This window comes from Gottfriedia endophytica (assembly GCF_017814275.1).
Taxonomy (GTDB): Bacteria; Bacillota; Bacilli; order Bacillales; family Bacillaceae_G; genus Gottfriedia; species Gottfriedia endophytica.
Window position 1 is genome coordinate 115,344 of record NZ_JAGIYQ010000003.1, and the last position, 57,671, is coordinate 173,014.

The 57,671-nt window shown below is 34.0% G+C and carries 52 protein-coding genes (1 of these 52 only partly in view); 31 read left to right on the top strand and 21 right to left on the bottom strand.

What is annotated here, in order from left to right:
• Positions 1-177: the 5' portion of an RNA polymerase sigma factor gene (locus tag J5Y03_RS05445; RefSeq protein WP_209403360.1), read on the bottom strand. 399 nt of this gene lie to the left of the window's left edge; 177 of the gene's 576 nt are visible here — the first part of the coding sequence; its start codon is at positions 175-177; its stop codon lies off the left edge, out of view.
• A 302-nt stretch (positions 178-479) separates the two neighbouring features.
• Here J5Y03_RS05445 and J5Y03_RS05450 point away from each other — a divergent pair, with 302 nt between their 5' ends.
• The 4 genes from J5Y03_RS05450 (at position 480) to J5Y03_RS05465 (ending at position 7,657) form a co-directional block, all read left to right on the top strand.
• A complete protein-coding gene (locus J5Y03_RS05450) occupies positions 480-1,520 on the top strand; it encodes an alpha/beta hydrolase (protein ID WP_209403362.1) in 1,041 nt (346 codons plus the stop codon).
• A 427-nt stretch (positions 1,521-1,947) separates the two neighbouring features.
• Positions 1,948-5,418 carry a S8 family serine peptidase gene (locus J5Y03_RS19975; protein WP_280849646.1) on the top strand — a complete coding sequence of 1,157 codons (3,471 nt, stop codon included), beginning with the start codon at positions 1,948-1,950 and terminating at the stop codon, positions 5,416-5,418.
• A gap of 306 nt (positions 5,419-5,724) precedes the next feature.
• Entirely contained in the window at positions 5,725-5,892 is a 168-nt protein-coding gene (locus J5Y03_RS05460; RefSeq protein WP_209403364.1) for a hypothetical protein, read from the top strand.
• Between the two features lie 295 nt (positions 5,893-6,187).
• Positions 6,188-7,657, top strand: coding sequence for a glycosyl hydrolase family 18 protein (locus tag J5Y03_RS05465; protein ID WP_209403366.1), 1,470 nt, complete (start codon positions 6,188-6,190; stop codon positions 7,655-7,657).
• 127 nt (positions 7,658-7,784) lie between these two features.
• Here the strand turns inward: J5Y03_RS05465 and J5Y03_RS05470 are convergent, their stop codons facing one another.
• A complete protein-coding gene (locus J5Y03_RS05470; RefSeq protein WP_209403368.1) occupies positions 7,785-8,663 on the bottom strand; it encodes a LysR family transcriptional regulator in 879 nt (292 codons plus the stop codon).
• Positions 8,664-8,973: 310 nt separating this feature from the next.
• Here J5Y03_RS05470 and J5Y03_RS05475 point away from each other — a divergent pair, with 310 nt between their 5' ends.
• The 5 genes from J5Y03_RS05475 (at position 8,974) to J5Y03_RS05495 (ending at position 13,506) form a co-directional block, all read left to right on the top strand.
• Positions 8,974-9,705: a (Fe-S)-binding protein gene (locus tag J5Y03_RS05475; RefSeq protein ID WP_209403370.1), complete on the top strand. Its 732-nt coding sequence runs from the start codon at positions 8,974-8,976 to the stop codon at positions 9,703-9,705.
• A 13-nt stretch (positions 9,706-9,718) separates the two neighbouring features.
• Positions 9,719-11,128, top strand: a complete 1,410-nt coding sequence (locus J5Y03_RS05480) for a LutB/LldF family L-lactate oxidation iron-sulfur protein (RefSeq protein ID WP_209403372.1) — start codon at positions 9,719-9,721, stop codon at positions 11,126-11,128.
• Positions 11,129-11,824 (top strand): LutC/YkgG family protein, encoded by a 696-nt coding sequence (locus J5Y03_RS05485; protein ID WP_209403374.1) that lies wholly within the window; start codon positions 11,129-11,131, stop codon positions 11,822-11,824.
• A gap of 170 nt (positions 11,825-11,994) precedes the next feature.
• A complete protein-coding gene (locus J5Y03_RS05490) occupies positions 11,995-12,597 on the top strand; it encodes a DUF3221 domain-containing protein (RefSeq protein ID WP_209403376.1) in 603 nt (200 codons plus the stop codon).
• Positions 12,598-13,338: 741 nt separating this feature from the next.
• Positions 13,339-13,506: a hypothetical protein gene (locus tag J5Y03_RS05495; protein WP_209403378.1), complete on the top strand. Its 168-nt coding sequence runs from the start codon at positions 13,339-13,341 to the stop codon at positions 13,504-13,506.
• A gap of 259 nt (positions 13,507-13,765) precedes the next feature.
• On the opposite strand, the gene J5Y03_RS05500 is transcribed toward J5Y03_RS05495, so the two are convergent.
• On the bottom strand, positions 13,766-15,466 hold the full coding sequence (locus tag J5Y03_RS05500; RefSeq protein ID WP_209403380.1) for a M4 family metallopeptidase: 1,701 nt from the start codon (positions 15,464-15,466) through the stop codon (positions 13,766-13,768).
• 621 nt (positions 15,467-16,087) lie between these two features.
• Positions 16,088-16,324 carry a hypothetical protein gene (locus J5Y03_RS05505; RefSeq protein ID WP_209403382.1) on the bottom strand — a complete coding sequence of 79 codons (237 nt, stop codon included), beginning with the start codon at positions 16,322-16,324 and terminating at the stop codon, positions 16,088-16,090.
• A gap of 323 nt (positions 16,325-16,647) precedes the next feature.
• Here J5Y03_RS05505 and galU point away from each other — a divergent pair, with 323 nt between their 5' ends.
• Together galU and J5Y03_RS05515 are read left to right on the top strand one after the other, a co-directional pair.
• Complete coding sequence (galU, locus tag J5Y03_RS05510; protein ID WP_280849545.1) at positions 16,648-17,550, top strand: UTP--glucose-1-phosphate uridylyltransferase GalU; 903 nt, start codon at positions 16,648-16,650, stop codon at positions 17,548-17,550.
• Position 17,551: 1 nt separating this feature from the next.
• Positions 17,552-18,874: a UDP-glucose dehydrogenase family protein gene (locus J5Y03_RS05515; protein ID WP_209403386.1), complete on the top strand. Its 1,323-nt coding sequence runs from the start codon at positions 17,552-17,554 to the stop codon at positions 18,872-18,874.
• Between the two features lie 417 nt (positions 18,875-19,291).
• Here the strand turns inward: J5Y03_RS05515 and J5Y03_RS05520 are convergent, their stop codons facing one another.
• The 4 genes from J5Y03_RS05520 to J5Y03_RS05535 form a co-directional block, all read right to left on the bottom strand.
• Positions 19,292-20,071: a HipA family kinase gene (locus J5Y03_RS05520; protein ID WP_209403388.1), complete on the bottom strand. Its 780-nt coding sequence runs from the start codon at positions 20,069-20,071 to the stop codon at positions 19,292-19,294.
• Positions 20,068-21,183 (bottom strand): glycosyltransferase family 4 protein, encoded by a 1,116-nt coding sequence (locus J5Y03_RS05525; protein WP_209403390.1) that lies wholly within the window; start codon positions 21,181-21,183, stop codon positions 20,068-20,070. The genes J5Y03_RS05520 and J5Y03_RS05525 overlap by 4 nt, the downstream gene beginning before the upstream one ends.
• A 64-nt stretch (positions 21,184-21,247) precedes the next feature.
• Entirely contained in the window at positions 21,248-22,162 is a 915-nt protein-coding gene (locus J5Y03_RS05530) for a serine/threonine-protein kinase (protein ID WP_209403392.1), read from the bottom strand.
• Between the two features lie 398 nt (positions 22,163-22,560).
• Positions 22,561-22,896 carry a hypothetical protein gene (locus J5Y03_RS05535; RefSeq protein WP_209403394.1) on the bottom strand — a complete coding sequence of 112 codons (336 nt, stop codon included), beginning with the start codon at positions 22,894-22,896 and terminating at the stop codon, positions 22,561-22,563.
• A 472-nt stretch (positions 22,897-23,368) separates the two neighbouring features.
• On the opposite strand from J5Y03_RS05535, the gene J5Y03_RS05540 reads away from it, so the two are divergent.
• The 6 genes from J5Y03_RS05540 to qoxD all read left to right on the top strand — a co-directional run bounded on the left by J5Y03_RS05540 (position 23,369) and on the right by qoxD (position 29,040).
• Complete coding sequence (locus J5Y03_RS05540) at positions 23,369-24,070, top strand: pseudouridine synthase (RefSeq protein WP_209403396.1); 702 nt, start codon at positions 23,369-23,371, stop codon at positions 24,068-24,070.
• Position 24,071: 1 nt separating this feature from the next.
• On the top strand, positions 24,072-24,509 hold the full coding sequence (locus tag J5Y03_RS05545) for a YaiI/YqxD family protein (RefSeq protein WP_209403397.1): 438 nt from the start codon (positions 24,072-24,074) through the stop codon (positions 24,507-24,509).
• A gap of 800 nt (positions 24,510-25,309) precedes the next feature.
• Positions 25,310-26,227: a cytochrome aa3 quinol oxidase subunit II gene (qoxA, locus tag J5Y03_RS05550; protein WP_209403399.1), complete on the top strand. Its 918-nt coding sequence runs from the start codon at positions 25,310-25,312 to the stop codon at positions 26,225-26,227.
• 5 nt (positions 26,228-26,232) lie between these two features.
• Positions 26,233-28,194 (top strand): cytochrome aa3 quinol oxidase subunit I, encoded by a 1,962-nt coding sequence (qoxB, locus tag J5Y03_RS05555; RefSeq protein WP_209403859.1) that lies wholly within the window; start codon positions 26,233-26,235, stop codon positions 28,192-28,194.
• A complete protein-coding gene (locus tag J5Y03_RS05560; RefSeq protein WP_407648406.1) occupies positions 28,163-28,762 on the top strand; it encodes a cytochrome c oxidase subunit 3 in 600 nt (199 codons plus the stop codon). Before qoxB ends, J5Y03_RS05560 begins: the two co-directional genes overlap by 32 nt.
• Positions 28,759-29,040 (top strand): cytochrome aa3 quinol oxidase subunit IV, encoded by a 282-nt coding sequence (gene qoxD / locus J5Y03_RS05565; protein WP_209403404.1) that lies wholly within the window; start codon positions 28,759-28,761, stop codon positions 29,038-29,040. Before J5Y03_RS05560 ends, qoxD begins: the two co-directional genes overlap by 4 nt.
• 140 nt (positions 29,041-29,180) lie before the next feature.
• On the opposite strand, the gene J5Y03_RS05570 is transcribed toward qoxD, so the two are convergent.
• A complete protein-coding gene (locus J5Y03_RS05570; RefSeq protein WP_209403406.1) occupies positions 29,181-29,636 on the bottom strand; it encodes a hypothetical protein in 456 nt (151 codons plus the stop codon).
• Positions 29,637-30,495: 859 nt separating this feature from the next.
• Between J5Y03_RS05570 and J5Y03_RS05575 the strand changes: the two genes are divergently transcribed.
• Positions 30,496-31,791 carry a C40 family peptidase gene (locus J5Y03_RS05575; RefSeq protein ID WP_209403408.1) on the top strand — a complete coding sequence of 432 codons (1,296 nt, stop codon included), beginning with the start codon at positions 30,496-30,498 and terminating at the stop codon, positions 31,789-31,791.
• Positions 31,792-31,969: 178 nt separating this feature from the next.
• Here the strand turns inward: J5Y03_RS05575 and J5Y03_RS05580 are convergent, their stop codons facing one another.
• Complete coding sequence (locus J5Y03_RS05580) at positions 31,970-33,187, bottom strand: MFS transporter (protein ID WP_209403410.1); 1,218 nt, start codon at positions 33,185-33,187, stop codon at positions 31,970-31,972.
• 284 nt (positions 33,188-33,471) lie between these two features.
• On the opposite strand from J5Y03_RS05580, the gene J5Y03_RS05585 reads away from it, so the two are divergent.
• Both J5Y03_RS05585 and J5Y03_RS05590 read left to right on the top strand, forming a co-directional pair.
• On the top strand, positions 33,472-34,140 hold the full coding sequence (locus tag J5Y03_RS05585) for a DNA alkylation repair protein (RefSeq protein WP_209403412.1): 669 nt from the start codon (positions 33,472-33,474) through the stop codon (positions 34,138-34,140).
• Between the two features lie 415 nt (positions 34,141-34,555).
• Positions 34,556-35,779, top strand: coding sequence for a D-alanyl-D-alanine carboxypeptidase family protein (locus J5Y03_RS05590; RefSeq protein ID WP_209403414.1), 1,224 nt, complete (start codon positions 34,556-34,558; stop codon positions 35,777-35,779).
• 23 nt (positions 35,780-35,802) lie between these two features.
• Here the strand turns inward: J5Y03_RS05590 and J5Y03_RS05595 are convergent, their stop codons facing one another.
• Together J5Y03_RS05595 and J5Y03_RS05600 are read right to left on the bottom strand one after the other, a co-directional pair.
• A complete protein-coding gene (locus J5Y03_RS05595; RefSeq protein WP_209403416.1) occupies positions 35,803-36,801 on the bottom strand; it encodes an inorganic phosphate transporter in 999 nt (332 codons plus the stop codon).
• A 13-nt stretch (positions 36,802-36,814) separates the two neighbouring features.
• Positions 36,815-37,435: a DUF47 domain-containing protein gene (locus tag J5Y03_RS05600; protein WP_209403418.1), complete on the bottom strand. Its 621-nt coding sequence runs from the start codon at positions 37,433-37,435 to the stop codon at positions 36,815-36,817.
• Between the two features lie 785 nt (positions 37,436-38,220).
• Here J5Y03_RS05600 and J5Y03_RS05605 point away from each other — a divergent pair.
• From J5Y03_RS05605 to J5Y03_RS05625, 5 genes are all read left to right on the top strand, one after another.
• Positions 38,221-39,195, top strand: a complete 975-nt coding sequence (locus J5Y03_RS05605) for an ABC transporter ATP-binding protein (protein WP_209403420.1) — start codon at positions 38,221-38,223, stop codon at positions 39,193-39,195.
• A complete protein-coding gene (locus J5Y03_RS05610; RefSeq protein WP_209403422.1) occupies positions 39,192-40,040 on the top strand; it encodes an ABC transporter permease in 849 nt (282 codons plus the stop codon). Before J5Y03_RS05605 ends, J5Y03_RS05610 begins: the two co-directional genes overlap by 4 nt.
• A 72-nt stretch (positions 40,041-40,112) precedes the next feature.
• Positions 40,113-40,841, top strand: coding sequence for an ABC transporter permease (locus tag J5Y03_RS05615; protein ID WP_209403861.1), 729 nt, complete (start codon positions 40,113-40,115; stop codon positions 40,839-40,841).
• A 41-nt stretch (positions 40,842-40,882) separates the two neighbouring features.
• Positions 40,883-41,932 carry a polyamine ABC transporter substrate-binding protein gene (locus J5Y03_RS05620; RefSeq protein ID WP_209403424.1) on the top strand — a complete coding sequence of 350 codons (1,050 nt, stop codon included), beginning with the start codon at positions 40,883-40,885 and terminating at the stop codon, positions 41,930-41,932.
• A gap of 462 nt (positions 41,933-42,394) precedes the next feature.
• On the top strand, positions 42,395-42,841 hold the full coding sequence (locus tag J5Y03_RS05625; RefSeq protein WP_209403426.1) for a histidinol dehydrogenase: 447 nt from the start codon (positions 42,395-42,397) through the stop codon (positions 42,839-42,841).
• On the opposite strand, the gene J5Y03_RS05630 is transcribed toward J5Y03_RS05625, so the two are convergent.
• The gene (locus tag J5Y03_RS05630) at positions 42,838-43,443 is read right to left on the bottom strand and encodes a YitT family protein (protein ID WP_209403863.1); all 606 of its coding nucleotides are present in this window, start codon (positions 43,441-43,443) and stop codon (positions 42,838-42,840) included. The two genes, J5Y03_RS05625 and J5Y03_RS05630, sit on opposite strands and share 4 nt — an antisense overlap.
• 1,342 nt (positions 43,444-44,785) lie before the next feature.
• Between J5Y03_RS05630 and J5Y03_RS05635 the strand changes: the two genes are divergently transcribed.
• Complete coding sequence (locus tag J5Y03_RS05635; protein ID WP_209403428.1) at positions 44,786-45,697, top strand: RluA family pseudouridine synthase; 912 nt, start codon at positions 44,786-44,788, stop codon at positions 45,695-45,697.
• Positions 45,698-46,311: 614 nt separating this feature from the next.
• On the opposite strand, the gene J5Y03_RS05640 is transcribed toward J5Y03_RS05635, so the two are convergent.
• The 7 genes from J5Y03_RS05640 to phaQ form a co-directional block, all read right to left on the bottom strand.
• Positions 46,312-47,148 carry a thermonuclease family protein gene (locus J5Y03_RS05640; RefSeq protein ID WP_209403430.1) on the bottom strand — a complete coding sequence of 279 codons (837 nt, stop codon included), beginning with the start codon at positions 47,146-47,148 and terminating at the stop codon, positions 46,312-46,314.
• 114 nt (positions 47,149-47,262) lie between these two features.
• A complete protein-coding gene (locus J5Y03_RS05645) occupies positions 47,263-48,126 on the bottom strand; it encodes a CAP domain-containing protein (protein ID WP_245208774.1) in 864 nt (287 codons plus the stop codon).
• An 809-nt stretch (positions 48,127-48,935) separates the two neighbouring features.
• The gene (nagE, locus tag J5Y03_RS05650) at positions 48,936-50,300 is read right to left on the bottom strand and encodes an N-acetylglucosamine-specific PTS transporter subunit IIBC (protein WP_209403432.1); all 1,365 of its coding nucleotides are present in this window, start codon (positions 50,298-50,300) and stop codon (positions 48,936-48,938) included.
• A 322-nt stretch (positions 50,301-50,622) separates the two neighbouring features.
• Positions 50,623-50,811: an alpha/beta-type small acid-soluble spore protein gene (locus J5Y03_RS05655; protein ID WP_209403434.1), complete on the bottom strand. Its 189-nt coding sequence runs from the start codon at positions 50,809-50,811 to the stop codon at positions 50,623-50,625.
• Between the two features lie 98 nt (positions 50,812-50,909).
• A complete protein-coding gene (locus J5Y03_RS05660) occupies positions 50,910-51,353 on the bottom strand; it encodes a MaoC family dehydratase (RefSeq protein WP_209403436.1) in 444 nt (147 codons plus the stop codon).
• Between the two features lie 70 nt (positions 51,354-51,423).
• Positions 51,424-51,918 carry a hypothetical protein gene (locus J5Y03_RS05665; RefSeq protein WP_209403438.1) on the bottom strand — a complete coding sequence of 165 codons (495 nt, stop codon included), beginning with the start codon at positions 51,916-51,918 and terminating at the stop codon, positions 51,424-51,426.
• Positions 51,919-51,967: 49 nt separating this feature from the next.
• The gene (gene phaQ, locus J5Y03_RS05670) at positions 51,968-52,384 is read right to left on the bottom strand and encodes a poly-beta-hydroxybutyrate-responsive repressor (RefSeq protein WP_209403440.1); all 417 of its coding nucleotides are present in this window, start codon (positions 52,382-52,384) and stop codon (positions 51,968-51,970) included.
• Between the two features lie 208 nt (positions 52,385-52,592).
• Here phaQ and J5Y03_RS05675 point away from each other — a divergent pair, with 208 nt between their 5' ends.
• The 5 genes from J5Y03_RS05675 to J5Y03_RS05695 all read left to right on the top strand — a co-directional run bounded on the left by J5Y03_RS05675 (position 52,593) and on the right by J5Y03_RS05695 (position 57,046).
• Positions 52,593-53,036 (top strand): DUF2730 family protein, encoded by a 444-nt coding sequence (locus J5Y03_RS05675; RefSeq protein WP_209403442.1) that lies wholly within the window; start codon positions 52,593-52,595, stop codon positions 53,034-53,036.
• A 21-nt stretch (positions 53,037-53,057) separates the two neighbouring features.
• On the top strand, positions 53,058-53,801 hold the full coding sequence (locus J5Y03_RS05680) for a 3-oxoacyl-ACP reductase (protein ID WP_209403867.1): 744 nt from the start codon (positions 53,058-53,060) through the stop codon (positions 53,799-53,801).
• A 361-nt stretch (positions 53,802-54,162) separates the two neighbouring features.
• Entirely contained in the window at positions 54,163-55,209 is a 1,047-nt protein-coding gene (gene phaC, locus J5Y03_RS05685; RefSeq protein ID WP_209403869.1) for a class III poly(R)-hydroxyalkanoic acid synthase subunit PhaC, read from the top strand.
• A 108-nt stretch (positions 55,210-55,317) separates the two neighbouring features.
• Positions 55,318-56,520 carry an NAD(P)/FAD-dependent oxidoreductase gene (locus tag J5Y03_RS05690; protein ID WP_209403445.1) on the top strand — a complete coding sequence of 401 codons (1,203 nt, stop codon included), beginning with the start codon at positions 55,318-55,320 and terminating at the stop codon, positions 56,518-56,520.
• Between the two features lie 61 nt (positions 56,521-56,581).
• Positions 56,582-57,046, top strand: coding sequence for a DinB family protein (locus tag J5Y03_RS05695; protein WP_209403447.1), 465 nt, complete (start codon positions 56,582-56,584; stop codon positions 57,044-57,046).
• Between the two features lie 8 nt (positions 57,047-57,054).
• On the opposite strand, the gene J5Y03_RS05700 is transcribed toward J5Y03_RS05695, so the two are convergent.
• Positions 57,055-57,396, bottom strand: coding sequence for a DUF3905 domain-containing protein (locus tag J5Y03_RS05700; protein WP_209403449.1), 342 nt, complete (start codon positions 57,394-57,396; stop codon positions 57,055-57,057).
• Positions 57,397-57,671: the final 275 nt, after the last annotated feature.

A 57,671-nucleotide genomic window follows, 5' to 3' on the forward strand; every position in this document is an offset into this window, starting at 1 on the left:
AGTCCATATCCTCAGAAATACAGCTTGGATGATTACTTTGGCCTTTTCAGTATCCTTCGTAGCCTTTAAACTAAACGAGAATACAATTTTAATATAACGATCATATATTTCTTCCAATGCAGGGCGGTGTTTTTCTTTTATTAGTTGCATCAATTCTGCATCACTCTTTTTCTGCATAAAAAGACAACCCTCCTCGTCAAATTCATTGTTCCTTCATATTTAATAACGAACAAAATAGGAAATCGGTTTTTTTTAAATTTTGATGATAAACCTAATCTAAAAACCAAGTAATTAATTAAATAAACCTTCTATATACAATAAACAAATTCCTTCTGGAGAACGCTTATCAAAATAATATAGGAATGTACAAGTTGAAAAATAACAGTGACTATTTTTTAGCTTTAAGTCACTAAACGACATGACTTCTTAAGGATATATTTAAGTAAGAAAAACAAATACATTAAGTAGAAAGGTGCTATATGAAAAATAAAAAAAAATCACTTAAGGTTATCGGAGTAGTTTTCGCAATATTACTTATAACACTAATAATAGGACTTTTTTCTCCCACATGGACACCACATATAAAAGGTAAAAACAGTATTAGTGTATTAGAACAAGTAAAGATAAATGGAAGTAATCACGAAATTATGATACGCGGCAAAGATAGGAATAATCCAGTTATTATTCTTGTACATGGAGGTCCTGGATGTCCGGAAATACCATATGCCGATAAATACCAAGACTTATTAGAAAATAAGTTTACGGTTGTTAATTATGATCAAAGAGCTAGTGGAAAATCATATCATTTTTTTGAGGACTATTCTAATCTTTCATCAGACTTATTAGTGAAGGACTTACTGGCTATGACGGATTATATATCAAAACGTCTTGGCAAAGAAGAGGTAATACTAATTGGTCATTCTTATGGTACATATATTGCTACGCAAGCTGCCTATAAAGCTCCTGAAAAATATAAAGCATATATTGGTATTGGACAGATGAGTGATACAGTAGAAATTGAGACTGACAGTTTAAACTATTCTATTAATCAGGCTAAAAAGGCTGGCAATAAAGAGGATGTTTCATATTTACAAGGGTTAACTGAAAAAATCAAAAATGGTGATATGTTTACCCCACGAAATTATGTAATAAAATATGGTGGGGATTCAAGGCTTATTGATAATCCCGATGGTGATAGTCTCAGTATGTTATTCAGTAGCGAGTATAACTTATTAGATGTAATCCGTTATAATTATGGGTTAGCCTATTCTCAACAGACTTTGTTAAAGGAAGTATTAAAAAATCCATTGCCTAATCTAGTAACAAAACTTAATTTACCATGCTATTTTGTAATGGGGAAGTATGACTATATGACTTCCTCTAATGCAACAAAAAAATATTTTAATATGATTGAGGATAATCAAAAAGAATTTATTACTTTTGAGAAATCAGCTCATTACCCACAATTTGAAGAGAAGGAAAAATTTTATAAATGGATGTCGGATACATTTAGTAATTGATTTATTCCAAGTTGAGCATTAAAAAAATGGAAAAAAACAGCCTCTTTTCTATAATGCTTGCTTATTATCTACAGTAAGAATTTATAGTCTTCAACGTAATCAAACATAAAGCCTTTTCAACTACTGTTGAAAAGGTTGTTTTAATTTTTTTGATTATTTTTCAAAAAATCATAGGCAATAAGGTTTGGTTCCACCTGAAAAACAATGAAATTTGGGGGAATTCTGAAGGGAAAAGAATGACTGTATTGAACGATTTTTAGGAATATTCCACTATCGAAACGAAGAAGTGTGACGAATATTAAATAAAAATACCTAATAAAGAAGCAAGAAATCATCAAAATTCCCCCCATTTACAATCATTCTGAAGATTCTGTAAAATTTAGGTGAAAGAGAAATGATAAAGAAGGAGAGAAGAAGTTTGAAAAAGATGAAGAAACTTCCATTTAAAGTCTTAACGACAGCTGCACTAACCTTGATGCTGTTATCGAGCACCATAGCATTCGCCGACGATACGCCGACTGATGCTGGCGAAGAGTTGTCGCTACAGGATGTGTTAAACATGGGCAAGGCTACCATCAAAGCGGATTTGAATCATGATGCCTCCGATGCTACAGACGATTCTTTAGCAATTGATCCTTTCGATTACCGGAATATACGCAAATCGAACAGCTTCTCCCCGGATCAAAACGTGCGTGTAATCGTAGAATTAGACTCGTCTGATACTAAAAACCAAGACGATGTCATTTCAAAATTGCCCAAAAACTCTGGAAAAATCCGACACCGTTTCCATACTGGATTTAACGGATTTTCGATGGAAACCAAATTCAAAGATTTAAAAGATGTTCAAAAAATCGATGGTGTCAAATCCATCCACATCGCCCGCACATTTACCGAAGCAGCCGATGAGAGCAAAGGGTTAGTTCAAGCGCAAAAAGTATGGCAGTCGCTTGGGTATCAGGGAGAAGGTATGCTGGTGGCGGTGGTTGATTCCGGTGTTGATTATAAGCACAAAGACTTGACCTTAACTGATAAAGGAAAAGCACAGGAGAAGCTAACTACTACCAATATAATATCCAAACTCGATACAACAAACGTTAACGACGTTTGGTACAACGACAAAGTACCAACTGGATATGACTGGGCGGATAACGACAATGATGTATTCCCGGCTGGAAGCCCGCACGGCATGCACGTATCCGGCATTATTTCAGCAAACGGCAATGAAGCAACAGGCGGCGTAGAAGGAATCGCTCCGGGCGCGCAAATTTTAGCTGAAAAAGTATTCTCTAACGCTGGCGGTGGAGCACAGGAAGACGATATAATCGCCGGCATCCAGCACGCCGTTCAAATGGGCGCTGATGTTATCAACATGAGTTTGGGAACTGATGCAGGTCCGGTGAGCGAGACAGAAGATCCGGTTCAACAGGCGATCCGTGAAGCAACGGAACAAGGCGTTCTCGTAGTCGTGGCAGGTGGAAATGCCGCATATAGCTCAAAAAACGGACTATTAAAGAGCTCGCTTGAGCCCTATGCAGACAATCCGGATGTCGGAACGGTCGGTTCACCGGGGGTAAGCCCGTACGCATTGTCGGTTGCAAGTTACGAGAACAACTCAATTGAAATGAATACACTTCACTTGTCAGATGGAAGTGATCTTCCTTACCAAGACCAGACCTATTCAGGATTTGTGTTAGGGGATATTCTGGACCCTGCAAAACAGTATGACGTGGTATATGGAGTGGAAGGAAAAGACACAGACATCAAAAATCTGGACCTAAACGGCAAAATCATGATCTGCCAGCCTAAAAATACCTACAGCAATTGGTCGTATGTTCAAAACTATGCGAAAGCAAAAGGCGCTGTGGCAACGATTTTCGTGCCTCCTACAACAATGAAAGACAATCCGCAGATCTCTTTCAATCCATCGTCGATTCCGGTTGTGACAACCAGCAAAGCGGACGGTCAAAACCTCATCGCTAAGCTTCAAGCAGGTCAAAAAATCAGCGTGAAGTTATCAAATGGAACGTGGATTGACAACCCAATAAAAAACACGGTTTCTTACTTCTCTTCATGGGGAACGCCAGAAACTTTGGATTTTAAACCAGAAATTACCGGTGTTGGCGGTCAGATTTATTCAACGATACCGAACAATAAATACCAGGTAATGAGCGGAACAAGTATGGCGACGCCACAAGTAGCGGGCGGCGCAGCGTTACTAATGCAAGCCATGAAAGCAAAAGGATTTGGAAAATCAGAAGATTCGGCGCTTTTGGCGAAGCTTGCGTTGATGAACACATCCAGCATTATTCAGGATCCTCGTACAAACAATACGTTGCCTTACTCCCCGCGTGAGCAGGGATCGGGACTCATGCAAATTCAAAACGCAATCAATACGCCGGTTGTAGTAATGAACAAGCGCGCAAGCTTAGAGCAGGCAGGAAGCGTTGCCTTGCACGAGTTAGGAGACACGCATTTTAACATGAAGCTTGAAATGGATGCGTTTGACGGCAAAGACGTTCCGGATTCGATGGAGTACAAAGTTGTCGTCGACGTCTTGACCGATGAAAGGGAGCACCAAACTTATGACGATTCCGTTTTTGGCTTCGGCGTTCGTGAAAATGACTACAATACGACGAAAATGACGCGAATTACAGGAGCGGATGTCCACGTGAACGGCGGAGAAGCAATCACGATTAAACGCGGCAAAAAGAAAGAAGTCAACATTGACATCAAACTTCCAGACACTGTAAAGAAAAACACCTTCGTTGAAGGATTCGTGCGCTTTATTCCGACCGATAACAACAAGAGCGACAAAGTTGTACCATTAAGCATGCCGTACATGGGCTTCTACGGCAACTGGGATGAGCCGAAGAACATCGACCCGGCTCCTTGGGAAAACAATGCGTTCTTAGGCTACACCGTACTTTGGGATAACATTTCCGATTCGCCGCTTGGAATGGACCCGTTAACCGGAAAGTTCAACCCAAGCACCATCGGAACGTCTCCGTTATCCGCGTCAGAAGGCGTAATTCCAAGCTTCACTGTGCTACGGAACTTATCAAGGCTCGAGTATGTGATTAAAAATCAAGACGGAAAAATCGTCCGCCACATCGGAGACTTCAGCGAATTCACGCCGGACGGAACGCCGTGGAAGTTTACGAAAAACATTATGAGCACTGGCAACACCTATTACAATATAGACTTAGATAGCTACTACTGGAAAGGCGAAGACGATTTTGGAAATACCTTACCGGACGGAGATTACAAGTTCGTCCTTCAGTCAACCCTTGATGTTCCTGGGGCACGACTGCAGGAAACCCCGATTCCGGTGAAATTGGATTCCGTTGCACCGGTAGTGTCAAATATTCAAGTGACGCAATTGCCAAACGGTAAATACCAGATCAGTTTTGACGCGATCGAAAACGAGGGCGGAGTTGGATTCTTTGAAGGCGCATTGTGGGTAGATGGAGTCAACTACTTCTTAAGACCAGGTGTCACGACTCAAATCGTGAATAAATTGCCAAAGAACGTAACGGTGATGGCACAAGACCGTGCGTACAACGAAGGATTTGCCGTATGGGGAGATCCATCATTGACGAAACCATCCACATTAATTCCATTCTTTACCGTTCAAAACTATAAATCGGTCAACGAGAAATCACCAGCTCACATTATCGCGTTCGCGGACAATAAACTCGATTGGCATTTCTATATTAAGGATGCGAACGGAAATGTCGTCTACACGAAAGACGTAGCAAAAGAAGACCAAGTTCGCTTTGACTGGGCGCCGGGTGCAGACATTCCGAACGGTGCTTACACCATTTATGCCGATGCGGTGAACAAGCAAGGATTTAAAGTGACTTCGAGTGTGACGAACAAAATCAACGTTGTCCATTAAAACGCTAGCACGTTTAAAAGAAACAAAGACCAAGGTATGAAAATATCCCCTTATAGTAGACTATCTATCCGATAAAATGGATAGATAGTCTACTAAAGGGGATATACTTATGTCTAAAAATAAGAGTTAATCATTGAATGAAAAATAATTTGTTTTAGTGTCAAATAGGTCTCAATTTGAAGAGGATAAAGTAATGAAAAGTGTATGTAAATTATTAATCATATTAGCAATAGGTTGTTTAATGTTCCCGTCCCAAAATGAAGCAAAAACTAAACCTTTAGGTAAAAAGGTAAAGTAGTTAATAAAGTGTATCCATCCACTACAAGTTACGTATATCAACAATTCTATACACCTACACATGCTTTTTTTCAAAGAACATGGCCAGCTCACTATGAAGAACCAGCAGGAATTGTAACTGAACCTACTGGTGTTGTACTTAAAGGAACTGAATCACTGTATCTTTTAAAATGTTAGCTCACCTAGTATCTAAGAACTATAACTTCGGACCTTCAATTGGTAGAGGTATATTGAATTAACAAGAAATGGTGGGAATATTGATAATAGTGGTTACAATGCTTATTACGGTATACAAAATGTAACCTTTAGATGGTAGAGTAGATAATCACATTGGATAAACCATTCTCTATGATGATTTCAAACTTATTGCTTTTCTTTATGTATAGAACAAGTAGATTTGCAGAAAATGAAGTTAAAAAATAGTTCGATACGTACAATGAAAAATTTACTGAGTTAGGTGAGATTGTTTGTTATGGAGATATTTCAACGTTTTGAAGTAAAAGTAGAAGGTGAGCAGTATCATATAATTTTACACCTCTCTCCATTTTTAGAAGAGTATTCAAATGAATTTTGGGAAAAAGGTAAACAACTAAAAGGTAATTTAAAAGAATCTGCAATCGGATACATAAAACATAATATTCCTCAGTTAAAATTGGCTACGATTAGTATTGTCGCCAGCGGATTGGTGATAAGCACATTTCCGTTGAAAAGCTCTGCTCAATCAACAAATTTTAATATGAGTTATTTATTTTATGGTGATACAAGTACTTATTTATCGGAAATCGATAAAACAAAAGGTGGCTTAAGTGAAGCTTCACCTTACTTTTTTGGTATTAATAGTGATGGAAGCCTTCAAATAACTAATGAATTTGATCCAAAATTAGTTAATGAAATGCATAAAAGGAAAATAAAGGTTGTTCCTTTTCTTAATAATGACTGGGATCGTGAACTTGGACGTTTAGCACTTAAGAATCGTGAAATTTTATCTGAACAAATTAGTGATTTTATTATGAAAAATAATCTTGATGGAATTAATGTTAATATTGAAAATGTAACGGCTGACGACCGCCAGGATTACACAGATTTCGTTCGATTATTAAGACAAAAATTACCACTTTCGAAAGAAGTTTCGGTTGCTGTGGCTGCTAATCCAAACGGTTGGACTGATGGATGGCACGGTTCATACGATTATAATGAGCTTTCAAAGTATACAAATTATCTTTTTATTATGGCATATGATGAGCATTCTAATGGAGGTCCAGCTGGGCCTATAGCTAGTTATGATTGGGTAGAAAAATCTATTCAATATGCATTAAATCAAGGTGTTCCTAATGAAAAAATTGTTTTAGGAATACCATTTTTTGGACGTTATTGGAAAGATGGCGATGATTATGGAGGATATGGTGTTGGCGTTAATCAAGCAGAATCAATTATATCGAAGTACAAAGGAGTCGTTTCGTACGATCCAAAAACCAAATCGAATAAAGCAATAGTTACGATTAAAAAAGGTGATCCACTACCAGTTGTTCATGGAAACACATTGGAGCCTGGAACGTACGTTTTTTGGTATGAGGATGGAATTTCGATTAAATCCAAGATTGATTTAGTTCACAAATATGATCTCAAGGGAACTGGAAGCTGGTCACTCGGAGATGAAAATGTTTCGATATGGACCGATTATAATAAATGGTTAACTTCAAATGTAGACAATAATACTCCATTATTAAAGATTGGATCGAAAGGAAAAGCTGTTACAAACTTGCAAAACGCTTTAAAAGATCACGGATTTTATGAAGGTATCATTACTGGAAATTATGATTCAAAGACCCAAAAAGCTGTTATCGCATTTCAAAAAAAGTACCATCTAAAAATAGATGGAATTGCTGGGAAAGAGGTACAAAGTAAATTATACAGTTTACCAAACCCCAAAAAACGAGCTTAAACATAAGTCAAACGAAATAATGAAATAAAATATAGACTCACGAATTACGAGAGTCTATTTTTAGGAAAGGATTTTGTTTCTTTTTTCACTAAATGGTTAAGTCTTTTGTTTACTAAGTAGAAGTAAGTTATTTCAACTTCCTGATCAGTTTAATGAAGTTACCAGCCTCTGAAGTGAGGCGATCTTTTTGATAGGCAATTGCCATTTTAGCAGTTAAATTAGCGTTAGCAATCTCACGATAAACAACATCTTTTACAGAATAATTTTTCATAGATGCAGGAACGATAGCAATTCCAATTCCTGCTGCAATTAGGCCAATCACTGTCTGGTATTCTGTCGCCTCTTGTTTAATTTGCAAACTAAAGCCTTCGTTTCTACATAATGCAACAATATCATCATATAGTTCTGGCCAAATGTTTCTAGAAACAACAATAAATGGTTGATTTTGAAGCATGGAAACTTGAATCTCTTTTTCTTTCGTTAGTGGATGATGTTTTGGTAATGCTAGTATACAAGGCGTTTCATGAATAATCTCAGATGTTATGGCATCTCCTTGAATTGGTGGACGAACAAATCCGATATCAAGTTTTTGATGATCAAGTTCATTGATTTGATTCGGAGTTGATAACTCTTGTAACTTCAGTTCAACATTCGGATATTGATTCTGATACTCACGAATAAGTGGGGGAAGAATATCGTAGGTTGCCGAACCAACAAATCCCACCTCTAATTTACCGATTTCCCCTCTTTGTGCACGCTGCGATGAATCAATCGTTTGATTTAATTGCTCCAAAGTGCGTGTAACACCTTCTAAAAAGGTGGTACCAGCTTTTGTTAATTCAACATGCCGCTTTGTTCGTTTAAATAAAAGAACACCTAACTCATTTTCTAATTGCTGAATTTGCTGACTTAACGGTGGCTGAGTCATTTGTAGTCGTTTAGCTGCTCTCCCAAAATGTAATTCCTCGGCAACTGTTAAGAAATAATGTAACTGTCTTAATTCCATATATTCTCCTCTTTACTATCTTATCTTTTCTGATAAATCTCCCACTAGATTAACTTGGTTAACGTATATGACTTGTTTTTGCATCGAATACTAAATTATTAGTTCAAAAAAAGTTTATTAATATGTTTTGCATATTAATTGTATTAGATATATATATTAGACACAATTTTTTCAGAGGATTAAAGTAATATATATATATTCGAATTTCATGATTATTCATAGGCTTATTTAACTTACATCTAATTTAAATAGTTTTTGGTTGATTTTTTTTAGTATTTATAAGGCTTTATTATTTTGGAGGTATCAAAAAATGAAAGTATCACTATTTATTACTTGTCTAGCAGATGTTTTTTACCCTGAAGTAGGAAAAGATGTTGTTGAAATTCTTGAAGATTTAGGATGTGAAGTAGATTTTCCTAAGAATCAAACATGCTGTGGTCAACCAGCTTATAACAGTGGATACCTAAAAGAAACGAAAACAGCTGCAAAGCATATGATTGAAACGTTCTCTAACATTGAATCTGATTATATAGTTGCTCCATCTGGATCATGCGTCTTGATGGTTCACGAGTTTCCGACTCTTTTTGCTGAGGATGAGGTTGAATGGAAGAAAAAGGCGGAGGGTCTTGCGAGCAAGACATATGAATTTACTCAATTTCTTGTAGAAGTATTAGGAAAAGAAGACTTAGGTGCAGAACTTCATAAAAAAGCAACTGTTCATACATCTTGTCACATGAGCCGGATAATGGGGATTAAAGAGCCACCACAAAAACTATTAAAATGTGTGAAAGGATTAGAAGTAGTTCCGTTATCACACAATTATGATTGCTGTGGCTTTGGTGGTACTTTTTCAGTGAAAATGCCAGAAATCTCGGAACAAATGGTTGATGAAAAAGTGGAACATATCATGGAGACGGAAGCAGATATTTTAATTGGAATGGATTGCAGCTGTTTAATGAATATTAAAGGTAGATTACATCGTAAAGGTTATCCAGTTGAAGTAAAACATATTGCTCAAGTTTTGAATGAGGGTAGAAAGTAAGGAGGAATTGATAATGGGAATGAAAATCGGAGACGGTCCTTTTCATGAACGTACGGAAAAAGGGATTCAAGATCCGTTCATGCGCAAGGCTGTTTCGAAAGCTCAAGATGGTCTTAGAGAGAAAAAGTTAAAGGCGACAGAAAGTCTTGGGAATTGGGAACAATGGCGTTCTTTAGGAGAGGAAATTCGCCAGCATACGCTTAATAACCTTGATTATTATTTAAATCAGTTAAGTGAAAATGTTCAAAAAAATGGTGGGAATATTTATTTTGCAGAAACTGCTGAAGACGCAAGAGAGTATGTAAAAAATATTATTAAAACCAAAAATGCTAAAAAAGTAGTGAAATCAAAATCGATGGTAACAGAGGAGATTAGCCTGAATGAGGCAATCGAAGAAGTAGGTTGCGAGGTATTAGAAACTGACCTTGCGGAATTTATCCTACAAACCGGTGATCATGATCGTCCATCTCATATTGTTGTACCATCTTTACATAAAGATAAAGAGAGAATATGTGAGCTATTTAAAGAAAAGTTAGGTTATACCGGTACTTCAAAACCTGAGGAATTAGCTCGATTTGTGAGGAAGCATTTAAGGGAAGATTTTTTTCAGGCTGATGTAGGAGTTACTGGATGTAACTTTGCAGTAGCTGAATCTGGATCGGTTTCAATTGTAGCGAATGAAGGAAATGCTAGAATGGTTACAACTCTTCCTAAAACGTTAATTACTGTTATGGGGATTGAACGGATTGTCCCAACTTGGGAGGAGCTTGATATTTTAGTAACTCTTCTTTGCCGAAGTGCAGTTGGACAGAAATTAACAAGCTACATAACAGGACTAACAGAGCCTGGTGGAACAGATGGACCTGAAGAATTCCATTTAGTCGTTGTAGATAATGGGCGATCAGATATTTTAGGTGGCGAATTCCAAAGTGTTTTACAATGTATTCGTTGTGCAGCGTGTATTAATGTTTGTCCGGTTTATCGACATATAGGTGGACATTCTTACGGTTCGATCTATCCAGGTCCAATCGGAGCGGTATTATCACCTTTATTAGGTGGATATGATGAATATCATGATTTACCTTATGCATCAAGCCTATGTGGTGCTTGTACAGAAGCATGCCCAGTAAGAATTCCATTACACGAATTACTAATTAGACATCGTAACCGTATTGTAGAAGAAAAAAGATCTCCAAAGGCTTGGGATCTCTCTATGAAAGGCTTTGAAAAAGCGGCGAAAAGTCCAGGATTGTTCTCATTTGCAACAAAGACGGCTCCATATGCTTTAAAACCTTTTGCAAAAAATGACCAAATTGAACATGGGTTAGGACCATTAAAAGCTTGGACACAAGCAAGAGATTTTCCAGCTCCGAAAAAATCGTTTCGAGATTGGTATGAGAAACGACAAAAGGGGGAGAAATAAATGGCTACAAATCAAAATGAATTTTTAACTAAGATATCAAAAAAACTAGGTAGAGAACGTCCAGAACATGTAGATAAGCCAAATTGGCATGTTTCACCACAATGGACTGTATTTAAAGGATTATCTCAAGATGAGTTAGTGGCAAAATTAGAAGAACAATGTAAAGACATTCATACTGAGGTAAAACATACAACAACAGCAAATCTTACGAAAGCAATACAATCCATTTTAGAAGATTGGAATGCTAACTCGATCATTTATGCCAATGATGACCGGTTTGACCAATATGGGCTAATTCCATTTTTAAATGAAAAAACAAATGATTGTAAAAGATGGGACCCAAATCTTAAAGAAGAATACATTAAATTTGCTAAAAATGCTGATGTCGGCATTACATTTAGCGACGTTACACTTGCAGAATCAGGAACGGTCGTATTATACAACGAAGGCAAAAAGGGGAGACCTGTAAGTCTTCTGCCTGAATCTTATATCGCGATTGTTCCAAAAAGTACCATTGTACCGAGATTAACTCAAGCAGTTAAGGCTATTCATGAACAAAATGAAAAGGGAGAAAAACTCCCTTCGTGTTTCAATTTCATTTCAGGCCCATCAAATAGTGCTGATATCGAAATGAATCTTGTAGTTGGTGTACATGGACCAATAAGAACAACTTATATAATTGTAGATGATCAATAATTATTTATTTAAGAGACGAGTGGAATAGCAACTCGTCTTTTTTATGATTTTTTCCAAGTAATTGAAACCCATTGAATGTTTTCTACGTCTACAAAATAAGAGGTTAAAATTAGAGAATAATATATGAGTCTGTTAGTGAAAGTTTAAAATAATTTTTTAAGGAGAAAAAAATGGTCAAAAAAATCATTGTTCCCTCTGCTCTTATATTCACTTTGTTCACTACAAGATCAGCTTTCGCCTTAGCAAATCCTCATGGGATTTCGAAGCAAAAACAAGTATCAGCAAGTGAGAAGCTTACTGAAAAATTTACAGGTTATATCATTTCAAAAGAAAATGGTAGCTTATCTGTAGTGAAAGAGATTGGTAAAGACGAGGATTCGTTAGTGGTCCATTCTTATTCTTCTAAAGATCAGCTTAAAATAGGTGACAAAGTAAATGTGTATTATGGTCCAACAACAAGATCTTTGCCTGCTCAAACAGTTGGGAAGGTTAATATAGAGAAGGTAAAAAAAGATAATTACTTAGCGATGAACACGAAGTATAAAGGATTTATTGTTTCAAAAAATTGGAATGGTACAGGTAGCTTACTGGTGGAGAAAGAAATAGGAAAATATGAGGATTCGCTAGTGACTCATACATATTCTTCTAAAAGTGAGCTTAAAATAGGTGATAAAGTAAATGTGTATTATAATGGCACGACAACGTTATCAATACCGCCTCAAACTGGAGATGGAATAATAGAGAAACTAACCTACCAAAATAAAAGTAAATGAATAGTCGAAAAAACCCTAATTCTTTAATATGAAGGAATTATCGTTTTCTATTTAGGTTGGTATTTTATACCCTACTTAACTAAAGTTTTCTTCTTAGTTCTATTTTGTATAAGGCTATGTTAAAGATAAAGGTTGATTGATAAACAAAAACTCGCTAATGAAAAAATAACTTGTTCGGTTTTGAAGTACAAAATTGCAATTTGTGGATAAATAATAAAATTAACTTTCGAAATAACAAGATACACAATAATTGGCAATAAAATTGCTCAGGGCATAAAAGCTCTGAGCGTTTATTATACATTGCCTTATTGAACTAACGTCACGTTAATCACTTATTTATTGCCAGGATGGATAGAAAAATACATATAACTGCTGAAGTAAATAAGATGACAGAAGTTACAAGATTTCTCCTAAATTTAATAGCATATGCACAAAAAAAGATTGCCGCAGCTAATTTGGAACAGCTTTGAAAATAAGCATTATTAGAAAAAAATGAACTGCTAAAAATAATAGAAATAAGTAATGTTGCAGAAATTAGTATTTTAAACCACAATGGCTCTTTTAGGAAATGTATAATCATAAATTTTAACCGCTGCATAACGGTATAACTCCCTTCAATACACTTTTATTTCTAATTAAACTTATGATGTATTCTTGAAAAGTAATACTTATCTTTCGCAATGGTTGTAATATATGTATTAACAGCGTGATATGTAAAAATCAGGTACAAGAATTATCAAAATGCAGTTTACGACTATTTTAGGAAGACCTACATCTGGAGGTACCGTAAATACAATTGTGATATTTGAAAGCTTAGATAATAATGGTGTTGCCTTAAACCTTGGTGAAATTGATTTGTTGCAAAATGAGGTTTTCCCATTAGTTTCAGCATTGCAAAAGCAATCATAATCATTGAATTTTTATGGACCCAATTCTAATTTATGTCCATTTTAGTTCAGTTGAGATTCCTTAATCATTTGCTCAGAAAATATAATATGCCATTCAGCATATCAATCACAGGAACTATTAGTTACTAGATAAAGTGTTTTTAATGTACTTTTAGGTCTTGGTTAATAACAAAAGCCGATTTCTGTCAAAAGAAATCGGCTTTATTTTCTAAAATAAAAAATATGATATCAGTAAACTTTTAGAATTCACTTAACAAAAACTATTTTACTCCTACTGCATCAAATGATTTTTTTACAGAATCGACTTCTGCAGAAGTTGCACCATAAAGATCTGCTGCTGCTTGAACGCACGCTGCTCGTGCTTGGCTGAAAGTAGCTGATGAAGTTAAGTACACTGTATTAGCACGATAATAAATAGCACCTAATTTATCATTGCCGATACCTGTAACAGTCACACCATAAGCAGTTCCACCTTGTGCTAATAAGTAGGCTGCTTTATTGATAATTCCACTATTTGTATGAACTCCACCATTGTCAGATGTGCCAGTATAGCGATTTGCATAATTATCAGGGTCACCATATTTTGTTGGATTACTCATTGAACGAAGTGCATCACCTTTAATACTTGGAGTATAGATATCTTCTCCGATCTCATAATCTGGGTTGACGTTATTATAAAACTCAACAAGTGTACCAAAAATATCAGAAATCGCTTCGTTTAAAGCTCCAGATTCATTTTGATAAATTAAATTAGAAGTACTAGATGTTACTGCATGAGTAAGCTCGTGAGCTACTACGTCAACGCCACCAGAAAATGCGATGAAATTAGTGCCATCACCATCACCATAAACCATTTGAGTACCATTCCAAAATGCGTTATTGTAACGACTTCCATAGTGGACGCTAGATTTTAATACGCTACCTTTATTATCATAAGAATTACGACCAAAAACATTTTTATAATAATCGAAAGTCTTGCCAGCATAATATTGTGCATCAACCGCAGGAGCCTCATAAGTGCTATTCAGTAAATTGTCAACACTAGTCCATAGTGAACCTGAAAGACGAGTACGGTTAGCTGCATCATAAGTGAATATGCCTGAACCTCTTGTATTATCCTGTAAATAATAAGTAGATCCAGAAAGTGTCATATTTAATGTCTTCGTATCTCCTAATACCCCAACTCCAGTTCCTGTTGTATTTGTACCGCTTGCATTACCTTTTGCGTTACTTTTTGCATTACTAATTGTATCACCACTAGTAGTACTATTTATCGTAGCTTTACCGTCTATATTATCTATCGTATTATATTTATTTAATACTTTACCTGTTGAAGCTTCAATAAAATAATCATAGTTTCCTGGATTTGGATATAAGAAGTTTAAGTTTACATGATAAGCATATGTTGCTTCATCACCGCTTGTATAAACAACAAGATCAGAGGTTGGCTCTTGTTCATAGTCAGGTGTAAATCCGAGATCTTCTTCTGCAATTTTAATTGATTTATTGGCATTTACTTTCTTATCACCTTTAAGTCCTTTTTTCTTTTCCAGTTCAGGTGAGACCGTACCAGAGAAAACAGTTAAGACACCATCATCTGCTACAACTGCTGCTTGAGTGGATCCCCAAACAGGAACACCATCATATACTTGTTGAAGCCTGAGGGCCGTAGATCCAAATTTGTCTTTTTCGCTTGATTTAATAATAAATGATTCCTCAGAAGATTTTGAACCTAACTTGTATTTGTCCTTGTTTGCATTTACAAAATCATGCACAATACTTTCTGCACTTTTTGTAGAAGGTTTCGTCAGCTTCCCTGAAATGAATTCTGGAGATCCAACTGACTCATTGTACTTGTAGTTCGATAAAACATTTTTTGAATCTGCAAATGTAGATGTGGCTGAAAATGAACTAAAAGCTAAACCGAGTGACAACCCAACTGCTAAAATCTTTTTGTTCACTAAAACTCCTCCTTTAATTAACGTATAGCAACTACAAAAAATAGCATATCACCTAAAAAACTAGTTTTCAAACTATTTTTAAAATTCAGAACATTTTTCCTGATTTAGTAAATTATTCCTATTTTTTGTAAGGAATTAGAACTATTTTTACGATCGTGCTAGTGAAATTTAAGTGGTGAGATTTTACTACTATTTGTTAATAAACAAAAAAAGAGACGATTTGTCTCTGATGAAGAGATAATCGCCTTTCATATTTTAGAGAATGTTAATAGTTTTAAAGAAGGGTAGGTGTATTCCTATTTTTAACTATATTTAATATACTCCACTTCGGAAAAGTTGATCGATTCTAAGTCAGTTAATTCATTTGATTCAAGTTGTTGTTGAATATAAAAAAAAGTTGAACTTACTTCATTAATAATACCTTCAAATTTTTCTCCGATTCTCCTCTATTTAAATACACATTTATTGACTTACCTTTTTTCTCAGCATGTTTTAATGCTTTTCTTATTCCTTTGTATGGAACTTTTGACAAATTATTAACTCAATATTCAAATTTTTATTTTGGAAATACAATTAGTTGTCATTTGAATGGGGAAATGTTTGATAAATTAATTCTACTATTTAAGAGGACTTAACAGTTAATTCAACATAGTCAACTGCATCAAAATCTACAATAGTTTTTAGTTTTTTCATTCCTTCTTCAATAGGTTCATTTTGTTTAGCTTTAAATGAAGTATCCGAAAATTTTTTAACAATTACATTTTCTAAAGTATCACCGTTTTTTAAACCTATTTTAACGGGTAGACCAGTTTTATAAGCATGATACAACGCTTTATTTACGTCCAATTTTTTAGACAATTTAGTAGCCTCCATTTTTTGATATATAAAAAGAGTAACTTCATGGATAGCATATGATTCTCTTAAATAGCTTGTTTGGACAAATGGATTAGTTGTTAGACAAATATTGATAATAAATGACTACCTATTTTTTGTTTAACAAAATTTAGGTGAAAGTGTTCTTTTTATTTTATTTGCTGAGAAACGGATGAAGTTATGTTTCTGTCTACTTCAAAATTTGAATAAAAAATGAGCTTATTGTCTAAGTATAGGCTTCTATCGTGACGGGCTGTTGTCCCTTTGCATATAAAAGATTAAGGAAATACAATTTGGGGGCAGCGATGATGAAAATCCGAAAGGCTATAATTCCCGCCGCCGGTCTCGGGACTCGTTTTTTGCCGGCAACCAAAGCTCAGCCAAAGGAAATGCTGCCGATTGTTGATAAGCCAACTATTCAATATATTGTGGAAGAAGCAGTAGCTTCAGGGATTGAGGAAATTATCATCATTAGCGGCAGAGGGAAAAGATCAATAGAAGATCACTTTGATAAATCCTATGAGTTAGAAGAGGCGTTGTTACGAAATAACAAGCTGACAATTTTAAACGAGGTCAGAAAAATATCAAGCATGGTAAATATCTTTTATGTTAGGCAAAAAGAACCGAAAGGGCTAGGAGATGCCATCTTATGCGCAAAAAGCTTCATTGGGGATGAGCCTTTTGCTGTTTTGTTAGGTGATGATATTATGATGTCTAAAACTCCATGCCTTAAACAAATCATCGATGTTTATGAAAAATATAATAGTTCCATAGTTGCAGTTCAAAGTGTTTCAGAAGATGAAGTATGTAAATATGGAATTATTAAGCCAAATGTGATCATTGAACCAAATCTCGTGCAGGTTGATTTTATGGTAGAAAAACCGAAAAAAGAAGATGCTCCATCTAAATATGCCATTATTGGTCGATATGTTTTAACCCCCGAGATTTTTGCCATTTTAGAAAGGCTTCCTTTTGTAGAAGGAAGTGAAATACAGCTTACAGATGCTATTTGTGAATTAATAAAAAAGCAAAGGGTTTTAGCCTTCAATTTTGAGGGGAGCCGCTATGATATTGGCGATAAAATTGGATTTATTAGGGCAACAATAGACTTCGCCTTACAGAGGGATGATATTAAGAAAGAGGTACTATCTTATTTAATGAAGATTAATATGATAGGTGACCCTTATTTTTATAATAGGGAGCTAGATTAATATGAAGGTAGCTATTATAGGTACTGGTTATGTCGGGCTGTCCACAGGTGTTTGTTTAGCTGAAATAGGACACCATGTTACATGTATAGATATAAATGAACAGAAAATAGATAAACTCAAGAAGGGGATTTCTCCCATCTATGAACCGGGTCTTGAAAAATTACTTATGAAAAATAGTTCAGATGGAAGGCTTCAATTTACAACTTCCCACCAAGAAGGGTTAAAAGATGTTGAAATTATCATCATTGCGGTAGGAACTCCTCAAGGAGAAGATGGAAGAGCTGATTTAACTTATCTAGAACAAGCTGCTTACGATATTTCTACCCACTTAAGTTCAGACACAATAATAGTCATAAAGAGTACAGTACCAGTCGGAACGAATGAATATATCAAAAAAACAATTGAAAATTTAAATGTTAATGGAGTTCCTTTTGAAATTGTTTCAAATCCTGAATTTCTAAGACAAGGGTCTGCAATTCTTGATACGATGAAACCAGATCGAATCATTATTGGTTCTGAAAATAAAACAGCTGCAAAAAAAGTACGCGATATGTATATCCCGTTAAAAGTCTCGATTGTACTTACAAGCATCCGCAGCGCTGAAATGATTAAATATGCTTCTAATGCTTTTTTAGCCAATAAGATCAGCTTTATTAATGAAATTGCGAATATATGCGAAGCAGTTGGAGCCGATGTTGAAGATGTAGCAAAAGGGATGGGAAAAGATAAAAGGATTGGAGAAGCTTTTTTAAGACCAGGTATTGGATATGGCGGATCTTGTTTTCCTAAAGATGTAAAAGCTTTGCTTCATACAGCCAAGCTACATGGGAAAAAGTTTAAATTATTAAATGAAACGATAGCCATTAATGATATTCAACAAGAACTGCTAGTAAAGAAAGCTATAAAACGTTTTGGAAAATTAAAAGGGAAAAAAATTGCAATGCTAGGTCTTGCTTTTAAACCAGAAACTGATGATATGAGAGAAGCACCGTCCATCAAGATTGCGAACTTATTAACGAAATTAGGAGTAAAAGTGGTAGCTTACGATCCTGTGGCAAAAGAGAATGCTCAAATAATTTTAGGCAACACCATTCAATTTGTTGATTCAGTTTACGAAGCTATTACAGATGTTGATGCCATTTTTATTGTCACAGAATGGGAAGAATTTAAACAGATAGACTTAGAGAAAATATTACAAAAAATGAAGCATCCTATCATATTTGATGGTCGAAATTGTATTGAAGAAGAAAAGATTTGGCAATGTAAAGCTGTTGAGTATTATCCTGTTGGAAGACCAGAGATCGTTATTAAAGGGGTTAAATGATGGGGTTGCTCGTAAGTATTTTACAAGAAGAAGAGGAGTTAAATTGTACTTTTCTATTATAAAGAAATCTATTAAGAAAATACTACTTTTTATAAAGCTTGCTCCATGAACCAAAGTATCTGACTTTTGGGATATGGAGGAAGTGTTTTTTATTTATAAATTAGTGACAGAATTTTGTAAGGTACTGTATGAGTTGGTCGCAATAAAGTGAAACTTCCATCAGTAGGGGGCTGTATCCCCAATGATGGTTAGCCCACCCACTCGGGCTTTTACGGGCAGTTATCCCAACCTATCTTCCTCGCCTTTCTCTCAATATTGAGGTGGGGTCTTACTGCCCGAGAATAGCGGGATAAAGTTATGAATCAATGATTGCGTCAGCTTACATAAAAAACTCCTTTACTTTTTCGTGTAAAGGAGTTAATCAATTTTTTTGTTGTGCAAAGGACGATAAACATTTTTTATAAATTTATTCATAAGTAGTGGGAGAACTTTTTTACGACGTTTCAAAAGTGTGCTTACTATCCCTTTTTTTTCATCTGTCGAAACATTCCAATCATCTGGAATTAATTCTACTATTTCTTCCAATAGTAACGCTGGGATTTTTTGAATAACATCTAACTGATTTTTAAAATATTTTTCATCATTAATATAAAGTGCCATTAATTGATGTGTTGCACTTTTTGTGAGCTCTTCAGGAAGAGGTTCTAAGTCGGAAAGTTGCCAATTATAAGACCCAAAAATCTCAGCATGGTCTATAATCGATAAATAGTAAGATGTTTCGTCTTCTTCTCTTAAGAGAATGTTTTTTCGTGTCCGATCTTTATTACATAGCCAGTAATCGAATAAGATGATACCGGCAAGGATTTCGTGATTGCTTATTTGATTAATGTCCGAAATTTGATGACCATTATAGCAATCAGGTAAAAAAAGTGAAGCAAACTGGTTTTTATTAGTGTTTATTTGTACAAGTTCAGGAACTTGAGAAGAGAAATCAGAAGGAATTTCTACTAATTGAGCAAAAGGAATGGGAAGATTTAGAAAACGTGCCAAGCAGTAGGATACCCATTCGTTAGGTAATGTTTTTTCGAAGCCAGGTTGTAAATATTTAACGACATAATCTCTTCCATCATTAAAAGTAATCAGGTGAGCGTTTGATTTTCCTTCTAATTTTTTGAGGTAAGCTTTTGGTACAATCAAGAAGAACTCACCTCGCCAGTATTTCGATTATCTTTTTCACCAATATTTTTTAACAATTGACTATAAGTATTGGCTACTTTTTGAATTGCAAAGTTTTCTTGAATATGAATGATGGATGATTTTGACATTCGAAGTTGGGTGGATGGATGATCTAAAAGTTTGTAAATTTTGCTCACTGCATCTTGGACATTATGACCTCTAAACAAACATCCCGTCTTACCATGTTTAACTATTTCTGAGATTGGCATGATATTTGATGCCACAACAGGTACCCCACATGCCATAGATTCAATAAATGTGTTTCCAAACGATTCAGATTTTGTCGTAGCTAAAGTACAACCGCCTGATTGACGAATTTTTGCATAAATATGTGGCATTTGTTGATAAGGGATAACTGGAAACCACTTAATAATATCAGTCAGTTGTTCTTCTTCCCATTTAGCTTTAAACTCCTCACGTTGCACACTTTGTGCTCCACCGATTAACCAAATCTCAATATCATCACGTTCACTTTTAATTAATTTCGCAATCTCTATTAACATTGGCCAGTTTTTACGTTTGTCTAGACGGCCAATCCAACCGATTATTTTTTTATTGTCTGGTAGAGTAGGAGAATTTTCATTATCAACCTCTATATTTTTTAAAGGTCGAAAGAAGGATGTATCTACTCCGTTATATATTACATTTATTGGGATGGAATCTGTTAATATCGAAACTAACCGTTTTTGATAATCTGAGGGTACGATGATTGAAATAGGTTGAATACCTCTGAATTTTTTTAAGTGGGGTTTTAGTTTAATGAGCTCGGGAGTACGTGCTTCGACAATTACAGGACCTTGATAGTTTGCTTTTTGGATCCATTTAAATGCGGATCCTGTATCGCAAACAATAATAGCATCATAGTTATTTTTCTTAATGATTTTAATGATCGTTTTTTCATCTTTCGTTAAATAAACGGGAGCTACATCCTGCATAATGTGTAGTCCGCCGTGATCCGTTGTATAGAGAAATTCTGTTTGTATGCCATGCTGTTTAAAATAGATTGAGCGATTTCTCCAACCAGCATTCACTCCACCAACAGTAAGAAGTCTCCAAATTATTAAAACTTTCATTATGGTAGCTCCTCGTATTTTTTGTTTTAGAAATTAGGATTTAACTTAATTAAATATAGGTTAATTAAGGTCGATTTTGGTATCTATGCTGATAGTATCTATGTTCATAGTGTCGATCATGAACATAACCTCTGCCAGAGTGGTTACTATATTTGCTATCCATATATTGATCGATTTTTTGCATTACCACTTCTGGATCGATACCTTTGGCAAGCATTGTTTTAATCCATTCTTCTTTGAAAACTTTGTGTACTAAACCTTCCAATTGAATTACATGTTTCTGTTCATTGGTAGTTGACAATAATATTTCAGATGAAGTTCTTAAATGATCGGAATCAAGGGGTTGAGTCATAAGTTTTTGATAAATTTGACGGGCTATTTCTTCCATTTGAATATAATGTTCCCATTCTTTAAATAGTAAAGGAGCTAATTCTTGTACATGAGATAAAAAGACGTCTTTATTTTCTTCACCGAGAGATGTTAATAATTTACGTGGATAAGGATAGACACGATCTCGCCAAATTGTTCTAGCTACATCGATTACTTTCAGATTGCCATCTGGTTGGATGAAAATTTGCCGTTTATGATGGTCAATTCGTTCAAAACCAATTGTTTTAAATGTGATTAACATTTCAATTAATTTAGAAGAAAGCTCTTTCGTTAAAGGTTGTGATTGAAGATATTCACGTAAATCAATTCCTCTTATCATTTCCATTGCAACGTAAAGAGTTCCTTTTTGAATTATTTTTGGAAAAAGATTAGATTGTTGCCCGAGTGAAAGGGCATGATATTCTCTTTCGCAATCCTCTGTGTTCCCAAATAATTTCACACAAATCTCTTCCGAAAGTTTAAAAACTGCTCCTTGGCGCCCCTTCCCAATCATTTCTAATGGTGAATTATTTATTACTTCTACATCTTCATTGATTTGATTTCGAACTTGGATGTTTTCGATCAATTCATTTAAATTTATAAGATCCATATCTCCCATCCTTCATTGTAATAAGTATTAATATATCTTCTATAAATTTTCATGAGCTGTTAGTTGTTTGTCCTAATAGACTTCTATACCGGTCCTCCTAATTTATTAAATTCAAGATTACAACAAAATGGAAGGGCAAGCGTCCATAATATAGAAGAAAATGTTTATTTACCATTACGAATGGAACATTAGTGGGAAATAAGTTTTTCTATCAATGAAGAAAGAAAAGTTAATATGAAACCTTGATTTTGAAACGAGTCTTATCTATATGTGGGTAAGTATTGTAAAGTATAAGATTACCTACCAAACAGAATTAAATAAAAATATAAAAGCAACCATTTCTACAATTTCTTATAGAATGGTTGCCTCCTATTGTTTTTTAGTTTACGAATTTACTACTAACAACCGCATCCAAAGCCATGATGCCAAAAGCCAGGACCAAATCCAGGACCAAAACCAGGACCAAAACCAGGACCAAAACCAGGACCAAAACCAGGGCCAAAACAAGGACCAAATCCAGGACCCCATGGACCAAACCCAGGACCCCATGGGCCGAATCCCCATGGACCAAACCCACCTAATAGAGCACCTGCAGCTAGACCACCAAAGAATGGAAAACCGAATCCAAAAGGACGACCGAATCCAAAACCAAAAGGACGACCGAATCCAAAGCCAAAGCCAGGGCGGCCAAAACCTCCGAATCCTCCAAAGCCAATACGACGTTCATCTATCATGATGATATAAACCTCCTTACATTATAGTTGAATTACATTAATACTCTATGCGGGACAAACGTTTAATGTTTGGGCGAATAATAGAGTTGAGTTATATTAATTGATTTGATTTATGTAGGCGGCATGTTTTTATTTACATTTCATTGTAGGAATGAAGGGAAATGGAACAATAATATGTTTACTATAGATTTATAGTAATTTAGGTATTATTTGCAAATTTCATAATACTTAGCTCAAAATAGCAGACTTATTATCCATTGTATGAAAACAGTGTTTGCTTTGGTATGATGAAACATAAAGTGAAACTTCCATCAGTGGTGGGGGCTGCATCCCACTGGTAGCCCGACCAATCGGGCTTTTACGGGCAGTTATACCCCTCCTATCTTCTTCGCCTATCTTTCAATCTTGGGGTGGGGGGCTAACTGCCCGCGAATAGCGGGATAAATAAGTTAACTGAGAAGAGGACTATGAATTGAGAATTAATGTATATATCAGTGCGGCGGGATACTGTTCAAGACGAGCTGCTGAGAGATTAGTGGTAAATAATCAAGTAACAATTAATGGCATACTTGCTACAAAAAACGATTTAGTTGAAGAAGGTGACATTGTAAGAGTTGACGATGAGATTATTGTACCGAATATGGAAAAGGTATATATCGCTCTGAACAAACCAAGAGGCATTGTCTGTACAGGTTTAAGAAGTGTTCCTGGCAATATAATAGATTTTGTGAATTATCCGACCCGTGTATTTCCAGTCGGACGATTAGATAAAGAGTCAGAAGGGTTAATAATATTAACAAATGATGGTCCAATTGCACATAAAATCCTACATAGTGAACATGGGCATGAAAAAGAATATATCGTAACAGTTGATCAATTGATTACAGAAAAATTCATAACTGATATGGGGGCTGGTGTGAAGATTGGTTCGATTACAACGAAAAAATGTTTTGTATCTTTTGTCAATCATTCAACTTTTCGTATTATATTAACTCAAGGATTAAATCGTCAAATAAGGAAAATGTGTAAAGCTTTAGGTTATCGTGTAGTGAAATTGCAAAGAATTAGAATCATGAACATTGAACTTGGTGATCTAGAAGAGGGAAAATGGAGGCATTTGACCGAAAAAGAATTATTTTTATTAGAAAATCAAATAAAAGAGGAAGAATCATAAGATGAAAATAATAATTGACGCTGACGGATGTCCAGTAATCGACTTAACCATTAAAGTTGCTAAAAAATTTAATATTTCGGTTATCCTTATGTGTGATACTGCTCATCAATTAGAAAGAGAAGGGGCAGAAACCATTATCATTTCGCAAGGAGCGGATGCTGTTGACTTTGCTCTGGTGAATCGCGTAAACAAAGGCGACTTAGTTGTGACCCAAGATTATGGATTAGCTGCAATGGTTTTATCGAAACAAGCAAATGTCATTAATCAAAATGGTTTACGCTATACAGATGAAAATATTGATCAATTACTTTTCACTCGCTACGTCTCAAAAAAAGTTCGAAATGCTGGAGGGCGTGTAAAAGGACCGAAGAAAAGACAAAAAGATGACAATCTTAATTTTGAATTGAGTCTAGAAGCTTTATGCCGTGAATTACATTGATTTAATACTGTAAATCAAAAATCACCAGATGAGGAAAATAATAGAAATTAGTAATTAAGTGATTTCACTGAATAAAAGCAGATATTGATTTCAATATTGTTTTTCAAGTAAAATTTCATTTAGAATATTCGGACAAAAACTAAATTGTGAAAGTTTTGTGACAAAACTAATTTCGAATTATATGAACTTGTTAAAGAAAGATTGGGGAAATGGGAAATTTTTCCGCATAGATTACTATTAACTTTTTTAGGAAGAAGAAAAATTATGTGGTTATTATTATTTTGATATAGTAAAATAAAAGAAGATTTAAGGACTAACACAAACAAAAAGATGTTTGGAAGTTGTCCTTTTTAATTTGAAATGAGAAGAGGGTAGATAATTTAGATAAAATCTTTTATTAGAATTACTATAAAGAATGAACTCCCAAATAACTCTAATCATAATCATTCATTGTATTAATGTTTTTAAGCAGATTTTAATTTACAGGAAAGTATGGATTAGTGAAATTATTTTAGTTTAAAGTAATTTGGGTAAAATTTTTCTAGGATAATTCGTTACACTGCTCTCGATTTGATAGCTTTACTTAAATTGAGGGTTTTTTTGGAAAATAAAGAAAATAAAACATTAAAAATCCTTAAGAATTCGATTACAACTTTTTGTTTGTCTTTTTTGTTAAAGTATTTTAATATAACTGTGGATAATGAAACAAGAGTGTTTCTCTAATAATTTCCTTAGTAAATATCGGAGATTCAAATTGTTGTAATTCATATTTTAAGATTTTTAGAGAAGGGGAGACCGACATGAAAAAAAAGCTAATGGCCATGATCTTAATGATGTGTACGTTAGTAATGGGTGCTTGTGATAGGCTAACTGTTTTTGACCCAAAAGGTCCAGTAGCTAAGACTCAAGCTAATACCATTTTATTATCTATGGCAATCGTATTTGGCGTACTACTTGTCGTATATATTCTTTATGTAGTCATATTAATGAAATATCGTGCAGGTAACATGCCGGATGATTACGAGCCGCCTCATGAAGAAGGCAGTAAGTTGTTAGAATTTATTTGGACAGCGATTCCAGTTCTTATCGTTATTATGTTATCTGTTATTACTGTGAAATCTACTAATGCAGTTGAGACTGTTCCAAAAGGTCATGAGCATGATAAACCACTTATCATCTATGCAAGCTCATCAAACTGGAAATGGCACTTCTCATATCCTGAACAAGGTATTGAAACAGTAAACTATGTGGATATTCCTACGAACAGAGATGTTGAGTTTAGATTATATTCATATGGTCCTATTACTAGTTTCTGGGTTCCACAATTAGCTGGACAAAAATATGCAATGAGTGACATGGTTAACAAACTTAATATCGTAGCAAATCAAGATGGTTCATATTTAGGTAAAAACAGTAACTTTAGTGGTAAAGGATTTGCTGGCATGGAATTTGAAGTGCAAGCAATGAGTACGGATAATTTTAATAAATGGGTAAAAGACGTTAAAGATACTTCTCCTAAATTAACTGAAAAAGAGTTTAATACATTACTAGAACCAGGACATCTTGGACGAATGACTTTCTCTTCAACACATTTAACATTTAGTCCACCACCTGGAGACATGAGCAATGGTCATGGACATAACATGGATATGAACATGAAAATGGATTCATCAACTTCTGGGAAAGATGGACATAACATGGAGGGGATGAGCAAATGAATCATATAAAACTGGATCATTTCTTCGTAACTGGCGAGCCAATGATCTATGGAGCAGATATAAGTATTGTTCTTGTCTCTCTAGCGATCGTTTTTGGCTTAACGTACTTTAAAAAATGGAACTATCTTTGGACTGAATGGCTAACAACTGTTGACCATAAACGAATTGGCGTAATGTATATTTTATGTGCATTACTAATGTTATTCCGTGGGGGCGTTGACGCAATACTAATGCGTGCTCAATTAGCTGGTCCAGACATGAAAATATTAGATCCACAGCATTATAATGAAATTTTTACAACACACGGTATCGTTATGATTTTATTCATGGCAATGCCATTTATTATCGGTTTAATGAACGTTGTTATCCCGCTTCAAATTGGAGCGCGTGACGTAGCATTCCCTTATTTAAATGCTGTAAGCTTCTGGTTATTCTTTGCAGGAGCAATGCTTTTCAATATTAGTTTCGTAATTGGTGGTTCACCTGATGCAGGTTGGACAGCTTATTTCCCACTTGCAAGTAAACAATTTAGTCCTGGGGTAGGTAATAACTATTATGCAATTTCATTGCAGATAGCAGGTCTCGGTACGCTAATGACGGGTATTAACTTCATTGTTACTATTCTAAAAATGCGTGTTAAAGGCATGACATTAATGAAAATGCCTATGTTTACTTGGAGTATTTTAATCACTTGTGTCATTATCGTATTTGCTTTCCCTGTATTAACAGTAGCACTTGCGTTAATGATGTTTGACCGTGAATTCGGTACACAATTCTTTACAATGCACCATGGTGGAATGGACATGCTTTGGGCAAACTTATTCTGGGTTTGGGGACATCCTGAAGTATATATTGTTATTCTTCCTGCATTCGGTATCTATAGTGAAATTATTTCAACATTTGCAAGAAAAAATCTTTACGGATATAAGAGTATGGTTATCAGTATGGTTGCCATCTCTGGTTTAAGTTTCCTAGTATGGGCGCATCACTTCTATACAATGGGACAAGGTGCAACAGTAAATGAATTCTTCAGTATTACAACAATGGCAATCAGTATCCCTACAGGGGTAAAAATCTTTAACTGGTTATTTACTTTACGTAAAGGGAAAATTCAATTTACAGTACCAATGCTATATTCACTAGCATTTATTCCAATCTTTACAATCGGTGGTATCACTGGTGTAATGCTTGCAATTTCAAGTGCTGACTATCAATACCATAATACAATGTTCTTAGTTGCGCATTTCCATTATGTATTAATTCCAGGTACAGTATTTGCGGTTATCGCTGGTTTCTATTACTGGTTCCCAAAAGTATTTGGTTTCCGTTTAGATGAGAAAATCGGAAAAATTACTTTCTGGATTATTACAATTAGCTTTAACGTAACATTTATGCCTTTATTCTTCTTAGGATTAAAAGGTATGACTCGTCGTACTTACACTTATAGTGCGGCATCTGGATTCGGACCATTGAATTTAATTGCTTCAATCGGAGCTGTTGGAATGACAATTGGTTTCTGCTTACTTGTGTACAACATTTACTACAGTGTTCGTTATGCGCCAAGAGAAACAACTGGTGATCCTTGGAATGCTAGAACGCTTGAATGGGCAACACATAGCCCAGTACCTGCTTATAATTTTGCAATCACACCAGAAGTTGATGATTTAGATGCATTCTGGAAAAGCAAAAAAGAAGGTAAACCAATATTTACAGGTGAAATTAAAGATATTCACATGCCTAGCAATAGTGGTATTCCAGTAATACTAGGTGGATTATTTATGGCATTTGGTTTCTTCATGGTATTTGAATGGTGGGTTCCTGCGATTATTTTCGCAATTCCAATCTTTGTATGCCTAGCAATGCGTTCTTTCCAACGCGACCATGGCTTCCACATTCATAAAGAAGAAATCATTGAAACTGAAAAAAAATTAAGAGGTGATGATTATGCAAACGAAGCCTCTGTATAATATGAATGAAGAAAGTTCTTATCGTATTTTGGGCTTTTGGATCTTTTTAGGTGCTGAAATTGCGTTGTTTGGTACGCTTTTCACAACATATTTCATCTTATCAAGCCATACGGCTGGTGCACCAACACAAAAAGAATTATTTGAAATTAAAGGTGTAATGATTGAAACATTTGCCTTATTAACAAGTAGTTTTACAATTGGGCTTGTTGTAAATACGATCAAGCTTAAATCTAAAAAAGCGTTTTTAGCCTTCTTCTTACTGACTATGGCGCTTGGACTAGTTTTCTTAGGTGTTGAGATTTCTGAGTTTGTAACGTATATTCACGAAGGTGCTACAATTCATAGTAGTGCTGCTTTATCAGCTTTATTCGTTTTACTAGGAACTCACGGTGCCCACGTAACATTTGGTCTATTCTGGGGTAGCTCAATTTTAATTCAAACAATGCGTGAAGGTATTACACCAACAACAGCAAATAAAACATTTATTTATTCTCTATACTGGCATTTCCTAGATGTTGTATGGATCTTTATCTTTAGCTTTGTTTACTTGAAAGGAATGATTGGATGAGTGCGTTATTTCCTAAGCATCAAGTGGTTGGCTTCATCCAATCACTTGTGTTAACAGCTATTGCGTTAAGTGTTTATTTTCTAAAATTACCTTTTCAAACTTCATTTATAATCCTTCTTGTGACAGCACTTCTTCAAGGTGGATTACAACTTATTGTATTTATGCACGTGAGAGAAAGTGAAGATAAAGGTGTACTTTATATGAACTTAGGTTATGCATTGTTCGTTGCTCTAGTAACGATTTTCGGATCAATCTGGGCAATGGTATGGGGCTATTAATTAGTCAATAACCTATGAAAAAACCCTTGCATTTTGCAAGGGTTTTTTGCTGTATATAAATCAAGTAATCAATTTAACTTAAGTGACATTTTAGAAAGGAATTAGAAGCTTCCTGAGCCTGTTTACTTCTTTTTATACGTTTACCTTGCAATAAATGTATTTTTGCTTAAATCCGAATAATTTGGACCATTATAACCGTATTTGCCGTCAGTATTAATAAACCATGGAAGGACACGATATTGAACACATGTTGTTAATCTTCTTTTAAAGATAAGAACTAATATTGTTTTAGTAAAATTAAAACTCTGTACCCATGCAAATTTAGGCTTTAATGAATTAGTTAAGTTTGGTTCTTCATTTATGCCCAAACTAGCAACTCCAGTGGGTATTTGCTCATTACTTTGTAACCAATAATGAGAAATATTAGTAGCAGATTTTAGATCAACAGGTCGATCAAAAATCAGCTCAATTTTATTAGTATCTAATTGTTTTGCTTCAAGTAAAATTGGAACTGAGACCCGTTCTTGGTCTCTGAGATTAGTATCCGTAGTTGAGTTGACTCTATAAGTAATGCCTGAGATTTGTTGTCTATTCATTGAATGACTACCTTTATTTTCTTTCATTTTTAAGCCCTTTGATCATTTTTGTCACTCCTATTATTTGGTGTGGCTTTTTTTATATTTTTATTTGGCTTTTTTCTAAAAGATTATTGCTTTTGAGATTTTTAGTTTTAAAGACAGAAGTTGATTCGGGTGGAAGGTGCGAGACTCCTATGGGAATAGCGGGAAGGCTGAGACCCCGCAGGCTTGCCGAGGAAGCTCAGGGCAAGCCCGACGGAAAGGAAGCATCCTGGAGTTGTAATCAACTAACACATTCTAAATTAGCGACAATGTATACTAAAACAGTCTTTTATTTTAATTACGCAAGAATCCATGTGATGTCGTTACCTTGCAGAAGGAACAAGAAAAGGTGGATAGTTTGATTTTATAAAAGAAGCGGGTTTCCATGAATATAAATAAAGTGGTGTAATGAGAGTTTGTTTTAAAAATCATATTCAATCAATTTTAATTTAATTCTCTTCAAATAAAAAAGATTTTGTAAAAGGATCTTTTTAAAGATTCGTAGCTTTTAGGTTCTGTAATATAAAAGACAAAAGTTGATTTGAACTGAAGGGTGAAGGGCTTCTGTGGGAAATGCGGGAAGGCTGAGACCCCACAGGAGCGTATGCGACGAGGAGGATCAGCTCACGCCCCTAGGAAAGCGAGCATCATGGAGTGGAAATCAACTTACACATACAAAAAATAACAATTTATACGAAAATAGCCTTCAAAATAAAAAGGGGAAATGTTGAAAAATACAGAAAAAATAGTTACTTTACAACCCTGTTACATTTGGAACAAACCTCTCTATTTTATGGTATAAATTTACATAGAGAACCGAGAGGAGAACTACAACATGATAGCAAAAAAAATCGCAGCAATTGCTCTATCAGGTGCTTTAATTTTGACAATAATTCCATTCAATACTGCTCATGCAGAAAGTAAAGTAGCACAAAAACAACGTGAAATTTCAAACTATGAAAATCAATTAAATACATTAAATAATAAAATAGAAATTAGTAACCAAAAAATTAATTCAACTGAAAAGAAGATTAATAACTTAAAAGATGAAATAACAAAAACAGAGCAGACTATTACTAAAAAGAATGAACGTATTACATACTTACAAGGTCGAATTGAAAAACGTCATGAGATAATCCAAGCACGTTTAAAAGCAATGCAAGAACAACCAAGAACAAACCTTACAACTGAAGTCTTGTTTAACTCTACAGACATTGTAGATTTTTTTAATCGTCTATTTTCAATCAGTCAGTTATTTGGCGCTGATCAAAATATAATAGAAACACAAAAAAATGAACAAGCTGAAGTAGAAGTAGAGAAGAAGCAAGTAATTCAAACGCAAGAACAACTAGTAGCTTCTAAAAAAGAATTAATTAATACACAATCAGTGTTAGTTGAGAATAAAAAAGAACAACAGCAAGCTGCAAATGAAGCACAGCAAAAGCTAGATCAGGCTGTTAAAGCACTAGAGGCAGCAAAATTAAATGCTCAAAAACTAGAACAAGAGGCATTACGTTTAGCTGAGCTACAAAGTAATTACAATGCTGAAAACGAAAATAAACAAGCGAATGAATTTATCCAAAAAGAAAAGTCGAATGAGAAATCTCATGCTAGTCATATAACTAGTCAAGATAACTCAAGTTCTGATCAGTCTTCATCAAATGGATCAAATTCTAATCAAAATGACAATAGCTCAAGCTCAGATTCAAAATCAAATTCAAATTCAAATTCAAGTTCAGATTCTAAACCTTCTTCTGATCCTACACCACAACATGGAGCAGGTGGAGTAGTTGAATATGCAATGCAATTTATGGGTGTACCATACGTATTCGGTGGAACATCACCAAGTGGATTTGATTGCAGTGGATTTATCTGGTACGTATACTCACATAATGGATATAGTATTGGACGAGCAAGTGTAAATTCATATTGGGGCATGGTAACTAAAGTTAGCTCGCCACAACCTGGCGATTTAGTATTCTTACAAAATACATATATTAATGGACCTTCCCATATGGGTATCTATATTGGTGGAAACCGTATGATCCATGCTGGAAGTAGTGGAATTACAACAATTAGTTTAAGTAACAGTTGGGTAAAATCTCATTTCTTAGGATACGGTAAATTTTAAGTAAAATAGAAATAAATAAAGCGAAAGAATGAATTTACATTCTTTCGCTTTTCTTGTTTTTGCTAGTATACTAGGAAGGCTTTATTTACGTCATAGATAAACAGAATAGCATAGTAGATGTTAAGGATCCATTTTCCTAAATGAGTGGTTTTGAGCCTATTAGGGAGTAATCAGTTGCCTATGCTTTTCTAATTTTTTTATCATTTGGTAACAGAAATGCAACGACTCCTAATAAAGGCAAGAAGCTACAGAAATTCATAATAAATTTTAGGCTAAATGAGTCGGCAAGAGCACCTAAAGCAACTGCTCCGAGAGCACCCATACCAAATGCTAGGCCAACAATTAAACCTGATACAAGACCTACTCTTCCAGGTACAAGCTCTTGTGCATAGACCACGATTACACTAAAACTACTAGAACTAATAAATCCAATACAAATAAACAAAGGAATAACCCAATTTAATGGTACATGAGGTAATGCTACAGTTAATGGGAATGAACCAAGTAAAGAAAGTAATATAATATTTCGTTTACCGAAACGGTCAGCTAAAGGTCCTCCAAAAAATGTTCCAATTACACCAGATATCATAAAGACAAAAATATAAAGCTGAGTACTTTTTATCGTTAAACCATATTCTTTTATTAAATAAAATTGATAATAATTTCCAATTCCTGCAGAATACCAAGAACGTGCAAAAGTGATAAATATTAATAGAATGATAGCAAATTTAATTTTGGAATCAATTTTGAGCTTATCACTGCTCTGAGTAGTTTTATTTTTCGTTTTTAATGCGTTACTTTTGATTTTATCTCGATACCATCTTGAAACTATGGTTAAAAGAATAATGCCAATTCCAGCCAATACTGTAAACATTGCTGCTCCTTTTTGCCCAAATGGTACAAATACAAGGGCTGTAAAAATTGGAGCAAGTGAATTACCGAAATTCCCACCTACTTGGTAGATTGCCTGAGAGAGACCTCTTTTTGCTCCAGAAGCTAAATAAGCTACTTTTGAGCCTTCTGGATGGAATACAGCAGATCCTAAACCAATAAACAATACTGACAGTAATACAAAGAAAAAATTAGGAGAAAACGCTAATCCACACATTCCAAGTAAACTTGAAGCCATACCAAAAGGAAGAAGAAATGGAGAAGGCTTACGATCTGAATAGACGCCAAAAACCGGTTGCATGACAGAAGATGTCATGTTTAATGCAAATGCTATAAACCCTATTTGAGTATATGATAAACTCATAGATTTCTCTAAAATAGGAAAAATTGCTGGGACAACTGCTTGCATTGAATCATTTAATAAATGTCCTAGGCTGATTGCAAATAAAATACGATAAATAGTTGAATTCGAAGACGACGGTTGTATTTTTGAAACAGGTTGCATTATAAACTCCTTTGCATTTTTTAATTAAAGATTACTTCCATTGGGTTGGTGTTTTTGTGTATGATTAAATTGGAATATAATCTTTCGACAACTTAGACTTTGTTAAACAAGAGATTGTTGATATTTGCTAAATTCCACAGGGTTTCGAGGACGAACCACCTATCCTCCTCACTCGTACCTCGCTACTGTTTCTCGCAGATTTTAACTCAAAACTCGAGTATTATTGATGAACAATTAACTTTAAAAAAGTTCAAATATAAAAATTAGCCAAGAAGAGGTGGGAAATGGATCAATATACAAAAGAATTATATGATATTTTTAATTTACATCAAAATGAAACGAATCGACCTTCAATGGAAAGTTATTTGAAAAATCATTTTCAATTTTTAGGAATTAAGACACCTGAGAGAAGACAGCTAATTAAGGATTTTATTCAACTGCATGGATTACCAAATGATTTATCGATAATTAAAGAAATTTGGGATTTAAAAGAACGAGAGTTTCAGTATGTTGCCTTAGATTTACTTTCTAAGGAATATAAAAAAGCTGAAAAAGAAAGAATCGAATTTTATGAACAATTAATTACTGAAAAGTCTTGGTGGGACACAGTAGATACAATTGCAGGAAGCTTAATCAGTCTTCATTTCTTACGTTTTCCAGATTTAATTGCTTCTTATACTGACAAATGGATTCATTCAGAAAATATGTGGCTACAAAGAGCTGCAATTTTACATCAGTTAAAGTTTAAACAACATACTAATGAAGAAAAATTATTTAGTCATATTAAAATTGTTTCATCGAGTAAGGAGTTTTTTATCCAAAAAGCGATTGGCTGGGCACTAAGAGAATATTCAAAAACAAGTCCTTTAAGTGTAAGGAATTTTGTTACTAATAACGAAGAAATTTTAGCACCTTTAAGCAAGAGGGAAGCATTAAAAAGATTGACAATCTAATTTAAAAGATGATTTTCTCGGAAATAAAATTTTATTAAAAGTACTTAAGTTTATTAGGATAGAATGATATGTTATCCTTAAAATAAATGACTGTTTTCAAAAACGTTGTTGCTTTGGAGATTATTAAATTTAAAGATAGAAGTTGAGTACAATGGAAGGTTCGAGATTCCTGTGGGAATAGCGGGAAGGCTGAGAGCCCACAGGCTTCCAGTGGAGGCTAGCTCACGCCACGCGGAAAGGGAGCATCCTGGAGTTGTAATCAACTAACGTATTCTAAAATAGCAACAATGTATACGTAAACAGCCTACAAGAAATAGAGTAATATAGAAGAGGAGTTGTATTTTTTGCTCCTTTCGTTATAATGAATGCATTGAAAATAACAACAAAGATGTTTAGATAAATAAGGAGATATAGAATGAAACTTTTTATGAATCGATGGGGAGCGATTATTCTTAGTATTGTTATTATTTTTCTTCCTATTTGTAAAGTAGATGCAAGTGTAGATAATATCAATTTATTTAGTGATAAAGCTATATCTGTAGTAGCAAAAACTGGAGAAGTAATTTATTCAAAAAATGGAGAAAAAACGGACTTCCCTGCTAGTACAACTAAAATTATGACCGCAATATTACTCATGGAACATTTGAAAAAAAGTGACTATATAACTTTTTCTGATCAAAGCTTAAAACAAGAAAAAAGTAATTCACAGATTATCTTTTCTAAGGGAGAAAAATTAGACAGAGATACTGCATTAAAAACAATGATGATCTTAAGTGCAAATGATTTAGCATATGCAATTGGAGAAAAAGTAGCAGGAAATATACCAGCATTTGTAAAAATGATGAATCAAAAAGCAAAAGAAATTGGTGCAACTCATACACATTTTGTTACACCAAATGGTTTGCATGATATTAATCACTATACTACACCACATGACTTAGCCTTAATCGCACGTGAAGCTATGAAGTATCCAGAAATTATGACTGCAATGGGGACAAAGAGTGCAATCATTTCTACTAGTGTTCAAAAGAATAAATACATTTTTAATCGTAGTAATATGTTTACGAATCCTTATTTCTATGCAGGAAAGACAGGATTTACAAATGAGGCAGGAAATACATTAGTTGAGATTGATAAAAAAAATGGCGAAACGATTATTAATGTATTATTACATTCCTCAAAACCTCAATATTTAAATGACATTAAGTTATTAGATAACTATGCTTTTTCTCATTTAAGACAAGCAAAATTGTTTAATAAAAATGACTGGAATCAAACAGTTAAAATTGGAAGTTTTAATGTGAAAACCATGTTAAAAGAAGATGTAAATGTCTTAACAGCTGCTCCAAAAAATAATGATTTAACAATTAAAATTATTCCTAAGAAAATTAATATGAATCAATTAAATAAATTTGGAATAAAGAAAGATGAAATTGTTGGAACCTTAGAGGTATGGAACGGGAATACTAAATTAAAACAAGTCAATTTATTTTCCGAAAAAAATTATCAAGTTAAAAATAAGATTGAAAAATCTTCAATTTTCTTTTCTAGTCTAATACTTTCAAGCATAATAATCATTCTTTCAATATTTAGAGGGTTAAGATCAAAACAACGATATAGAATGCAAAAAAGAGGATAATACTTTGTATTATCCTCTTACTATTATAAAAATAAATTTAAAATTTTAAAGATAATTGCAGAAACTGCTGCTGAAATTGGAATTGTGATAACCCAAGTTATAAGCATTCTTTTAGCAGTTCCCCAGTTTACATCTTTTACCCTCTGAGCTGCACCAACACCCATTATCGATGAAGAAATGACATGAGTAGAACTTACAGGTAATTTTAATGCTGTAAATGTAAAGATGATTGCAGAAGAAGATAAGTCAGCTGCAGCACCGTTAATTGGACGGATTTTCATAATTTTTCCGCCAACCGTTTTAATAATTTTCCATCCTCCAACTGATGTCCCTATAGCCATAGCAATTGCAGAGCCTACACGTACCCACATTGGAATATCAGTTGATGTTTGGTATCCATTTGCGATTAAAGCCATTGTTATTATTCCCATTGCTTTTTGAGCATCATTTGTACCATGTGTAAATGATTGCAACGCAGCAGTGAAAATTTGGAGTATACGGAAACCTTTATTAGTTTTAGTCAAGCTTGAACGTTGGAAAATTGTTTTTAAGATTGTCATGATAATAAATCCTACGATAATTGCAATGACAGGTGAAGTTAATAGAGCTTCAATAATCTTAATGAATCCTTTGTAGTTTAGTGCATGAAAACCTGATGCAGCAATCGCAGCACCTGCAATCGAACCGATGATTGCATGAGAAGAACTACTAGGAATTCCAAAATACCAAGTTAATAGATTCCAAAAAATTGCTGCTATTAATGCAGCTAAAATGACTACTGATCCATTTTGCAACTTAAAAGGATCAACAATATCTTTTGTAATTGTTTGTGCAACTCCAGTGAAGGTAATTGCTCCAATAAAATTCATTGCCGCTGCTAAATAAATAGCAACTCTTGGAGGTAAAGCCTTTGTTGAAACTGAAGTAGCAATCGCATTTGCAGTATCATGGAAGCCATTAATGAAATCAAATACTAAAGCGAAAATCACTATTAGTGATGTAATTAAAAATAAATTATCCATTATTTGTTACTCCTTAGGCATTACGCATAATGATTTGCTCTAAAGTATTTGCTACATCTTGGCAGCTATCAGCAATTGATTCAAACATTTCGTACATTTCTTTAACTTGAATGATTTTAATCGGATCTTTTTGATTCATAAATAATTGTTTAATAGATGTTCTTAATAATTCGTCACATTGTGACTCGTAATCTTTGATTTTAATTGCGTGAACTCGGATTTCTAAAAGTTTTTTATTAGATAATAATTTTACTGAATCTAGAATTTCTTCTACAGCTTTTTCTAATATTGCAACGAACTCTACCATATATTCATCAGCTTGTGTAATAGAATACATTTCAAAACGAGCTGAACATTGCTCAAATCCATCTAATACATCGTCCATTTTCATCGCTAATTGAAGAATGTCTTCACGCTCGATCGGAGTAATAAAAGTTTTATTTAGTTCTACGATTAATGAATGAATAAATTTATCGCCTTTTGTTTCATATTCTTTCATTTCATGTGAGAAAGTTTTTAAATCGCTAGCATTTTGAATTTTAAATTCCTCATAATACTTTGAAGCTTCATTTAAATTTACAGCGATTTCTAATAATTTTTCAAAAAATACGTCTTTTTTTTGACCAAAGAACATTATATTTCCTCCGTTATCATTCATATATATGGTAATTACCCTGAATATGTAATCATAAAAAATATTTCGATTATTGTCGAAAAGTAAAGGGTACGTAAATAATAATAATACGTTTTAAGAAATATTCAATTGAAAAATCTTGGAATTCAACAAAATTTACAATATCTTTACAATTCATTAATATTCTTAATAAAAGAATTGGGTAAGATACCAATTCTTGGTTGCTAACAAAAGTAAAGTTTATAAAAAAATCCTTTTCTTGTAAAATGTTATAAAATTCGATATCTTACGACAAAAAACTTTACGCTTTTTATGGAACTTGATAAAATATAATTGTCTAAATTTTTCGGCAAAGCTCCTAAAATGTAGGGGCTTTTATTTATTATTTTCATATAAAGTGAAACTTTCAATTGTGGATGTTTTATTGATGGATAATGGTGGATAAAAACATTACTTGTAAAGATTTAATTCATTCAAAATTAAAAAATTTACATTTGATAACTAAAGATTGTTGCTTTTAGGTTTTGTATTTTAAAAAACAGAGATTGATTGGAACGGAAGGGTGCCCAGGCTTCTGTGGGAGATGCGGGAAGGCTGAGACCCCACAGGAGCGAATGCGACGAGGAGGCTCAGCTCACGCCCCTAGGAAAGCGAGCATCCCTACGTTCCAATCAACTTACACATACTAAAATAGTAATAATGTATACGAAAACAGCCATATTTAAAGTAATTAGTAAAAGAGCCTTAAAAAATTTACATTTTAATAGTAAAGATAGGATGGGAAAATGGACAATTTAATCTCAATTTTTCAAGTAGAAAAGCATTTTGATCATCATGTTGTGATTGAACCATTATCTCTGGATATTCAATCAGGAGAGTTCTTAACAATATTAGGTCCAAGTGGATGTGGTAAAACGACTCTTTTACGAATGATCGCTGGATTTGAAGAACCTAGTAGTGGGACAATTAAATTAGATGGATTAGTTATTAATCATTTACCTCCATACAAACGTGATATGAATTTGGTCTTTCAGCATTATGCATTATTTCCTCATATGAATGTTGAAAAAAATATTCAGTTTGGTTTGAAAATGAAAGGTGTAAATAGTAAAGATCAAAAGGCTAGAATTGATGAGGCTTTGAGACTTACTCATTTGACTGATTTTCGAAACCGAAAACCAAAGCAACTATCAGGAGGACAACAACAGCGCGTTGCAATTGCTAGAGCGATCGTAAATAATCCAAAGGTACTTTTATTAGATGAACCATTAGGTGCACTAGATTTTAATTTGCGAAAAGAATTACAACGAGAATTGAAAAACCTGCAAAAGAAGTTAGGTATTACATTTATTTATGTTACTCATGATCAGGAGGAAGCTCTTACCATGAGTGATCGAATTGTAGTGATGAATGAAGGTAAAATAGAACAAATAGGGACGCCTAAAGAAATATATCAAAGGCCAGCAACTCAATTTGTAGCAAAATTTATTGGTGAGAATAACTTTTTGAAGATTAGTGGTCAGTTAGTTGCTGTGAGACCAGAAAATATCAATCTATCACTTGTGAACGAAAATGGTAAAGGATTGAAGGGGATTGTAAAAGAAGTTGAATTCGTAGGTAATTTAAATAAGATCTACGTAAATTTAGTAGATTATGATTATACGGTTACGGTGTGTAATTTGGCAGATCAAACAAATTTACAACCAATGGATCAAGTTTACATTTCTTGGAATGTTGAGGATGAGGTGATGATGGATTGAGAAAAGGGAAATACATCATTTCACCAACGATTTTATGGCTACTTTTCTTTTTTTTAGTACCATTATTATTTGTTTTTGGTTATGCATTTATGAAAAATGGGCTTTATGGTCAAATCAATTATTCTTTTACTTTAGAGAATAGTAAAAACGTATTTGATCCCTTATATATTAAGGTTTTTTGGACAACACTTTGGATGGCAATCTTAACAACTATCTTAACTCTTGTGATTGGTTATCCTTATGCTTACACAATCAGAGTAGTAAGTGAACGATGGCAAAGAGCGTTACTTTTACTTATTACCATTCCATTTTGGATAAATTTTTTAGTTCGATCTTATGCACTAATTATTCTTCTACGATCAAAAGGTTTAATTAACTCTCTGTTATTACATTTAGGGATTATTAAAGAACCTTTACAGCTTTTATACAATACACCATCTGTTATTTTGGGAATGGTATATACTTTATTGCCATTCATGGTACTTCCAATTTTTGTTGCGATTGAGCAACTAGATCAGCGTAAGATTGAAGCGGCATATGATTTAGGTGCTTCACCATTTAAAACATTCGTTTATATTACACTACCACTTACTATGAAAGGTATCTATGCTGGTAGTGTGCTTGTGTTTGTTGCTTCATTTGGTATGTACATTGTTTCTGATATTATGGGTGGTTCTAAAGTAGCTTTAATAGGAAATGTTATTCAAAACCAATTCTTAAGTGCAAGAAATTGGCCGTTTGGATCAGCATTATCATTATTTTTAGTTGTCATATCAATCATCTTAATAGGATTGTACTATTTAGCTACTAGAAGGATTGGTAGCGAAAACGGAGGTGGAAAATAGTTGGAAAAAAAGGTACTAGTCACTTTTTCAACACTTATCTTAATCTGTTTATATCTACCAATAGTTGTCTTGATGATTTTTTCGTTTAATGCATCAAGAATTAATGCTGAGTGGTCAGGATTTACACTTGATTGGTATAAGAGTTTATTTGATAATCCACAAGTTGTAGATGCACTTTTTAATAGTTTATTTATTGCGATCGTTACAACAGTTCTTGCAACAGTTTTAGGTACAATAGGCGCTCTTGCTCTTCATCGTCATAAGTACCGTTTTAAATCACTTATTGATGGCCTCGTTTATTTACCAATTATTGTACCTGATATTTTAATGGGAATCGCATTACTTATTTTATTTACAAATTTAAAAATGGAATTAGGAAAATGGACGATTATTATTGCTCATGTTACTTTTTGCATTTCGTATGTCATTCTTTTACTGACAGCTCGTTTATCAGGTATGGGAAAAGAGTTGGAAGAGGCAGCGAATGATTTAGGGGCAACACCATGGAAAACATTCCGTTTTGTAACTTTGCCTCTAATTATGCCAGGTATAGTGGCTTCAGCATTATTGTGCTTTACCTTAAGTATAGATGATTTTGTAATTAGTTACTTTGTATCTGGGCCAAGTTCCACAACATTACCAATTTACATATATGGTATGGTTAAGAAAGGTGTATCTCCTGAGATTAATGCGTTATCAACTATTTTAATCATTGTAATCGTTTTATTAATGTTAAGTTCAGAAATTCTTCGTTCGAAAGGGATAGATAAGCAAGGTAAGAAAAGTTCAATGCCTTATTAGACTAGTCATTATTTCATTTTCTTAAAAAGGGGGTTTTACTGATGAAAATACAAAAAAAATTATTGGTCTTATGTATAATGATGTGTTTAGGGATTTTATTACTTACAAGTTGTTCATCAAGTAAACCGGAATTAAATATTTATAGCTGGGCAGATAATTTCGATGAGAGTGTACTTCAAGATTTCGAAAAGAAATATAATGTGAAAGTAAACTACCAAGTTTTTGCTAGTAATGAAGAATTATATGCGAAGTTAAAAGCAGGTGGTTCAAAATACGATGTGATTCAACCATCAGATTATATGGTTAAATTAATGATTAAACAGAATATGCTTGAAAAATTAAATAAAGCTAAGATACCTAATCTAAGTAACATAGCTCCACAATATACTAATGAAGAATTTGATCCGAAAGGTGATTATTCTGTTGTTTATACTGGTGGCGTAACTGGAATCGCATATAATCCAAAGTATGTAAAAGGACCGATTACTAGTTGGAATGATTTATGGAATCCAAAGTATAAAGGACATGTGACACTATTAGATGATAGCAGAGAAGTTTTAGGAATGGGTTTAATAAAAAATGGATTTTCAAATAGTACAAAAAATGAAAATGAAATTAATATTGCATATAACAATTTAAAAACATTAGTACCAAATTTGTTAGCATTTGATACAGATAATGTAAAACAAAAATTTATTACAGAGGATGCTTGGATTGGTCAAGTTTGGTCAGGTGATGCAGCTTTTATTCAACTAGAATCACCTGATATTAAATGGGCCGTCCCAAAAGAAGGAGCAACACGTTGGGCAGATACATTAGCTATTCCAAAGGATGCTCAAAATAAAGAACTTGCTGAAAAATTTATTAATTATCTGTATGAACCTAAAGTAAGTGCTATAAATTATGAATCAATAGGTTATACAGATCCAAATACAAAATCTTATCCATATCATTCGAAAAGTTATTTAAATAATTCACTTATTAATTTATCGGTAAAAGATATGAAAAACTTACAGTGGATTTCAGATGTCGGTAAAGAAAATAGCCTTTATGATAAATATTGGACGAAATTAAAAACTGGTCAAGAATAATGAGAGAGCTGTCTTTTAGGGTAAAACTGCTAGAAGACGGCTTTTTAATTTGTTTGGTTTTGTTATATCAAAGTTTGTTATTAAAAAGTTTGACTCATTTTTTGGATCTCAACATTTAAAAACTAATGATCTTTTCTAAAATATTGTTGTTTTAATAATAAATCTTGAATGCAAACTGATGATACAAAAGTTGATTGGAACGGAAGGTGCGAGACTCCTGTGGGAGCAGCGGGACAGGTGAGACCCCGCAGGAGTGTAAGCGACGAGGAGGCTCACCGCCCGCCCCACGGAAAGCGAGCATCCTGGAGTGGAGATCAACTAATCTCCATATTAGTTCGTAATACGAAAATAACCATAAGCTAATAAAAGTAGAAAAAATTTATATTGTCAAGTTTTGGTTGAATATTATACCCATTAACATGTAAATAGTATGAGAAAGAACAGCGGTTGAGGTGATGTGCAGTGTTTAAGTATTTTAAGTTTAAAATAAATGATACTGTTCAATTTATTCATAATGATGGACATTTTTATCGTGTAATTGGTTATCGACTCGAAAAAAGTATTTATTTAAACGATGAGTATTCAAGCATTGTATATGAGCTTATGAGAGAATTTGACGGATTACAGGTTGATGCTGAAGAAGATGAACTTGTAAGTGTATCAAATTTTGAAGAATTTTATGGAGGAATTTTTGAAAAGTTAAATTCATTCACAATAAAAGTAGAAAAGAAATCAAAAAAAGACACGGTTGAAAAGCAAAGTGAAGGAAATACCGTGGATAGTATATTAGATCGTTATAATGACTATAAAAGACTTGCCTTATTATTTAATGACGATTTTTATGAAGTTGCAGCTAAAAAGGTTTTAGAACAGTTAGTTCAACATAATAAAAAAGATCACATGCATTAAGCATGTAATCTTTTTTGTTGTGGGACTGCCACTTTTTTTGGCTTTATATTTCGACCATATACTAACTCAGTAATTTTTGCGCAAATAGCTACTGATAAAATTGTATACCCAACTTCATTCCAAGATAAATAGCAAAGAGAGACAAGTAAAATAATCGCATCAAAGATAAAGTAAACTTTACCTATTGAAAAATTTGATTTTTTACTTAAAACAAGTGTAATGATATCATCTCCACCTGTTGCTCCACCGAATCTTAAGATTAACCCTAAACCTAAACCGACAGTTACACCACCGCATATTGCTGGTATCCATAAGTGGTCTCCGAAATTAAGTGTAATTGGAGATGTTTTCTCAATTAATGAATAAAACAGAGAAAAGGATGTAGCTCCAATTAGTGTATTAAAAATTAATTTTTTCCCTAAAAAATACGAGCCCACAAATATAACTGGCAGATCAAGAGCTAATGTTGAGATTGAAGGGGAAATATTAAATAGATGCTTTATTAATAAAGCAATTCCTATAAACCCACCTTCAGCTAAATTATTTTGAAAATAAAAGAAGTACAGACTTGTAGCTAAAATAAATGATCCTAATAAAATCATCAAGGTCTCACTCAAACGATTTTTTAACATTGTTATTTCCTCTTTTCGTAGTTAGTCGTGTCATTGTGTTAAAAGATGATTGGACACTAACTACGTATTTGATCATATAGATCATTCGAGAGTATTCTCGATTTGTAGTTAGTGATTTAACTAACTACAAAGCTATATGTCAAAGAAGAAATAACAGAATCGCCTGTCAACCATAATTTCGCCTACCTTCAGTTTATTTTAGAGTTCTATTGGTTCTCTAAATTAAAACTGCTAAGTGTAGGATGAATCTTTTTTGTGCCAAATGCTCCTTCGAGCAATCATGGTTACACGTCCTTTTTACCAGATTTGTTAGATAAATAGACAAGCTGTAAAATGTTAATTAACACTTTACAGTTATTATTATATCATATGTCAGTAATTTTAAAAAAAGATAAGATTGTAAGGGATTTTTTAAATATGAATTAGCTTGAGCTATTTCAAAAGGCTGTTTTCGTAAATATTGTGGCTTTTTAAGATTGCGTCGAGTTGATTTCCACTCTAGGATACTCGCTTTCCGTGGGGCGGGCGGTGAGCCTCCTCGTCGCTATCGCTCCTGCGGGGTCTCACCTGTCCCGCTGCTCCCACAGGAGTCTCGCACTTTCCGTTCCAATCAATTTTATTATCACAAGTATCCCTTAGAAAATTCTTAAAAAAACACTAATCTTTTAGAAAAGAACCTTTCTCAAAAACCATGTAAAAAAGAATCGACATTCACTTTGTATTTGCTTCAATGTCTTTCGAAGGTGTTTAAGCCACTTACGCATTTCAACTATCTAGCTTCATGAACTAGCTCTTCGGTCGTTTCGAAAATACCAAGTGAAGGGACAAACCACCCTTCCCATGGTATTTCCTCCAACGCCTTTCAGAGCTATACGTGTTCATTCCGGTTTTCGTGTGTCTAGCTTCAGCGTCTATCTCCTCGGCCATTTCACCATTACCAGTTGAAGCAAAAAGCATGCTTCATCTGGTAATGGCTCCAATGTCTTTCGGAGAGATAAGCAAGCCGCTTCCGCATTTCGTACTGTCTAGCTTCATGAACTAGCTCTTCGGTCGTTTCGAAAATACCAAGTGAAGGGAAAAATCACCCTTCCCATGGTATTTCCTCCAACGCCTCTCAGAGCTTAACGAGTTCATTCCGCATTTCGTGTGTCTAGCTCCAGCGGCTAACCCTTCGGTCATTTCGAAAATACCAAGTGAAGGGAAAAATCACCCTTCCCATGGTATTTCCTCCAATGCCTTTCAGGGCTAAGCGAGCCGCTTCCGCATTTCGGGTGTTGTGTTATACTATTTTTAGATAGGTTAGGTGATTTTTATGGAGTTTGTTAAAAATGATCTTTATTGTGAGATCACTAATATAGATGAGTATGCAGGAATGACAGTAGAGCAATTTTTGCGAGATGTTTTGTTATATCCTAAAAAATTGTTACATGAATTGCGTATGGATAAAGGTGTAAAAATAAATCAGGAAATTACCCCTTGGCGTCATATCATTCAAAAAGGTGATTCAATTGAAATATTAATGTTTAAAGATGAAGAGTACGGAGTAATTCCTGAAAATTTAAATGTTGAAGTTTGTTATGAAGACGATCATCTTCTAATTGTAAATAAACCCGTTGGAATGGATACACATCCAAATAAAGAAGGGCAACTGCACACTTTAGCTAATGCAGTCGCATATCATTATCAATCAAATGGGATAAGTGCAAAGGTTCGTCATATCCATCGTTTAGATCAAGATACCTCAGGAGGAGTAGTTTTTGCGAAATATCCTTTAAGCCATGCTATTTTGGATAAAATGTTAGCTGACAGGTTAATTAAGCGTACATATACAGCTATTGTTGAAGGAAAGTTAAAAGAAGAAAAGGGAACAATCAATGCTCCAATTGGACGAGATCGATATCACCCAACGAGGCGGAGAGTTTCACCGAATGGGGAAAAAGCGATAACTCATTTTCAAGTGATTAACTATAGAAAAAAAGAAAATATTAGTATTATAAAATGTCAGCTTGATACAGGAAGAACTCATCAAATAAGAGTTCATTTAAGCAGTATTGGAAATCCTTTAGTTGGAGATGAGCTATACGGTGGAAAAACAAAATTGTTGAGAAGACAAGCATTGCATGCAGCAAATATAAAATTAACTCATCCTTTTACAAAAGAACAAATAGATGTAAATATTCCATTTCCGGATGATTTAGAGAAGTTGATGAGCGAAAAAAAATGAGTGGAAGATAAAACTTTCACTCATTTTTTTATGTGATTAACTTTTTGAAAAGGTTATTTGCTCCAATGTCTGTCGAGGCTAACCATGGAGCTCTTCCGCCTTTCGGTCATGTCCAGCTCCAGCGGCTACCTCCTAGGCCATTTCGCAATTACCAAAATGAGTGAAAAACCACACTCCTTTTGGTAATTACTCCAATGTTTGTCGGAGGTAAGCAAGCCGCTTCCGCATGTCTGTCGTGTCTAGCTACAGCTCCCAGCCTCTCGGCCATTTCACAAATAACAATTGAAGGGAAAGTTCGCCCTTCATTTGTTATTTGCTCCAATGTCTGTCGAGGCTAACCATGGAGCCTCCGCTTTTCTGTCATGTCTAGTTCCGGTGCCTACCTCCTTGGCCATTTCACAAAAACCAAATGAAGTGAAAAGCACACTTCTTTTGGTTTTTGCTCCAATGTCTGTCGGAGGTAAACAAGGCACCTCCACTTTTCTGTTATGTCTAGCTGCAGCTCCCAGCCTCTCGGCCATTTCACAAATAACAATTGAAGGGAAAGTTCGCCCTTCATTTGTTATTCGCTCCAATGTCTGTCGAGGCTAACCAGGGAGCTTCCGCCTTTCAGTCTACCTCATAGATTTTCTATATCCTGCTTTTTGTGCTTCTTCCTCTGTGCAGAAGGTTTGTTCTGGCTTAGTGATTTGGTAGTATTGGCCGCCTGGAACGTGGTAGATTTTTTTGCCAGAGCTTGTGATATTTCCTTTTATTACTTTTTTGCATTGTTGATTTGAAGAAGGGGTATTCGTTGTATTTGGACTAGATGAAGTAGTTTGTTTATTATTTCCGGATTGCTTTGTTGCGTGATCATTGAATCCTCTATCAGTTACATAATTTTCAATAGACCAAATACCGATAGCTTTCTTTTGAGCTTTTGATTGTATATCTCTGAATTCATCAATATGTTTTGTGTTTGGTGGATAGACGTATGCTACTCTTGCAAGACCTTTTTCGAGTAATTGTTCATTGATCATTTTTCCATTCATATATATATAGGCAAGTAATCTACCATACTTGTCACGTTCGCCAATACCTAGTTCAACTTGTATAGTGCTGCCTGATGGTAAAGTTTGTTTAGTGAAATTACTCGCTTCTTTTCCAAATGGTTCGACAGGCTTATGTGGATGAACTGTTTCAGGTGTATCAATTAGTAACAACCGAACAGTTTCCGAACGTCCATTAAAATTAATTTTTAAAGTATCGCCATCAATTACACGTTCGACTTTTGCATCAAATAATAAATTGTTATGATGTGTATTTGATGATTGTTGATTTGAACTTGTATTTTTGGTTTGATTATGTATATTTTGGCTTGATGAATGAAGGGTAGTATTGCTTGAACTACAACCTGATAATAAGATTACTATTGCTAAAACTATACTAGATAAATTTCTGGTAATTTTCATTTCTGCCTCCTATTCTCTTGTTTTAGTATAATAGGATAGATGAAAAATTGAAATGAAAAAAAGCTATCAAAAATCGTACTTAATACGATTTTTGATAGCTTTTTAAATACCTAATTATTTACCAGTAAACATTTGTGACCATGAGTTTGTTCTTGAATCATAACCAACACCAATGTTAGTTAAGCTTGGGTTCATAATGTTTGCACGGTGACCTGCACTATTCATCCATGCATTTACAACTTCCTCAGGTGACTTTTGACCTTGAGCGATGTTTTCAGCAGCACTTGAGAATGAAATTCCGAATTGTTTCATCATATCAAATGGAGATCCGTATTTTGGACTTGTGTGATCAAAATAGTGTTCATCTGTCATATCTTGTGCTTTAATGCGAGCAACTTTACCTAATGCATCGTCAGCTTTTAACGGTTTTAAACCTTGTTTTGCACGTTCAGCATTTGTTAAATCAATAACTTTTAATTCAAAAGCAGACATCGTAGAAGATGTACTTGGTTTTTGACTTGAAGCTGGTTTGCTAGGTTGAGTTTGAGCTGGTTTGCTAGGTTGTGTTTGTGCCGGTTTACTTGGTTGAGATTGAACCGGTTTGCTAGGTTGTTTTTGTACTGGATTAGTAGGTGCTACATTACCATTAGATGGTGTTGCTGGGTTTTGTTTAATTGATGCTAAAATGTTAGCTAATTCTTCTTTTGTAATAGTATTGTTTTGTAGATCTTTACTTAATACCATAATAGAAGGAATATTGTTTAATGAGTAAAATTGTTTAGTTGTAGGTGTAGAACCTTGTGTTCCACATGGTACGTTAAAATATGAAAATAAAGATTGTGGGTTATAATTTCCTGGAGCTGCATATTTTACTGTTGCATTATTATTGTTATTAATTGTTTCTGCATGAGTAGCACCTACAGGAGCAGCCATTAAAATAGTAGATGTAATTGAAGCTAAAGTCATAAGCTTTTTCATAGTGTTGCCTCCTAAGTGTGTTTGTTTTTGTTTACAAATTGAGTTTAACATGATTAGAAATGTAATAATTACGGAAAAAAATGGGGAGGCATTTTTTTAACAGATAATGGTATGGAAAATGTTTTCAATTAAATTTGAAGAAAGAATAAGTGTTAATAGAATGGGGGGATAATAGACTTGTAAAACCAAAATAAAATTTAGGTCAGAAGTTTTTTGTGAAAAAATACCATTAAAAAATTTGTCAAATTAGGTTTAATATAGGTTTGTTGTTATAATTGAGGGATATTCTGGAAGTAATGTTTGATTGGAGTTAATATTGTAAACTGTTTGTAACATATGTCTTATTGATGTGATAAAAGGTTAGTTGTATTTATAATGTGGGGGACTTCAATAAGTAGTATCTAATTAGAAGATATATATAATAGAAGAAGTTGGTTTTTGATTAGAAAATAAGTGAGAGAGCTGTTTTTAATTTTGGCTCTTTTCTAAAAAAATGTTGCTACCCGAGATTAATAATTTTAAAGACAGAAGTTGATTACAATGGAAGGTGCGAGACTCCTGGGGAATAGCGGGAAGGCTGAGACCCCGCAGGCTTGCCGAGGAGGCTAGTTCACACCACGCGGAAAGGGAGCAACCTGGAGTTGTATCAACTAACGCATTCTAAAATAATAACAATGTATAGGATAACAGCCTTAATTTTAATAATAATAGAAGGAAATACATCAATTCATAGGTATGTATTTACCTTCAATTTTTGATATTTCTTCTTTGATGTTGAACTATCCCTTTTTAGTTTGAAGTGATCCTTTTCAATCATTTAATTTTTTTAGATTTTCTGCTACGAATTGAACGTTTGTTCCGACTACTACTTGTACATTTGTGTCATCTAATTTAATTACACCTCGTGCACCAGCTTTTTTTAATATTGCTTCATTTATTTTTGAAGTATCTTTAACTTGTAAACGTAAGCGGGTAGTATAGTGGTCAATATTCTTTAAATTTTCTTTTCCGCCTAAACCCTGTAGATAGAGAGAATCACCGATTTCTGTAGTAACTTCATTTAATTCGATTTCTTCATCTTCACGTCCAGGTGTTTTTATATTAAATTGTGTAATTGCAAAGTAGAATACTAAAAAGTAGATCCCAGCAAATATTAAACCAACAAGGAATAATAAGATCGGTTTTTCAGCGATATTAAAGTTTAATAAATAATCCATGAATCCTGCAGAGAATGTAAATCCATCTCGGATTCCGAGAAAATTAACTACTAGAAATGAAATAGCAGTTAAAATTGCATGAACAACATACAGTACTGGAGCAAGAAACATGAATGAGAATTCAATGGGTTCTGTAATACCAGTTATAAATGAAGTTAGTGCAAAGCCACTATACATGCCGAGCATTGCTCGTCGTTTTTCTTTCTTAGCAGCGGCAGCCATAGCAAACGCAGCAGCTGGTAAACCAAACATTGTGATTGGGAAGAAGCCAGTCATATATGTACCTGCAGTTGGGTCTAAAGCAAAGAAGCGATTTAGATCGCCATATATGACTTTACCTGCAGTATTTGTGAATGAACCGAATTGGAACCAAAAAATACTGTTAATGACGTGGTGTAAGCCAAATGGTATGGACAGTCGATTTAATAGTCCATATATAGCTGCTCCAATCGCACCTAATCCAATAATTGCATTTCCGAGAGTATCAATTCCATGCTGAATGATTGGCCATACATAACCAAACCCCCAAGAGAAAAATAACATGATAGCTGATGTAATAATTGGAACAAATCGGCGTCCACTAAAAAAGCCTAACCAATCAGGTAGCTTTATACTATTAAATTTGTTATATAATAAACCAGCTATGACACCAGAAAAAATCCCTCCTAGAGCGCCCATATTAATTGATTCATTTATTGAAGTAGATCCTTTTGTTAAAACTAAATAGCCAATGGCACCTGCTAATCCAGCAGCCCCATTCCTATCTTTAGAAAGTCCAACTGCAACACCAATTGCAAAAATTAAGGGTAAGTTATCAAATATAGCACTACCAGCAGAGGCGATAAAAGGTATGTCTAACAAATCTTTTTGCCCGAAACGAAGTAATAAACCAGCGGCAGGAAGGACAGCAATTGGTAACATTAATGCTTTACCGATTCGTTGCAAAAAACTAAGCATTTAATGAATCCTCCAATCAATTTACCTAACTTTATAAATAGGTTTTCAATTTTAGAGGAAACCTATTCTGTTGGAAATTGAGTTTTTTCAGGATCTTGTCTAAATGATTGTTGTTTTTAAAATGATTTTGTAATAGGAAACGTATAAATAAGTTGATTGGAAAGCGAGCATCCTTGAGTTCAATCAACTTATCTCACTGTCTACATAGAAACAAATTTTACGAAATTTGGCATTTTTAACGAAGGTTCTTGTATCCTTATGATTTGAAAATAAAAAAGGGAATGCTTTCGCATTTCCCTTTTAATCCATCTTTATTCAATTCTTAGTTCCCTTTAAGATGACTTTGAGCTTGAGCAATTAAGCGTTTAGTCATTTCTCCACCAACAGATCCATTAGCACGAGAAGTAGTATCAGAACTTAAGTTAACCCCGAATTCATTTGCAATTTCATATTTAAATTGGTCAAGTGCCTGTTGAACACCTGGCACTAAAAGATTATTTGTGTTAGCCATATAATATTAACCCCCTTAAATGTAAGTTTGGTCTTACATTTAATAGTATAAGTTTCAATAGGGGTATTTCATGTATGGTAATTTGAGACAATCTAAAGTTAAGTTAACTTTTTAATGACAGCTTTTCCTTCTACTACTAATAAATTTTGCTGATTATATACATTTGTACTTAATGTAACAATTTTTTTATCTTCTCGTTTAGATAGTACTATCACTTTAACAGTTATAATATCACCGATTTTAACGGGTGCTTTAAAAGATGTTTCTTGAGATAAATAAATCGTATTCTTACCAGGTAATTTTGATCCAAGTACTGCACTAATGTAACTACAAATCAACATTCCATGTGCGATTCTTTCCTGAAAAATTGATTTGTTTGCAAAGTCATCTAACAAATGAACTGGATTGACATCTGTTGATATCCTCGCGAAATCCTCAATATCTTTTGATGTAATTTCCTTTGTTAAGGTTGCTTCATCACCAATTGAAAGTTCATCAAACCTAACATCTACTACTTGCGCAGCAGCTTTAAAGATATCCATATTGTTCCCCCTTTTCATAGATGTTCTATGCAAAAATAAAGGGTAACTAAGGAGAATGAAAAGATAGTTATTATAATTTGTTAAATGGTAAGTTTCGAAACTGTGTTAACCAATCTTCTTGTTGTTTTTGAAACTCTTGGAAGTATTTGTTCCATTGATTTGCAGATGAATTAGATGGTTGTGTCCAAAGTTGCTGTAATGATTGTTGTTGTTGTTTTAGGAAGGATTGCATGGAAGTATAGAAATTTTGATAAGGATTTGTTGTATTTTGCCACGTCGATTGAAATGAGATTAGTTGATCTTGTACTTGTTTGAATAATTGATTAAATCCATCAGTTAAATTGGCTGGATTAGATTCTTTGTAGAGTTGTTCAAACTGTTCCATCATCGATTTTTGATGGCTTTGAATTTTCTCATTCAGTGAAGCCCATTGTCTTGCTTGTTCTTCTAATAGAGATTCTGTCCATTGTTGGTATTGAAGTTGTTGATCTAAGAGCGATTGAAGAATTTTTTGAGATTGTTCAGTTGAATTTTCAATAAAGCTAGCATAAGGATTTGTTGACATTGTTAAACCTCCCAATTTTATATTGTAAATGCTTTAGGCATTTTCAAAATTAGTCATTCTTATCGGTAAAATTTGAAATAGGAAATAGCGAATTTGTATAAATGCTAAAGAATGTCTGTAGCATTTGTTGGTACTGGAGAAATGAAGAATGGCATGTTTTTAAAAAAGCTTCACCTTCTTCAGTAATGGAATAAATTCGTTTTGCAGGACCTTCTTCTCCTTGCTCCCAATTTGATTTGATGTAATGATCTTTTTCTAGTTGACGAAGAGTTCGATACACATTACTTGAATCAATTGTTGTAAACCCTAAATCTAAAAGTACTTGCATTAGTTTATAGCCATGCATATTCCATTGTTTCAGGCTTAAAAGTAAGAATGGTATTAAAAAATTTTTTGGAACGGCCACATTATCAGTTGTGTTACTTTCGGGTATATTTTTTGGCTGTTCATCTTTCGAAAATGTCAAAACCAATCCCCCTTATTTTTGTATTAGTGAAAAGTAACCATATGTGTAATTTACACTTAGTGGAAAACATTGTCAATATAATTTGAATAATCAGTATTAGTGTTTTTTCGACTAATTCAAACATGCAGTGTAGAAACTTATCGAAAAGATTGAATTGTTTGTCAATTGCATACAACTTATACTAGAAGAGTGATAAGGAGGTAGTGAAATGACAAATCAGAACTTCACAGATCCATTAAAAATATGGAAGGAGATTTATGATACAAACGAAAAATTCTTTGGAAAAATGGTAAACGACTCTGTTCAAAAAGAGGAGTTTTCCTCTTGGATGGGGACTATTTTAGATTTCAATTTATATTGTAAAAAAATGTTAAATGACCAATCTAAGTTATTTTTAGATGCTAATAATTTTCCTTCAAAGGACGATATTGCAAGTGTCGCATCAATGGTTGTGAATGTTGAAGCTAAAGTAGATGCTCTAGAAGAACAATTAGATAATCAACAATCTTCTGAAGTGGATGTTTTAAGTTTAAAAAAAGACGTAACAAAATTGAAAACTGATACTAAGTCAATTCAAACTCAAATTGGAGAAGTAAAATCAACACTATCAAATATTGAAGAGTTATTAAAGAAAATTACTTCTGAAAAATAAACTAACTATTGAGGAGAATGGATAATGGAACTTAATAATCGCGTTGCAATTATTACAGGTGGTTCGAGAGGTATTGGAAAATCAATTGCATTTTCACTTGCTGAAAAGGGAGTAAAAGTAGTCATAAATTACAACAGCAGTGAAGCACAAGCAAAAAAGGTTGTAGATGATTTAAATGAACGAGGATTTGAGGCAATGGCAATTCAAGCAAACGTTGCAAATTTAGAGGATGCAAAGAGTTTGGTAGAGCGAACTGTTGAACAATTTGGCAGATTAGATATTATAGTAAATAATGCTGGAATAACTCGTGATCGTACATTTAAAAAACTAAAAGAAGAAGATTGGCATGAAGTAATTAATGTCAATTTAAATAGTGTTTACAATACTTGTACAGCTTCTTTACCACATTTAACGGATTCTGATAATGCACGGATTATTAACATTTCATCGATTATTGGTCAATCAGGTGGTTTTGGACAGACAAATTATTCAGCTGCAAAAGCAGGAATGATTGGTTTCACAAAATCATTTGCACTGGAACTTGCTCGAACAAATATAACGGTCAATGCAATTTGTCCAGGTTTTATTGAAACTGATATGTTAGGCGAAGTTCCAGAAGAAATAAAAGAACAAATTAAAGCTAAAATCCCTAAAAAAAGATTCGGTACTCCTGAAGAAATCGCAAAAGCTGTAGTCTATCTTTGCCAGGATGGTGAGTACATAACTGGGCAACAAATAAATGTAAACGGTGGGTTATATATGTAACAAGGTTAAAAAAGGATCTGTTTTTTAGTTTCTTTTTTACGATAGTTGTTTTTTAAAAGGTGAATTGTTGATAACCAAGTTGATTGGAGCGGAAGGTGCGAGACTCCTGTGGGAGAAGTGGGCAGGTGAGACCCCGCAGGAGCGATAGCGACGAGGAGGCTCACCGCCCGCCCCACGGAAAGCGAGCAACCTGGAGCGGAAATCAACTAATCTCACTGTATAAATAGCAACAAAGTTTTCAAAGTGAGCCTGTATCTAACGGAGCTTTTATAGAAAAGAGAGCATCTAAATCATTCGTTATTTTTGAAGAAACGGGGGGAGAAAAGTGGAAAGTATAAAAACATTGGAAAACAGTTTTGAAATGTTTCCAGAAGGAGTTAAAGATGCTTTTAATCGTTTAAAACGTACATACAACGTTCTACTTAAAGAAGGTGAGCCAGTAGTAGGGCAGACGCCAAAGGAAACGATATGGACAAAAAATAAAAGTAAGCTTTATCACTACATTCCTGTAAAAAAGAAAACAAAAAAAGTTCCGATTTTATTAGTGTATGCATTAATTAACAAGCCGTATATTTTAGATTTAACAAAAGGTAATTCATTTGTAGAGTACCTTGTTAATGAAGGATTTGATGTCTATTTATTAGACTGGGGAACATTTGGCCATGAAGATCGATTTTTAAAATTTGATGATTTTGTTTATGAATACATTGCAAAAGCAGTTAAGCGTGTACTTAAGTTTTCAGGTGCAGATGAAATTTCGATTTTAGGTTACTGTATGGGTGGTACATTAACTAGTATTTATGCTGCTCTTCATGATAAGGATCCAATTCGAAATCTATTGTTTGTCACAAGTCCATTTGACTTTGAAGAAACGGGTTTATATGGTTCGTTTTTAAATGAGCAATATTTTTCATTAGATAAAGCGGTTGATACACTTGGAAATATCCCTCCTGAGATGATTGATTTTGGTAATAAAATGTTAAAACCAATTACAAATTTTGTTGGTCCTTATGTGTCACTTTTAGATCGCTCGGATAATCAACAATTTATTACTTCTTGGAAGTTGATGCAGAAATGGGTAGCTGATGGCATTCCTTTCCCGGGTGAATCTTACCGTCAGTGGATTCGAGATTTTTATCAACAAAATAAGCTGATTAAAGGTGAACTGGAAATTAGAGGGAAAAAGGTTGATTTGCAAAACATTAAAGCAAACGTCTTAAATATTTCTGCAGTGAAAGACCACATTGCTATGCCTTGCCAGGTTGAAGCGTTATTAAATCACATTTCAAGCGAAGATAAGCAATATGTTTCAATCCCATCAGGTCATGTTTCAGTCATGTATGGACCAGTTTCATTAACAAAAACATATCCTACAATTGGCGAATGGCTACATAGTAGGTCGAATTAAAGGAATAGGAAAATTAGGATAGTTCAATGATCTCACTTAAAAACAAGTGGGATTTTTTTATTTATAAAACAAATACTATGTGTATTAAATAAGAAGGAGAGAGACTGCTTGGATTTAATAGGTGGAAATTTATATTGGCCAACGACATTACATCAAACTAAAAAATACGAACCATTAAATGAAGATATTTCTTGCGATTTTCTCATTATTGGAAGTGGATCGTCTGGATCGCAAAGTGCTTATTTGTTGAGTCAATCTGACGCAAAAGTTGTTTTAGTAGATAAAAGAAAGATTGGCCACGGTAGTACAAGTGGGAATACAGGTTTATTACAATATTCGAATGATAAGCCACTCCATTCGTTTATTAATTCTTTTGGTAATGAGAATGGAGTTAGGTTCTACAGAATGTGTGCCGATGCTATTCAAGGTTTAGAAAAGATGTCGAAAACGTTACCGATTGATCCTGAATTTACACCTAGAAGTAGTCTTTACTACGCTAGTTCAAGTGAAGATGTACAATTTATAAATAAAGAGTACGAAGCATTAGCTGAAAATCATTTTCCTGTTCAATTTTTGACAAAGGAAGATATAAAAAATAAGTTTCATTTTGAAAAGGACTGTGCGTTATATACGGGTGGCGATGCAGAAATTAATCCTTTTAAATTTGTAAATGGATTAATTCAATATGCTTCAGAAAATGGAGTTCAAATATATGAAGATACTGAGATTGTTAATTCAATCACTACGGAAGATGGAGTGACTTTATTTACTAAAAACAAGCAAAAAATAAATGCTAAAAAGGTTATTATTGCTGCGGGTTATGAAGCAATGGATTTAAAGAAGGAAAAAAACGCCATTTTATCGACATCGTTTGCTTTAGCGACTGATCCTATAATAGAGAAAAATGCATGGTTTGAAAATTGTTTAATTTGGGAGACGGCTCGTCCGTATTTATATATAAGAAGGACTTTGGATAAGAGAATTATTATCGGTGGATTAGATGAGTTTACGATCATACCAGAGAAAAGAAACTCAATGCTAATTCACAAAAAAGAATTATTACTTCAAAAGTTAGGGGAATTGTTTCCTCAATATAAAAATGCAAAAGCTGAATTTGGGTGGGGTGCTATCTTTGGTGGAACCCATTCGGGAAAACCTATGATTAAAGAATACAAAGAATTTCCGAATTGTTATTTTTTAATGGGGTATGGTGGAAACGGAACTGTTTATAGTTATGCATTAGCTAATACAATGGTGGATCTACTTTTAAAAGGAAAGTCAGCTAACTTAGAACTATTTAAACAAGAGTGAAAATTTAGTAAACTAAAAGAACAGTTGCCTGATGACAGCTGTTCTTTTAAATGGGGTGAAAATGGTGTATGTCGAAGAAGTATTGAATCAATTAAACGTTGCCGTTGAAAGTGTAAAAGTATTACTTAACTATTTGAATGAAGAAAATTTAAATCTAAGACCAATAGAAGGTAAGAGGTCTATTGGAGAACTAGCACAACATCAATGTGAATGCATTGGAGCTGATTTGAAAATTATTGAAGGTTCAACTCAATATGAAATGGAGCAATATTACAATTCGATTAGATGTTACACGATAAGGGACTTACAGGAACTATTAACAAATAACATCCATACTCTGCATCAACAATATTTAAATTATACTGAAAGTGAGTTGTTCGAGATAAAAACTTCATACTGGGGAGCTTCTTATTCTCGATTTGAGTGGTTAGTTCAAATAGTTGCACATTTTTATCATCATCGAGCACAACTTCATTTATTAATTACACAATATATAAATGAGATAACGATTCCACTTTTTGAGTAAAATAGTTGTTAATCTCTTGTTTCTTTTTGGGGATGCATGAATTGTTTAGAAGGCTCTCTTTTTTCCCCTTCCAGCAATTGAGTGTTTTCTTCTGTTGCCCATCCAATATCATTCGTAGGGTGAATCCACTCATCACCAGCCATAATAGAAGGATCAACATCCACTGACCAGTTATTAAGTGGAGATTCCTTTGAGTTATACATGCTATCTCCGATTACTACTCCATGTTTATTAACAAAAGGTTTTTCCATCTTTATGCCACTATTTTTAAAAGAAGGAAAATTTGAAATGTGAGGCAGTGTTTCGTCTAGAATTGGAGAGTCGTTCTTAATACTGTCTTTCTTTTTCATAAAAATCGCCACCTTTCCATTTCTTATTTTTTACCAGTAGTCAAAAGTTTATGATAAAGGATTAAGTTTTCAATAAAAGAAGGTTTTTCTAAAAGATTGTTGTTATAAAAACATTTTCTTAAAGAAAACTGATGATAAAGAAGTTGATTGGAACGGAAGGTGCGAGACTCCTGTGGGAGCAGCGGGACAGGTGAGACCCCGCAGGAACGATAGCGACGAGGAGGATCACCGCACGCCCCACGGAAAGCGAGTTCTTGGAGAGGAAATCAACTTAA

Bases quoted from the DNA above. Each gene is read 5' to 3' on its own strand.
- J5Y03_RS05450 (WP_209403362.1), top strand. From the start codon at position 480: ATGAAAAATAAAAAAAAATCACTTAAGGTTATCGGAGTAGTTTTCGCA.
- J5Y03_RS19975 (WP_280849646.1), top strand. From the start codon at position 1,948: ATGAAGAAACTTCCATTTAAAGTCTTAACGACAGCTGCACTAACCTTG.
- J5Y03_RS05465 (WP_209403366.1), top strand. From the start codon at position 6,188: ATGGAGATATTTCAACGTTTTGAAGTAAAAGTAGAAGGTGAGCAGTAT.
- J5Y03_RS05470 (WP_209403368.1), bottom strand. From the start codon at position 8,663: ATGGAATTAAGACAGTTACATTATTTCTTAACAGTTGCCGAGGAATTA.
- J5Y03_RS05475 (WP_209403370.1), top strand. From the start codon at position 8,974: ATGAAAGTATCACTATTTATTACTTGTCTAGCAGATGTTTTTTACCCT.
- J5Y03_RS05480 (WP_209403372.1), top strand. From the start codon at position 9,719: ATGGGAATGAAAATCGGAGACGGTCCTTTTCATGAACGTACGGAAAAA.
- J5Y03_RS05485 (WP_209403374.1), top strand. From the start codon at position 11,129: ATGGCTACAAATCAAAATGAATTTTTAACTAAGATATCAAAAAAACTA.
- J5Y03_RS05490 (WP_209403376.1), top strand. From the start codon at position 11,995: ATGGTCAAAAAAATCATTGTTCCCTCTGCTCTTATATTCACTTTGTTC.
- J5Y03_RS05495 (WP_209403378.1), top strand. From the start codon at position 13,339: ATGCAGTTTACGACTATTTTAGGAAGACCTACATCTGGAGGTACCGTA.
- galU (WP_280849545.1), top strand. From the start codon at position 16,648: ATGAAAATCCGAAAGGCTATAATTCCCGCCGCCGGTCTCGGGACTCGT.
- J5Y03_RS05515 (WP_209403386.1), top strand. From the start codon at position 17,552: ATGAAGGTAGCTATTATAGGTACTGGTTATGTCGGGCTGTCCACAGGT.
- J5Y03_RS05525 (WP_209403390.1), bottom strand. From the start codon at position 21,183: ATGAAAGTTTTAATAATTTGGAGACTTCTTACTGTTGGTGGAGTGAAT.
- J5Y03_RS05530 (WP_209403392.1), bottom strand. From the start codon at position 22,162: ATGGATCTTATAAATTTAAATGAATTGATCGAAAACATCCAAGTTCGA.
- J5Y03_RS05535 (WP_209403394.1), bottom strand. From the start codon at position 22,896: ATGATAGATGAACGTCGTATTGGCTTTGGAGGATTCGGAGGTTTTGGC.
- J5Y03_RS05545 (WP_209403397.1), top strand. From the start codon at position 24,072: ATGAAAATAATAATTGACGCTGACGGATGTCCAGTAATCGACTTAACC.
- qoxA (WP_209403399.1), top strand. From the start codon at position 25,310: ATGAAAAAAAAGCTAATGGCCATGATCTTAATGATGTGTACGTTAGTA.
- qoxD (WP_209403404.1), top strand. From the start codon at position 28,759: ATGAGTGCGTTATTTCCTAAGCATCAAGTGGTTGGCTTCATCCAATCA.
- J5Y03_RS05570 (WP_209403406.1), bottom strand. From the start codon at position 29,636: ATGAATAGACAACAAATCTCAGGCATTACTTATAGAGTCAACTCAACT.
- J5Y03_RS05575 (WP_209403408.1), top strand. From the start codon at position 30,496: ATGATAGCAAAAAAAATCGCAGCAATTGCTCTATCAGGTGCTTTAATT.
- J5Y03_RS05580 (WP_209403410.1), bottom strand. From the start codon at position 33,187: ATGCAACCTGTTTCAAAAATACAACCGTCGTCTTCGAATTCAACTATT.
- J5Y03_RS05585 (WP_209403412.1), top strand. From the start codon at position 33,472: ATGGATCAATATACAAAAGAATTATATGATATTTTTAATTTACATCAA.
- J5Y03_RS05590 (WP_209403414.1), top strand. From the start codon at position 34,556: ATGAAACTTTTTATGAATCGATGGGGAGCGATTATTCTTAGTATTGTT.
- J5Y03_RS05595 (WP_209403416.1), bottom strand. From the start codon at position 36,801: ATGGATAATTTATTTTTAATTACATCACTAATAGTGATTTTCGCTTTA.
- J5Y03_RS05600 (WP_209403418.1), bottom strand. From the start codon at position 37,435: ATGTTCTTTGGTCAAAAAAAAGACGTATTTTTTGAAAAATTATTAGAA.
- J5Y03_RS05605 (WP_209403420.1), top strand. From the start codon at position 38,221: ATGGACAATTTAATCTCAATTTTTCAAGTAGAAAAGCATTTTGATCAT.
- J5Y03_RS05615 (WP_209403861.1), top strand. From the start codon at position 40,113: ATGATTTTTTCGTTTAATGCATCAAGAATTAATGCTGAGTGGTCAGGA.
- J5Y03_RS05620 (WP_209403424.1), top strand. From the start codon at position 40,883: ATGAAAATACAAAAAAAATTATTGGTCTTATGTATAATGATGTGTTTA.
- J5Y03_RS05630 (WP_209403863.1), bottom strand. From the start codon at position 43,443: ATGATTTTATTAGGATCATTTATTTTAGCTACAAGTCTGTACTTCTTT.
- J5Y03_RS05635 (WP_209403428.1), top strand. From the start codon at position 44,786: ATGGAGTTTGTTAAAAATGATCTTTATTGTGAGATCACTAATATAGAT.
- J5Y03_RS05640 (WP_209403430.1), bottom strand. From the start codon at position 47,148: ATGAAAATTACCAGAAATTTATCTAGTATAGTTTTAGCAATAGTAATC.
- J5Y03_RS05645 (WP_245208774.1), bottom strand. From the start codon at position 48,126: ATGAAAAAGCTTATGACTTTAGCTTCAATTACATCTACTATTTTAATG.
- nagE (WP_209403432.1), bottom strand. From the start codon at position 50,300: ATGCTTAGTTTTTTGCAACGAATCGGTAAAGCATTAATGTTACCAATT.
- J5Y03_RS05655 (WP_209403434.1), bottom strand. From the start codon at position 50,811: ATGGCTAACACAAATAATCTTTTAGTGCCAGGTGTTCAACAGGCACTT.
- J5Y03_RS05660 (WP_209403436.1), bottom strand. From the start codon at position 51,353: ATGGATATCTTTAAAGCTGCTGCGCAAGTAGTAGATGTTAGGTTTGAT.
- J5Y03_RS05665 (WP_209403438.1), bottom strand. From the start codon at position 51,918: ATGTCAACAAATCCTTATGCTAGCTTTATTGAAAATTCAACTGAACAA.
- J5Y03_RS05675 (WP_209403442.1), top strand. From the start codon at position 52,593: ATGACAAATCAGAACTTCACAGATCCATTAAAAATATGGAAGGAGATT.
- phaC (WP_209403869.1), top strand. From the start codon at position 54,163: ATGTTTCCAGAAGGAGTTAAAGATGCTTTTAATCGTTTAAAACGTACA.
- J5Y03_RS05695 (WP_209403447.1), top strand. From the start codon at position 56,582: ATGGTGTATGTCGAAGAAGTATTGAATCAATTAAACGTTGCCGTTGAA.
- J5Y03_RS05700 (WP_209403449.1), bottom strand. From the start codon at position 57,396: ATGAAAAAGAAAGACAGTATTAAGAACGACTCTCCAATTCTAGACGAA.